This window comes from Micromonospora sp. NPDC051543 (genome assembly GCF_044454415.1).
Classification (GTDB): Bacteria; Actinomycetota; Actinomycetes; order Mycobacteriales; family Micromonosporaceae; genus Micromonospora.
Window position 1 is genome coordinate 171,884 of sequence record NZ_JBITDT010000008.1, and the last position, 57,671, is coordinate 229,554.

45 protein-coding genes and 1 riboswitch (2 of these 46 running past the window's edge) are annotated in these 57,671 nt (G+C 73.1%); of the genes, 20 read left to right on the forward strand and 25 right to left on the reverse strand.

Translation table 11 applies throughout. The annotated features are described in order from the left end of the window. The 4 genes from ACIA3K_RS16745 to ACIA3K_RS16760 form a co-directional block, all read left to right on the forward strand. On the forward strand, positions 1-221 hold the 3' end of the coding sequence (locus ACIA3K_RS16745) for an amino acid transporter (RefSeq protein WP_396802152.1). The gene continues 1,753 nt to the left of window position 1, outside the view; the window shows 221 of its 1,974 coding nt (coding positions 1,754-1,974); the start codon falls outside the window, past its left edge; the stop codon is at positions 219-221. Positions 222-307: 86 nt separating this feature from the next. Next, a riboswitch (SAM riboswitch) is annotated at positions 308-419 on the forward strand. A gap of 350 nt (positions 420-769) precedes the next feature. Continuing rightward, positions 770-1,579, forward strand: a complete 810-nt coding sequence (locus ACIA3K_RS16750; protein WP_396801951.1) for an ABC transporter substrate-binding protein — start codon at positions 770-772, stop codon at positions 1,577-1,579. Between the two features lie 39 nt (positions 1,580-1,618). Next, positions 1,619-2,392 carry an amino acid ABC transporter permease gene (locus tag ACIA3K_RS16755; protein ID WP_396801953.1) on the forward strand — a complete coding sequence of 258 codons (774 nt, stop codon included), beginning with the start codon at positions 1,619-1,621 and terminating at the stop codon, positions 2,390-2,392. Further along, entirely contained in the window at positions 2,389-3,123 is a 735-nt protein-coding gene (locus ACIA3K_RS16760; RefSeq protein ID WP_396801955.1) for an amino acid ABC transporter ATP-binding protein, read from the forward strand. Before ACIA3K_RS16755 ends, ACIA3K_RS16760 begins: the two co-directional genes overlap by 4 nt. 40 nt (positions 3,124-3,163) lie before the next feature. Here the strand turns inward: ACIA3K_RS16760 and ACIA3K_RS16765 are convergent, their stop codons facing one another. The 6 genes from ACIA3K_RS16765 to ACIA3K_RS16790 form a co-directional block, all read right to left on the reverse strand. Then, positions 3,164-4,462 carry a hypothetical protein gene (locus tag ACIA3K_RS16765; protein ID WP_396801957.1) on the reverse strand — a complete coding sequence of 433 codons (1,299 nt, stop codon included), beginning with the start codon at positions 4,460-4,462 and terminating at the stop codon, positions 3,164-3,166. A gap of 134 nt (positions 4,463-4,596) precedes the next feature. Beyond that, positions 4,597-5,529, reverse strand: a complete 933-nt coding sequence (locus ACIA3K_RS16770) for a fatty acid desaturase family protein (RefSeq protein ID WP_396801958.1) — start codon at positions 5,527-5,529, stop codon at positions 4,597-4,599. Positions 5,530-5,557: 28 nt separating this feature from the next. Continuing rightward, positions 5,558-6,481, reverse strand: coding sequence for a pyridoxal-phosphate dependent enzyme (locus tag ACIA3K_RS16775; RefSeq protein WP_396801960.1), 924 nt, complete (start codon positions 6,479-6,481; stop codon positions 5,558-5,560). 29 nt (positions 6,482-6,510) lie between these two features. Beyond that, the gene (locus tag ACIA3K_RS16780; RefSeq protein ID WP_396801961.1) at positions 6,511-13,752 is read right to left on the reverse strand and encodes an amino acid adenylation domain-containing protein; all 7,242 of its coding nucleotides are present in this window, start codon (positions 13,750-13,752) and stop codon (positions 6,511-6,513) included. 219 nt (positions 13,753-13,971) lie between these two features. Beyond that, positions 13,972-15,546 (reverse strand): Na+/H+ antiporter, encoded by a 1,575-nt coding sequence (locus ACIA3K_RS16785; RefSeq protein ID WP_396801963.1) that lies wholly within the window; start codon positions 15,544-15,546, stop codon positions 13,972-13,974. A gap of 115 nt (positions 15,547-15,661) precedes the next feature. Beyond that, positions 15,662-19,039, reverse strand: coding sequence for a BTAD domain-containing putative transcriptional regulator (locus ACIA3K_RS16790; protein ID WP_396801964.1), 3,378 nt, complete (start codon positions 19,037-19,039; stop codon positions 15,662-15,664). A gap of 124 nt (positions 19,040-19,163) precedes the next feature. On the opposite strand from ACIA3K_RS16790, the gene ACIA3K_RS16795 reads away from it, so the two are divergent. The 3 genes from ACIA3K_RS16795 (at position 19,164) to ACIA3K_RS16805 (ending at position 21,152) form a co-directional block, all read left to right on the forward strand. Further along, positions 19,164-20,054 (forward strand): alpha/beta fold hydrolase, encoded by an 891-nt coding sequence (locus tag ACIA3K_RS16795; RefSeq protein ID WP_396801965.1) that lies wholly within the window; start codon positions 19,164-19,166, stop codon positions 20,052-20,054. Positions 20,055-20,316: 262 nt separating this feature from the next. After that, positions 20,317-20,766 (forward strand): hypothetical protein, encoded by a 450-nt coding sequence (locus tag ACIA3K_RS16800; protein ID WP_396801967.1) that lies wholly within the window; start codon positions 20,317-20,319, stop codon positions 20,764-20,766. Positions 20,767-20,804: 38 nt separating this feature from the next. Further along, positions 20,805-21,152 (forward strand): hypothetical protein, encoded by a 348-nt coding sequence (locus ACIA3K_RS16805; RefSeq protein WP_396801968.1) that lies wholly within the window; start codon positions 20,805-20,807, stop codon positions 21,150-21,152. A gap of 12 nt (positions 21,153-21,164) precedes the next feature. Here the strand turns inward: ACIA3K_RS16805 and ACIA3K_RS16810 are convergent, their stop codons facing one another. From ACIA3K_RS16810 to ACIA3K_RS16820, 3 genes are all read right to left on the reverse strand, one after another. Next, positions 21,165-23,324, reverse strand: coding sequence for a hypothetical protein (locus tag ACIA3K_RS16810; protein ID WP_396801969.1), 2,160 nt, complete (start codon positions 23,322-23,324; stop codon positions 21,165-21,167). Positions 23,325-23,331: 7 nt separating this feature from the next. Then, positions 23,332-24,534 carry a low temperature requirement protein A gene (locus tag ACIA3K_RS16815; RefSeq protein ID WP_396801971.1) on the reverse strand — a complete coding sequence of 401 codons (1,203 nt, stop codon included), beginning with the start codon at positions 24,532-24,534 and terminating at the stop codon, positions 23,332-23,334. Positions 24,535-24,608: 74 nt separating this feature from the next. Further along, a complete protein-coding gene (locus tag ACIA3K_RS16820) occupies positions 24,609-25,529 on the reverse strand; it encodes an SDR family NAD(P)-dependent oxidoreductase (protein WP_396801972.1) in 921 nt (306 codons plus the stop codon). Positions 25,530-25,660: 131 nt separating this feature from the next. Between ACIA3K_RS16820 and ACIA3K_RS16825 the strand changes: the two genes are divergently transcribed. After that, the gene (locus ACIA3K_RS16825) at positions 25,661-26,488 is read left to right on the forward strand and encodes a helix-turn-helix domain-containing protein (RefSeq protein ID WP_396801974.1); all 828 of its coding nucleotides are present in this window, start codon (positions 25,661-25,663) and stop codon (positions 26,486-26,488) included. 7 nt (positions 26,489-26,495) lie between these two features. Here the strand turns inward: ACIA3K_RS16825 and ACIA3K_RS16830 are convergent, their stop codons facing one another. The 5 genes from ACIA3K_RS16830 to ACIA3K_RS16850 all read right to left on the reverse strand — a co-directional run bounded on the left by ACIA3K_RS16830 (position 26,496) and on the right by ACIA3K_RS16850 (position 31,480). Beyond that, on the reverse strand, positions 26,496-27,263 hold the full coding sequence (locus tag ACIA3K_RS16830) for a TetR/AcrR family transcriptional regulator (RefSeq protein WP_396801976.1): 768 nt from the start codon (positions 27,261-27,263) through the stop codon (positions 26,496-26,498). Positions 27,264-27,346: 83 nt separating this feature from the next. After that, the gene (locus ACIA3K_RS16835) at positions 27,347-28,522 is read right to left on the reverse strand and encodes a zinc-dependent alcohol dehydrogenase (RefSeq protein ID WP_396801978.1); all 1,176 of its coding nucleotides are present in this window, start codon (positions 28,520-28,522) and stop codon (positions 27,347-27,349) included. Beyond that, a complete protein-coding gene (locus ACIA3K_RS16840; protein ID WP_396801979.1) occupies positions 28,519-29,061 on the reverse strand; it encodes an SRPBCC family protein in 543 nt (180 codons plus the stop codon). The genes ACIA3K_RS16835 and ACIA3K_RS16840 overlap by 4 nt, the downstream gene beginning before the upstream one ends. A 95-nt stretch (positions 29,062-29,156) precedes the next feature. Beyond that, positions 29,157-30,791: an MFS transporter gene (locus tag ACIA3K_RS16845; protein ID WP_396801980.1), complete on the reverse strand. Its 1,635-nt coding sequence runs from the start codon at positions 30,789-30,791 to the stop codon at positions 29,157-29,159. Beyond that, entirely contained in the window at positions 30,785-31,480 is a 696-nt protein-coding gene (locus tag ACIA3K_RS16850; RefSeq protein WP_396801981.1) for an SDR family NAD(P)-dependent oxidoreductase, read from the reverse strand. Before ACIA3K_RS16850 ends, ACIA3K_RS16845 begins: the two co-directional genes overlap by 7 nt. Before the next feature lie 144 nt (positions 31,481-31,624). On the opposite strand from ACIA3K_RS16850, the gene ACIA3K_RS16855 reads away from it, so the two are divergent. The 3 genes from ACIA3K_RS16855 (at position 31,625) to ACIA3K_RS16865 (ending at position 34,732) form a co-directional block, all read left to right on the forward strand. After that, positions 31,625-32,917, forward strand: coding sequence for a sensor domain-containing protein (locus ACIA3K_RS16855; RefSeq protein WP_396801983.1), 1,293 nt, complete (start codon positions 31,625-31,627; stop codon positions 32,915-32,917). Then, complete coding sequence (locus ACIA3K_RS16860) at positions 32,905-33,570, forward strand: response regulator (protein WP_396801985.1); 666 nt, start codon at positions 32,905-32,907, stop codon at positions 33,568-33,570. The genes ACIA3K_RS16855 and ACIA3K_RS16860 overlap by 13 nt, the downstream gene beginning before the upstream one ends. A gap of 100 nt (positions 33,571-33,670) precedes the next feature. Continuing rightward, positions 33,671-34,732, forward strand: coding sequence for a Gfo/Idh/MocA family oxidoreductase (locus ACIA3K_RS16865; protein WP_396801987.1), 1,062 nt, complete (start codon positions 33,671-33,673; stop codon positions 34,730-34,732). 30 nt (positions 34,733-34,762) lie between these two features. Here ACIA3K_RS16865 and ACIA3K_RS16870 read toward each other — a convergent pair whose 3' ends face one another. The 4 genes from ACIA3K_RS16870 to ACIA3K_RS16885 form a co-directional block, all read right to left on the reverse strand. Then, the gene (locus ACIA3K_RS16870; protein ID WP_396801989.1) at positions 34,763-34,978 is read right to left on the reverse strand and encodes a hypothetical protein; all 216 of its coding nucleotides are present in this window, start codon (positions 34,976-34,978) and stop codon (positions 34,763-34,765) included. A gap of 189 nt (positions 34,979-35,167) precedes the next feature. Continuing rightward, complete coding sequence (locus tag ACIA3K_RS16875) at positions 35,168-35,395, reverse strand: winged helix-turn-helix domain-containing protein (RefSeq protein WP_396801990.1); 228 nt, start codon at positions 35,393-35,395, stop codon at positions 35,168-35,170. A 51-nt stretch (positions 35,396-35,446) separates the two neighbouring features. Beyond that, the gene (locus ACIA3K_RS16880) at positions 35,447-35,668 is read right to left on the reverse strand and encodes a hypothetical protein (protein ID WP_355050387.1); all 222 of its coding nucleotides are present in this window, start codon (positions 35,666-35,668) and stop codon (positions 35,447-35,449) included. Positions 35,669-35,824: 156 nt separating this feature from the next. Continuing rightward, positions 35,825-36,895 (reverse strand): hypothetical protein, encoded by a 1,071-nt coding sequence (locus ACIA3K_RS16885; protein WP_396801992.1) that lies wholly within the window; start codon positions 36,893-36,895, stop codon positions 35,825-35,827. Between the two features lie 16 nt (positions 36,896-36,911). Here ACIA3K_RS16885 and ACIA3K_RS16890 point away from each other — a divergent pair, with 16 nt between their 5' ends. Then, positions 36,912-37,886: a hypothetical protein gene (locus tag ACIA3K_RS16890; RefSeq protein WP_396801993.1), complete on the forward strand. Its 975-nt coding sequence runs from the start codon at positions 36,912-36,914 to the stop codon at positions 37,884-37,886. An 11-nt stretch (positions 37,887-37,897) separates the two neighbouring features. On the opposite strand, the gene ACIA3K_RS16895 is transcribed toward ACIA3K_RS16890, so the two are convergent. Then, entirely contained in the window at positions 37,898-40,564 is a 2,667-nt protein-coding gene (locus ACIA3K_RS16895) for a LuxR C-terminal-related transcriptional regulator (protein ID WP_396801995.1), read from the reverse strand. A gap of 86 nt (positions 40,565-40,650) precedes the next feature. After that, complete coding sequence (locus tag ACIA3K_RS16900) at positions 40,651-41,739, reverse strand: NYN domain-containing protein (protein ID WP_396801997.1); 1,089 nt, start codon at positions 41,737-41,739, stop codon at positions 40,651-40,653. Positions 41,740-41,960: 221 nt separating this feature from the next. Here ACIA3K_RS16900 and ACIA3K_RS16905 point away from each other — a divergent pair, with 221 nt between their 5' ends. After that, the gene (locus ACIA3K_RS16905; protein ID WP_396801999.1) at positions 41,961-44,000 is read left to right on the forward strand and encodes a glycosyl hydrolase family 28-related protein; all 2,040 of its coding nucleotides are present in this window, start codon (positions 41,961-41,963) and stop codon (positions 43,998-44,000) included. 40 nt (positions 44,001-44,040) lie between these two features. Here the strand turns inward: ACIA3K_RS16905 and ACIA3K_RS16910 are convergent, their stop codons facing one another. The 4 genes from ACIA3K_RS16910 to ACIA3K_RS16925 are packed head-to-tail and all read right to left on the reverse strand — an operon-like array spanning position 44,041 to position 48,022. Beyond that, positions 44,041-44,670 carry a hypothetical protein gene (locus ACIA3K_RS16910; RefSeq protein ID WP_396802000.1) on the reverse strand — a complete coding sequence of 210 codons (630 nt, stop codon included), beginning with the start codon at positions 44,668-44,670 and terminating at the stop codon, positions 44,041-44,043. A 15-nt stretch (positions 44,671-44,685) separates the two neighbouring features. Then, the gene (locus ACIA3K_RS16915) at positions 44,686-45,780 is read right to left on the reverse strand and encodes a cellulose binding domain-containing protein (protein WP_396802001.1); all 1,095 of its coding nucleotides are present in this window, start codon (positions 45,778-45,780) and stop codon (positions 44,686-44,688) included. Between the two features lie 48 nt (positions 45,781-45,828). Then, entirely contained in the window at positions 45,829-46,875 is a 1,047-nt protein-coding gene (locus ACIA3K_RS16920; protein WP_396802002.1) for an NAD(P)H-dependent flavin oxidoreductase, read from the reverse strand. Between the two features lie 34 nt (positions 46,876-46,909). Further along, positions 46,910-48,022, reverse strand: coding sequence for a hypothetical protein (locus ACIA3K_RS16925; protein WP_396802003.1), 1,113 nt, complete (start codon positions 48,020-48,022; stop codon positions 46,910-46,912). A 279-nt stretch (positions 48,023-48,301) separates the two neighbouring features. On the opposite strand from ACIA3K_RS16925, the gene ACIA3K_RS16930 reads away from it, so the two are divergent. From ACIA3K_RS16930 to ACIA3K_RS16960, 7 genes are all read left to right on the forward strand, one after another. Then, positions 48,302-48,769, forward strand: a complete 468-nt coding sequence (locus tag ACIA3K_RS16930; protein ID WP_396802153.1) for a hypothetical protein — start codon at positions 48,302-48,304, stop codon at positions 48,767-48,769. Next, positions 48,769-50,160 (forward strand): hypothetical protein, encoded by a 1,392-nt coding sequence (locus ACIA3K_RS16935; protein WP_396802004.1) that lies wholly within the window; start codon positions 48,769-48,771, stop codon positions 50,158-50,160. The genes ACIA3K_RS16930 and ACIA3K_RS16935 overlap by 1 nt, the downstream gene beginning before the upstream one ends. After that, positions 50,157-51,593, forward strand: a complete 1,437-nt coding sequence (locus ACIA3K_RS16940) for a VWA domain-containing protein (protein WP_396802006.1) — start codon at positions 50,157-50,159, stop codon at positions 51,591-51,593. Before ACIA3K_RS16935 ends, ACIA3K_RS16940 begins: the two co-directional genes overlap by 4 nt. Positions 51,594-51,607: 14 nt before the next feature. Further along, positions 51,608-52,720 carry an AAA family ATPase gene (locus ACIA3K_RS16945; RefSeq protein WP_396802007.1) on the forward strand — a complete coding sequence of 371 codons (1,113 nt, stop codon included), beginning with the start codon at positions 51,608-51,610 and terminating at the stop codon, positions 52,718-52,720. Further along, positions 52,717-55,542 (forward strand): hypothetical protein, encoded by a 2,826-nt coding sequence (locus ACIA3K_RS16950; protein ID WP_396802008.1) that lies wholly within the window; start codon positions 52,717-52,719, stop codon positions 55,540-55,542. Before ACIA3K_RS16945 ends, ACIA3K_RS16950 begins: the two co-directional genes overlap by 4 nt. 65 nt (positions 55,543-55,607) lie before the next feature. Continuing rightward, positions 55,608-55,880, forward strand: a complete 273-nt coding sequence (locus ACIA3K_RS16955; RefSeq protein ID WP_357120288.1) for a hypothetical protein — start codon at positions 55,608-55,610, stop codon at positions 55,878-55,880. Positions 55,881-56,708: 828 nt separating this feature from the next. Beyond that, complete coding sequence (locus ACIA3K_RS16960; RefSeq protein WP_357120294.1) at positions 56,709-56,918, forward strand: hypothetical protein; 210 nt, start codon at positions 56,709-56,711, stop codon at positions 56,916-56,918. Positions 56,919-56,954: 36 nt separating this feature from the next. Here the strand turns inward: ACIA3K_RS16960 and ACIA3K_RS16965 are convergent, their stop codons facing one another. Continuing rightward, a protein-coding gene (locus ACIA3K_RS16965; protein WP_396802009.1) for an Nramp family divalent metal transporter crosses the window boundary here: on the reverse strand, positions 56,955-57,671 show its 3' portion. It continues 552 nt past the right edge of the window; only the last 717 of its 1,269 coding nucleotides appear in the window; the start codon falls outside the window, past its right edge — the gene reads right to left on this strand; it ends in the stop codon at positions 56,955-56,957.

The window sequence follows — 57,671 nt, forward strand, 5'->3', positions numbered from 1 at the left end:
GCTCCTCGGTGCCCAACGCGCTGGCCGCGCTGCTGCTGGAGATCCGCGACCGCAGCACGCGCCGCCCCCACATCTACTTCGAGTGGACCGAGGGCGGCCCGGCCCGCAACGTGCTGCGTTACCTGGCGTTCGGGCAGGGCGAGATCGCCTCGGTGACGCGGGAGATCCTGCGCCGTCAGGAGCCGGACCAGACGCGCCGACCCCACGTGCACGCCGGTTGACCGGCTCGCCGAGCGCGGGTCGCGGCCGGTGAGCGTGGTCATATCGGCTGGACGACCGACCGGTTCCTGCTGCTAGCCTCGGCGCAGGTCATGAGTGCCAGCGCGAAGCCCCGGCTCGCTGGCCGGCAACCCTCCTCCGCGGTGGGGTGCCCCGGGTGAAGACCAGGCACCGGCGGAACGTCGGTGCAAGCGTGGCCTGGCACCCAGGTCAGCACCAAGACCCGGGAGACCGTATGCACATCCTCAGCCCCACAGCACCGGCCATCCGGCGTACGCCGGCCCTGACCCGGCGCCTCCACGTGGACCTGATGCGAATGCGCAGCGCGGCGTGTACCGCCGCCTAAAGCGCTAACCCCCCACCCCGCCCCACCCCCACCCCGCCCCCACCCCGCCCCACCCTCTCGACCCTCCTTTGCGTCGATCATGAAGTTGTTGCCCGCCTGACCGGCGTGTCGTGGCAACAACTTCATGATCGACGGGGTCGACGCATCCCTTTGGAGTCAGTTATGCGTACTTTTTCTCGATTTGTTGTTGTTGGGGTTTCTCTGTTGACCGTTGGTTTGCTGGGTGCTTGCGGCGGCGGGGGTGACTCTTCGGGGGGTGACGGCCCGAACCCGTACGGTCTGGCGCAGCCGGGTGTGCTGCGGGCCGGCACGCTTACCGACGCCCCGCCCAACGTGTACCTCAAGGACGGCAAGTTCACCGGCTTCGACAACGACCTGCTGACCGCCGTGGCCGGCAAGCTCGGCCTGAAGGTGGAGTTCGTCGGCACCGACTTCTCCGCGCTGCTCTCCCAGGTCAACAACCACAAGTTCGACGTCGGCAGCTCCTCGATCACCATCACCGAGGCGCGCAAGAAGACCGTCGACTTCGGCAACGGGTACGACTTCGGCTACTTCGGGCTGGACGTGCCGGCCGGCTCGCCGATCAAGGGGTTCGACCAGCTCACCGGCGAGCGTGTCGTGGTGGTGCAGGGCACCGTCCAGGACGACTACGCCACCGGCAAGCAGCTCGACCCGGTCCGCGTGCCGGACTACAACGGCGCGATCAACCAGCTCAAGGCGGGCACGGCCGACGCCTGGATCGCACCGGCCGAGATCGGCGAGAAGTCCGCCGCCGACAGCAACGGCAAGATCACCGTGGCGGCCAAGCAGCTCAGCCCGGCACCGACCGCGTACGCCGTCGCCAAGGGCAGCGACAAGCTGCGCGAGGCGCTGAACAAGGCCCTCGACGAGGTCATCGCCGACGGCACCTGGAGCCGGTTGCAGGCCCAGTACTACCCGGGCCGGCCGATCCCGGCGGACTTCAAGCCGGGCAGCGGCACGGTCGCGGCGCCGTCGGCGTCGGCCGCGTCCTGACCCGGTGACGAGCGAGCAGGGCGGTAGGAGAGGCGAACGATGGATCCGTTGAGCACCCTCTGGGAGACGTTCTTCGACGTCGACGCGATGCGCGAGGCGCTGCCCGAGATGCTGACCGTCGGGCTGCCCAACACGCTGATCCTGGCGGTCTCCGCCGCCCTGCTCGGCACGGTGTTCGGTCTGCTGCTGGCCGTGGCCGGCATCTCCCGCAGTCGGTGGCTACGCTGGCCGGCGCGCGTCTACACCGACGTGTTCCGGGGGCTGCCGGCCGCGGCCACGATCCTGCTGATCGGCGTCGGGTTGGCGCCGCTGGGGATGCGGGTGTGGGGGCCGGACCCGTACCCGCTGGGCATCCTCGCGCTGTCGCTGATCGCCGCCGCGTACATCGGGGAGATCTTCCGCTCCGGCATCCAGTCGGTGGAGGCCGCCCAACTGGAGGGCGCCCGGGCGCTCGGCTTCTCCTGGACCGACGCGATGCGGCTGGTGATCATCCCGCAGGGCATCCGGCGGGTGCTGCCCGCCTGGGTCAACCAGCTCATCGCGCTGATCAAGGACTCCAGCCTGGTGTACTTCCTCGGCCTGGTGGCCAGCCAGCGGGAGTTGTTCCGGATCGGGCAGGACTACGCGGCCACCACCGGGAACGAATCCGCGCTGCTGCTGGCGGGCCTGTTCTACCTGGCGTTGACCGTCCCGCTGACACACCTCGTCAACTGGATCGACCGGCGGCTGCGCGACGGTCGCCCGGCCACCGCCCCGGACGACGAGGACGACGACACGGCGCTGCCCGCCACGACGCAGGGAGACCGGCGATGACCACCACCTCGGTGAGCGTGCAGGCGCGCGACATCCACCTCGCCTTCGGGTCCAACCGCGTGCTGCGCGGCGTCGACCTGACCGTGCCCCGCGGCGCGACGGCCTGCGTGATCGGACCGTCCGGTTCGGGCAAGTCCACCCTGCTGCGTACGCTCAACCGCCTCATCGAACCCGACCGCGGCGACGTGCTGCTGGACGGACGCAGCGTGCTGCGGGACGACCCGGACGCGCTACGCCAGCGGGTCGGCATGGTGTTCCAGCAGTTCAACCTCTTCCCGCACATGAGCGTGCTGCGCAACGTCACGCTGGCGCTGCGCCGACTGCGCAAGCTCGGCCAGGACGAGGCGGTCCAGGTCGCCCGCGCGCAGCTGGAGCTGGTGGGGCTCGCCGGCAAGGCCGAAGCCCGGCCCTCGCAGCTCTCCGGTGGTCAGCAGCAGCGGGTGGCGATCGCCCGGGCGCTGGCGCTGCGACCCGAGGTGATGCTCTTCGACGAGGCCACCTCGGCGCTCGACCCGGAGCTGGTCAAGGGGGTCCTCGGGGTGATGGCCGACCTGTCCGCCGCCGGGATGACCATGGTGGTGGTCACCCACGAGATGGGCTTCGCCCGGCAGGTCGCCGACACCGTGGCCTTCATGGACCGGGGTGTGGTGCTGGAGGCCGGGCCGCCGGAGCGGATCTTCGAAGGGGCCGAGCATCCCCGGCTGCGTCGCTTCCTCGCCCAGGTGCTCTGAGGACGCCGCTCAGCCGGCTCCACCACGTGGACGCCCACGCTCAGCCGGCCTGCAGGCGTAGGTGCGTGGCGAACGCCTTCAGGTCGCCGAGCAGTTCGAGGATGGCGTTGCGGTAGGCCACCGACGCCCACAGGTGCAGCTCCTCGTCGTCCAGCCCGCCGAACGCGAGCGACAGCGCCTTGCGGCGACGCCGGTCGAGCACCTTGTGCGGGCGCGTGAGCAGGTCACCCTCGCGCCGCAACGCCTGGAGGTAGGCGGCCACCGCCTCCTGGTAGTGCCGCCCGGCGACCCGTTCCAGCAGGGTGAACTCGAAGACGTTCAACGCCGCCTCGGAATCCCAGTACGCGCTGTCGCGCACCTGCGCGCTCGCCACGTGCCGGCCCATGGCGTGCCGGGCCTCGTAGAGCAGCAGCACACCCCGACCGGTGGTGCTCAGCGGCCGGCGCGGCGTCGGCAGCCGCAGCGTCCGCACCGGCGCGGCGGCGGTCAGATCCACCGCACCGGCGTACGTCGGCATGCGCTGCGTCGTCGACGCCGGCTCGGGCAGCAGGCAGGCCAGCTCCTGGTAGGGCACCGGGCCGCCGCCGGAGGGCAGGGCGCGTACGGTCGCCTCGTGCAGCTCGCCGAGCGGCCGGTCGTCCGGGGGGCGCCCCGGCGGCAGCGTGAGCACGAGGCCGTTGGCGCCGGGCACGGGCACGCCCAGCACGCAGGAGTTACGCAGGAACGCCCAGGTGGCCGCCGCTTCGCGGATGCCACTCGCCACGGCCTGCGCGTCCGCGCGCCAATCCTGGGCGATCCGTAGCCGCCGCGCCAGGTCGGCGGTGGCCGCGCCGTCGTTCGGATACAGCTCCCGCACGGCCCGGGGCAGCGACCCGGGGCGCAGCGCCAACGGGTCACCGGTGGGCGCGGGCACGGCGTGCCTCGGGCAGTCGGCGTCGGAGTGCGGGTCACCGTCGACCGCGTGGCAGTCGCCCAGCCAGCTCGCCCCGGGTGGCCCCGCCGGACGGGCGAACGCCAGGTGGGGCAACCGGCCGGCACGCAGGACCGTCTCGTACTGCGGCCGGGCGCGACCGGCCCGCAGCCCGTCCAATGGCAGCACGGGGGCGAGGGTCACCACGGCGGCGAGGACGACACAGTGCGGGCAGGCGTCGCGGACGCGGTAGCGCCGGAGGTGGTCGACGCCGGGCTGTTCCCACTGGACGCCGACGACGGCACCTTCCTGCGCCATCAGGTAGAGGAACTGGGTGGCGACACGCTCGCGGGTGACCGAGGCCAGCTCGTCGAGGAACTGCCGCTCGGTGACCACCCGCGGCTCGGCCGCGCTCGCCCCGCTGGTCATGGACACCCCCACCCGGACCGGACGCATCGACGATCGCCGAACGGCTTTCACCGTACCCGCCGGCGACCTGCCCGAATGCCCCGTACCCGGCAGAGCCCATGTCACCAATCCGTCAAGCCGGCACGCCCTCGCAGTCAGGCGTCCGGGCGGGTTCGCAGGGACTGTAAGAGGAGCCGGTAGAACTCGCCGTAGGTGCGCTGCACGTGCTGGCCGTACCGGCGGGTCTCCTCGTGCCGGGCGGGTAGCTGGTTGATCGGCACACTCATGGCCGCGTGGTGCTCGATGTGCAGGTTGTTGCCATTGGTGAACCAGGTGCTCAGCCAGCTGCCCCGGATCGAACGGGTGTTGCGCAGCACATCGGTGGTGTCGGTCTCGCAGAGCAGGTGCTCGGGCAGCTCGACGAGGAAGTGCAGCGGCACCGCGACCAGCAGCGGTAGAACCCACAGCCGCAGGGGGTAGACGCCGTACCCGGTCAGGGCCAGCGCGACGGCGGCCAGCACCACACCGCCCAGCAGCAGGTGTTCGGTGACGATCCGCCGCCGCATGCCCGGGGCGATGTCACCGTGCGCGTACCGCCAGCGGCCGGTCGCGGACCGCGCGACCTCCAGACCGACCCCGGCGAGCCGGGGATAATCGAGCAGTCCGCGCGCCAGCACGCCGAGGGTCAGGGGCCGGCGGGTGTCGAAGCCGAAGAACTCCGTGTCCTGCGGCGTGCCGAGGTAACGGTGGTGCTGAAGGTGCCGCACCCGGTAGTGCGAGTAGACCACCAGCAGCGGGATGCCCAGGGGCACGCCGACCAGCCGGTGCGGCAGCGCGCGCCGGAACGCGGAGTGGTGCAGGCACTGGTGCTGCAACTCCACGGCGTGGGTGTACATGGCGGCGAGCAGCAGCACGCCGGCCGTGATCGCCACCGGCTCGGGGCGCAGCGCCAGGATCACGCCGGTGGTGGTCAGCGCCGCGAGCGCGGCCAGCTTGCCGAGAAAGACCCTCTCGTCCCAGCGGGTGACACGGGCCCGGCGAAAGAGCAGAGCGGGCGCGGGCGGTCGGATCGGCGCGGTGATCGTCATGCGGGAATCTCCTGAGGAGGCAGGGTGGTCAGCGGCCGCTGAGCAGCACGACATGGGTTCCGGCGGGTAGCCCGTCCGGCGCGGCGGCGCCGGCCAGCAGGCCAGCCAGGGCGACGGCGCCGGCAGCCGTGGGGTACGCGCCGTATCCGGCGAGCACACTCCGGGCGTGCCGGAGTTGGTCGTCTTCGACTCCGTGCACCGCGCCCCCGGTGTCGGCGATCGCGGCCATGGCCTCGGGGCCCTGCAACGCGTGCCAGTTGACGAGCGGCTGGTTGTGGTCGGTGGTGGTGACGCCGTCGGGCGGCAGCATCCGGTACGGCCCCGGCCAGCTCGTCACCACCGGGTTGTTGCCGGCCGAGCAGACACCCTGCAACACGGTGGGCCAGCCTCGCTCGCGCAGCACGCGGTGGATCGCGATGACCGTGGTGCCGTTGCCGACCGGAGTCCAGAGCTGGGTCGGGGGTTCGTCGAGCGCGGCGTCCAGCGCCGCGACCACGACGCCGTGCCCGGCGAACACCGCGTCGACGTACGGGCCGTCCACGTTGCCGTCGACCGCGCCGGGCGCCTGGGCGAGCCGCCGGGACTCGTCGACCGCGTCCTCGTAGCTGCCGTCGACCAGGTGGACGCGCGCTCCCGCGGCGCGCATGAACTCTCCGCCGTCGCTCCACCCGGCGGGCAGCACGACGGTGCAGGTCAGACCCGCCGAGCGGCAGGCCATGGCCATCGCCCGGCCGTAGTTGCCGCAGGTGGCGACGACCACCTCGGTACGACCGTCGGCGGCGGCGCGGGCCACCACCGCGCGGGCGGCGGGCTCCTTGTGGCTGCCGGAGGCGTACCGGGTCTCGTCCTTGACCAGGACGCGGACGCCGGGCACCAGGCCGGTCGCGTCGATCAGGGGGGTGCCGAACGCGTCGGTGGGCGCGTCGGCCGACGCCAGGGTGGCGATGGACATGGTGCTCCTCGAAAGTGGGTGCGTGCGGGTCAGGACCGCGCGGCGGTGAGCTGGGCGTCGGCGTGCCGTTGGAGGTCGTCGCGGTCGCCGATCTGGGCGGGCGGCACGGCGTCGGGCAGGTCGTCCTCGATGAGCCGGAGGGTGGGGTTGCACCAGCCCCGGATCGCCCAGCCGAGCTGGAGCAGGCCACTGAGCACGACCAACAGAGCCAGACCGCGCCCCGATCCGGTGCCGATGACCGCGCCGACCGTGCCGGCGAGCGCGCCACCGGGCTCCAGCAACGGCTGGACGTGGTGTTCGGCGAGTGGGCCGACCACGAGGTAGCCCACCGGCATGGTCAGCATCATCACGGTGATGAAGATCGACAGGACGCGACCCTGGAGGTCGAAGCCCACCTTGGTCTGGATCAACGCGATCCAGTGTCCGTCGATCAGGGACTCGGCGAAGGTCAGGGCGAACATGCCGGCAACCGCGAAGACCGGGTGCACGCCGACGCCCACCACAGTCATGGCGAGGCTCGCCACCCCCATGAACAGGATCATCCCGGTGGCCCGTCGTGGGGTGCCGCCCCACAGGCCCATGGTGAGGCTGCCCAGCAGTCCTCCGACGCCGCCGGCGGAGAGCGCCAGACCCAGCGCCACCGGCGACTGTTCGATCAGCAGCATCGGGGTGATCACCGCGAAGCCGAGGGTGTAGAAGGCGTGGTCGATGACGAAGAACCGCAGCGCGGCGCGCAGGCCCGGTCGGCGTGCGATGTACCGCCACCCGTTGGCCACCTCGGCGCGGAACGTCTCCTCCCGTCGGCGGAACAGCCGGTTCGGGAAGCGGACCAGCAGCAACGTGAGGGCGCCGACGCAGAACGTCGACACGTCGACCAGGATGACGCCGCGGATGCCGATCAGACCGATCAGACCCGCGCCGAGCATCGGGGCGAAGACGAGGCCGGCGCCCACACCGAGCTGGCTGATCCCGTTGGCGTGGCCCAGATAGCGCTTGGGCACCAACTGGGCGACCGCCGCGAGGTAGGCCGGTCGCTGGAACGCGCCGGCCAGCGAGGTGACCGACACGGCCAGGTAGATCTGCCACAGCTCCAGGCCGCCGCCGAGGGTCACCAGCAGCACCAGCGCCACCATGGCCGCCGCCGCGACGGAGTCGCTGGCCAGCATGACCCGCCGCCGGTCCCAGCGGTCGGCGACCGCCCCGGCGACCGGTCCGGCGAGGATGCCGGGAAGCATGCCCACGGCGCTGACGACGGCGAAGTCGGTGATCGAGCCGGTCTGCTGATAGACCCAGATGCTCAACACCAGCGTGCTGAGTCCACTGCCGATCATGGAGATGAACTGTCCGAACGCGACGACCGCGAACCGGGCCAGGCTGGGCGCCGGGTCGCGCGGCGACGCCGCCGCGGCGACCGGCGCGGCGACCGGCGCGGCCTCGGTGGGCGCGGCGTCCATGCTCGGCGTCGGCCGCGTGGCGTGTGCCACCAGCGCCCCGGCCAGCTGGTCGCCATGGGTACGCACGAAGAAGTGCCCGGCCTTGGGCAGCACGGTGAGGTCGACGTGCTCGGCCACGTGCGTCCACTCCTGGTGCCGTTCCTCGTAGAGCTCGGTGACCCGGTCCCGTTCGCCGATCACGCTGAGCACCGGGGCACGCAGCCTGGTGTGGTTCGGGTCCCGGTACGCGGCGGTGTAGTACTCCTCCGCGTCCCGCGCGTCATGCCGGACGTTGCGCAGGACGAATGCCTCGTCAGCGGGGTCGGAGACGTCGGTGAAGCCGCCTCGGGCGCGCAGGTACGACAGGTACTCCCGGTCGGAGGTGAACCGGTCGGTGGGCACCAGCCGGTAGAACCAGTCGAAGAGGCGTCCGGGGAGACGGGCGGTGGGGAAGCTCGCGCCCAGCCCCACCGCGCGTAGATCCAAACCCTCCTCCTCGGCGCGTCGAGCGATCTGGAGGGTGACGGCGGTACCCAGGCAGTGCCCGTAGAGCACCACCGGGCCGACGATCCCCCGGAGTTCGGCGAGCACCCGCTCGGCCACCTCCGCGCCCGGCAGCGGGTCCTCGTCCGGGCGGCTGCGGTCGTGGCCGGGCAGCTCCACCGCGTACAGTCCCCAGCCGGCGGGCAGGGCGTCGGCGAGCGGCTGGTAGGAGATCGCGCTTCCGCCGGAGAACGGCACGGCGACCACGGTCATCCCACCGGTGGTGGCGTCGGCGTCGGTCGGGGTGAGCCGGTGCAGCAGGCGGTCGGCGCGTGTCGTGCCGGCGGCCCGCGCGTCCAGCAGGGCGGCCAGGGCGCGGACGGTGGGGTGCTGGTACAGCTCCACCAGAGCCACGCCCGAACCGATGCGGCGGACCAGTCGCAGCGCGGCGAACGAGTCACCGCCGAGGGCGAAGAAGCTGTCGTCGATGCCGACGGTGTCGCGGCCCAGCTCGGCGCACCAGGCGTCGGCGACCAGCCGTTCGGTGTCGGTGCCCGGGGGCGCGGCGGCGGCGTCGGAGTCGATCTCCGGCGGGACGGGCAACGCCCTCCGGTCCAGCTTGCCGTTGGGAGTCAGCGGAAGCGCGGGCAGTGTCAGCAGTCGGGCCGGCACCATGTGCGCCGGCAGGGTCGCCGCGACGGCGTCGCGGACCGCGCGCTCGTCGAGCGTACGACCGGGCGCGGGCACCAGGTAGCCGATCAGACGGGCCAGCCCGGTCGGTCCCTCGTGGACCGCGACCGCGCAGGCCAGCACGTCGGGGAGCGCCGCGATCGTAGCCTCGACCTCGCCCAGCTCCACCCGGTAGCCGTTGACCTTGACCTGGTCGTCGAGGCGGCCGAGGAAGTCCACCGTGCCGTCGGGGCGAAAGCGCGCGCCGTCGCCGGTGCGGTACATCCGCGCCGATGGCACGTACGGGTCGGTGACGAACCGCTCGGCGGTCAGCTCAGGCCGGTCGTGGTAGCCGGTGGCCACCCCCACCCCACCGAGGTACAGCTCGCCGACCACGCCCACCGGCACCGGCTGGCGGTGCGCGTCCAACACGTACACCCGGTTGTTGGGGAACGGCCGGCCGATCGGCAGCGGGGCGTCGTCGGGCAGCGCGTCGACGTCGCCGTCGAAGTAGACGTTGTCCACGCTGACCTCGGTGACCCCGTACGCATTGACCACCCGACCGCCCGCGCCGACCAGCTCGCGGGCCCGCCGGTACTCCCGCACGTGCCACTTCTCGCCGCCGCCGATGAGCAGCCGCACGAAGTCCAGCCGCTCCCCCGCCGCCGACACGTACGCGAGCAGGGTGCGCAGCACGGCCGGGACCAGCTCGGTGCACTCGACCCGCTCGGCGCGCATCAGCCCGTACAGCTCGGCGGGGTCCAGCAGCACCTCGCGGGGCACCACGACGAGCCGACCCCCGGTGCAGTGCGCGCGCAGTGTCTCGCCGACGAACATGTCGAAGGAGAAGCTCGCCGCCTGCTGGTAGGTCCAGCCGGGTTCCAGGCGGTACGCCCGCTGCCACATCGACGCCGCGTGCACCAGGTTGTGGTGGCTGACCACCACGCCCTTGGCCCGTCCGGTGGAGCCGGAGGTGTAGATGACGTACGCCGGGTCGTTCCCGGAGGTGACCAGTTCGAGATCACCGTCGTCGACGGTCGCGAGCCGGTCGGCGTCCCGGTCGAGGGCCACCACGCGCGCCGTCGCGCCGGTGGCCGGGGCGGTCTCCAGGTCGACCCGGGTGACCAGCACCCCCGCGCGACTGTCGTCGATCATGTAGCGGAGCCGGTCGGACGGGTACGCCGGGTCCAACGGCACGTACGCGCCACCGGCCTTGAGCACCCCCCACATGGCGACGAACAGCTCCACGCCTCGGTCTAGGCAGATCGCCACCCGGTCGCCGGGGCGTACCCCGTCGGCGCGCAGCACCCGGGCGAGCCGGTTGGCCCGGCTGTTCAGCTCGGCGTAGCTGATCGTCGTGTCCCGCCAGGTCAACGCCGGGGCTCGCGGGTCGGCCGCCACGCACCGCTCGAAGAGCTGGTGCAGGGCGGTGGCGTCGGGCAGCGGCGCGTCGCAGTCGTTCCAGTCGCGCAGGATCCGGCCTGTCTCGGCCTCGGTCAGCAGCGGCAGCCTGGTGACCGGCGTGTCGGGCGCGGTCACGGCGGCGGCCAGCAGGGTGAGCAGATGGTCCAGCAACGCCTCGATCCGCTCGGCGTCGAACAGCTCGGTCGCGTAGTCGACGCTGAGCACCGGGCCGTCCACCGGGAAGTCCAGACCGACGGCGACGTCCACCATGGTGGCGGCGGGCGCGACCTCGCCCGCGTACTCCAGGCCGACGGGTGTCGGCGTGTTGTGCACGGTGAGCATGACCCCGGTGAGCCTGTTGCGGTTGGCCGATGCCGGCCGACCGGTGGCCGCGATGATCTGCGGCAGTGGCAGGTCCTGGTGGTCCAGGTCGGCCAGTACGGCGGCGCGGACCCGGTCCAGCAGTTCGGGGAAGGTCGGCTCGCCCGTGACGTCGCCTCGCAGGGGCAGGATGTTCAGCGCCGCGCCGAGCACCCGCTCCAGCTCGGGCCGGTTGCGGCCGGCCACCGGCGCCAGCACCGTCACGTCGGTGCGCCCGGCATAGCGCGTCAGCACGGCCTGCAGACCGGCGAGCAGCACCATGAAGAGGCTGGCCCGATGCGCCCGCCCGTGCGCGCGCAGGGCGTCGAGCAGCGCCGGGTCGACGGCGCGCGTCACCCGGCCCGCCGCGAACGAGCGCACGGCCGGGCGGGGACGGTCGGCGGGAAGTTCCGCGTCGAGGTCGGCGTCCGCGAACCGCGCGCGCCAGTAGTCGGCCAACGCGGGGTCGGCGGCGTCGGCGGCGCGCAGGCGGGCCAGCTCGGCCAGCCCGGTCGCGTCGACGTCGGTGTCGGTGTCGTCGCGGTGGTCGGCGGCGGGATCGGCGGCGCGGGTCACGTGGTGGGCGTAACGCCCGGCCAACTCGTCGCCGAACAGGCTGGCGGACCAGCCGTCGAAAACCAGATGGTGGACGACCAGCAGCACCTCGTCGGCCGATCCATCGCGGATCAGCACGGCCCGGGCGAGCGGCCCGGCGGCGAGGTCGAACGGCTCCCGGACGGCCCGGTGACGGATCTCGGCGGCCCGTGCTTCCCGCTGCGCGGGATCGACGTCGCCGAGGTCGACCTCGGTCAGCGGGAGGTCGCCGCTCACCTCGACCCGCAGCCGGGGCTCGTCGTCGACCATCCGCACCCGGGCGCGCAGCGCCGGGTGCCGCCGGACCAGGTCGGCAATGGCCATCGCGAGCAGGTCGGCGCGGACCGGCGCGGGCGACCGGTACCGGATTCCGAGCGTATGGGCGGGCAGTTCGGCGCAGACCTGCTCGGCGATCCAGAAATCGTGTTGCAGGCCGGTGAGGGGCAGCTCCGCGCCCGTCGGTCCGGCGGAGGTGGCGGCCGGGTCCGGGGTGTCGGCCGCCGGGTCCGCCGGCGCGTCGACGGACGTCAGGGTACGGATCAGAGCTGTGAGCCCGGTCGGCGTCGGCGCGGCGTAGAGCTGGGTCAGTGTCACCTCGACCCGGTGGTCCCGGCGGACCGCGCCCAGGAGCCGGATCGCGTCGAGCGAGTCCGCGCCGAGGGTAAACAGGTCGTCGTCGAGGTCGACCGCCGGCAGCGCGAGCAGTTCGGCCCAGCGGGCGGCCACCGCCACCGCCACCGGGTCGTTGCCGTCGTCGCTGGTCGGCACGGGCGCGACCGGTACGGTCGGCGTCGATCCAGCCAGCGCCGCCCGATCCACCTTGCCCTGCGGAGTGAGCGGGAACGACTCGTGCCCGAGCACGGTCGCCGGTACGAGGTAGGCCGGCAGGTCGGCGCTGAGCCGGCGTCGCACGGCGATGGGGTCGAGACTCACTCCGGTCGGCACGAGGTGCCCGACCAGCCGGGGTTGCCCGGTGCTCGCGTCGACGAGCACCACCGCGTCGGCGACCTCGGGGAGCTGGCGCAGCGCGGCCTCGATCTCGCCCAGTTCGACACGGAACCCACGGATCTTCACCTGGTCGTCGAAGCGGCCCAGGTAGGTCAGTTGCCCGTCGGGCAGCTCCCGAACCCGGTCCCCGGTGGCGTAGCTGATCTGGCCGTCCGGCCCGGTCGGGAAGCGCTCGGCGGTCAGCTCCGGCCGGCCCAGGTAGCCGCTCGCCACGCCAGGGCCGCCGATGCGCAGCTCGCCGGGCTCGCCCGCGGCTACCGGGTCGCCGTCCGCGCCGACCACGACACACGTCACGCCGGGCAGCGGACGGCCGATCGGGACCGGACCCTGACCGGTCCAGCCGGTCAGGTCCGCGCAGGTGGCGACAACCGTAGCCTCGGTCGGGCCGTACGTGTTGAGCAGCCGAACCCCGACGCCGACGCGGTCCTGCCAGCGTGCCACCGCGCCGGCCTGCGCCTCCTCCCCGCCGATGATCACCAGACGGACGGCTGCCGGCAGTGCCGCCTCGCCGCGGTCGATCGCCGTCACCAACTCGTGCCAGTACGCCGTGGGCAGGTCCAGCACCGTGACGGCGTGGTCGCGGCAGTGGTCGAGGAATCGGCGCGGGCTGCTGATCGCGTCCTCGTCACGGATGACGACGGTGGCGCCCACGCTCAGCGGCGGAAAGATCTCCTCGACGCTGGCGTCGAAGCTGAGCGAGGCGAACTGGAGCACCCGGTCGTCGGCGCGCAGGTCGTACCGCTCGCGGGCCGCCTGGCAGAAGTGCTCCAGCGCCCGCCGGGGAACACTCACGCCCTTGGGTCGGCCCGTGCTGCCGGAGGTGAAGATGACGTACGCCGGGTCCTCGGGGCCAGGTGTGCCGGCATCGACCGGTCCGGTCGTCGCGCCAACGAGTTCGGCGTCGTCGAGGGGCACCAGCGGAGTGCCGGCGGGCAGGTTGGCCCCGGCCGGGCCGGTGAGCACCAGAACGGGTCGCGCGTCGGCGAGCATCGAGGCCAACCGGGCCGGCGGGTAGGTCGGGTCCAGCGGCAGGTACCCGGCGCCGGCGCGGAGCACCGCCAGCATCGCCACGATCGCCGCCCGCCGCCGGGGCAGGCAGATGCCGACCAGCTCGCCCGGACCGACGCCGTACGCCCGCAGGTTGGCCGCCAGGGCATCGACCCGCCGAGCCAGCTCCGCGTAGTCGAGCACCCCGTCCTCGTCACACAGCGCCGCTCGGTCGGGGAAGCGGCGGGCGTACTGCTCGATCCGGTCGAGCGGTACGACTGGCGTACGCGTGGTGGCGTCCCGGTCGGGGACGATGGTGGGTGTGACGGACACGGATCTGTCTCCTCGGCCTTCGATCCGTCCGGCGGACGGCGCGCAAAACCGTACGAAGACTCAGGTGCCCGACGGGCCACCGTGGAGCGAATTTCTGATCACCAACAGGATGCGCGGGGCCGCGCAGGTCAACCACCATGGACCGCTCGACGGACGCCGCTGACCTGCGGCGAGAGGTGCCGATGTTGATCATGCAAGGTTCAGCCGACGTTCACGTGGTCACTCGTTCGGGCCGCGGCCCAGCAGCCGGATCTCCTCGTTGTCCAGCGCCGACTGGAGCTCCTGGAGCACCAGGTCGTCGATCTCCCGGTTGTCGCGCAGCCGCGTCAGCTCCCGTCGCTTGTGGGCGAGGACGCCGAGACGCAGCCGGCGCTCCAGCTTGCGTTCCTCGGCGGTCCGACCGCCGGTCTCGTTGAGGTCGGCCAGGTGTCGCTGGTACTCGGCCCGCAGCCGGCGTACGGCCTCCTCCTCGGCCCCCACCTCCTCGGCGACTCCGGGCAGGGCGTCCAGGCCGGCCTGGGTGGCACGCCGGCGGGCGTGTCGGGTCTCGTCGACGCGCTCGGGGTCGCCGGACAGCCCCGCCCAGCGCACCACCAGCGGCAGCGTGGTGCCCTGCACCAGCATGATCAGGACGATCACCAGCGCCGTGACGAAAATGATCAGATCTCGCTCGACCACCGGGCGACCGGAGACCGTCATCGTCGGGACGGCCAGCGCGGCGGCGAGCGAAACGGCGCCCCGGAACCCGGACCAGCCCGCGACCGTGCCGACCCGCCAACTCGGCGTGCTCTCTCCCCCCTCGACCATTCGACGACGCCGTAGTCGCACCGACTGCGACGTCAGGTAGACGAAGCCCAACCGGGTGAGCACCACGGCGAGCGTCACCGCGAGCACGATCAGCACGGCCCTCGGGGGCGAGGTGCTGACGATGCCGCGAACCGCCCGGGGGATCTGGGTGCCGAGCAGCACGAACAGGCCACCGTTGATCAGGAAGGTGGACAGGTCCCAGAACGCGTACGCCAGCACCCGGGAGCGGGCCCGGATCACCCGTGGGCCGGCGTACGCGAGCACCAGACCGGCGACCACGACGGCCAGCACACCACTGGCGTGCACCGCGCTGGCGAGCAGGAAGGCGGCGAACGGCGTCAGGACGCTCAACGCGCCCTCGCGCAGCGGATCGTCGAGCCGTTTGCGGATCAACACCACGATGACGCCCACCAGCAGACCGGCGACCAGGCCGCCGAGGCTGGCCCCGACGAACTCCTCGCCGATGCCCAGCGCCCCCGGCTCCGCGCTCTGGGTCAGCAGGCCCACGGTCACCGCGAAGACCACCAGGGCGGTTCCGTCGTTGATCAGGCTCTCCGCGTGCAGGGTGGTGAGGAGCTTGCGGGGCAGCCGCTTGGCCAGACCGGTGACCGCGGCGGCGTCGGTCGGCGCGAGCACCGCGCCGAGCACCCAGGCGGCGGCGGGGTTCACGCCGAACGCCTGGGCGGTCAGGGAGACGGTGATCATGGTGAGGACCACGAGCACCACGGCGAGCAGCCCGATCACCGGCAGGTTGGCCCGGATCTCCCGCAGGCTGATGGTCAGGCTCTCCCGGTAGAGGATCGCCGGCAGGAAGATCAGCAGCACCAGGTCCGGTTCCAGGACCAGGTCGGACAGCGGCGGCGCGAGCCCGAGCAGCACTCCGAACGCGATGAGCAGCACCGGCGGCGCGACCCGGTAGCGGCCGCCGAGGGTGGTGCCGATCAGGACGGTGACGCCCAGCACCACGATCAGCACGAGCCCCTGCACGGCGTACCCCCTAGATCCCCGATTGGCGGCGCAGGCCGGTGGTTCCATCTGACCGCACACCGGTGGCCGGTTCCACAGGAACCGGCAAGTCGCCGGCTGCCGGGCGCGGCAGTGCTCAGGTCGGGTCGACTGCGCGGACGCGCGCGGTCAGCAGGCGGGCGGTCCTGCGGTGCGCGCCGGCCTCCTCGTCGTGGCCGAGCGCGGCGGCGAGATCGGCGAGGTGCCCGGCGACCGGTCCGGCGGTGAGCAGCCCGCTGCCGGCGGCCAGTTCGGCGGCGGCCGGCCGGAGCGCGGCGGCCGCGCGCTCGATGGTGGGCCGGTCGTGCACGGCGAGCGCCGCCCGGGCGACGAGGCACAGTCGCACCTCCCGAAGCAGGTCGTGTGGCCCGTCCGGGAGGGCCCGCAGCGCCGACACGGCGGCGCCGCGGTCACCGGAGTGGGCGAGCAGCAGCGGTCGGACCCACGGCTCGTGCGGGCCCCAGTCGCGTCCCGCCCAGTCCTCGTCGTCCGGCCCGGGAACCGGCCGGTCGTCGTGGGCCAGCCGGTCGCCGACGGCGTCGGACAGGCGCAGACCGAGCAGGGCGAGCGGCAGCAGCCCCTGGGCCAGGCCCGGCATGCCGTCGGTCGGCAGCCGCTCGGCGGCGGCCCGGTACGCGGTCACCGCCGCGTCCCGGTCGCCGACCCACGCCCGGCGCAGCGCGGCGTACCAGCCGGTGAAGACACCGACGAGCGGCAGCTCGTACCGCTGCGCGAGGCGATCGGCGGCGCGCGCGTGCTCGTCCGCGCCGGTCCGATCGGCCCGCGCACAGCAGGTCTGGAGCAGGATGAGGTGTCCCAGCACCTCGAAGGTCACCAGGTGCCGCCGGGCGGCGAGGTCGACCAGCTCGGCGCCGATCCGGGCCCGGGCGTCGGCCAGCCCGACGCGGTCGAAGGCGTGCATGAAGCGCGCGTTCAGCGCGAAGGCCAGCAGCCCGGGGTCGTCGAGGGTCCGGGCGATCCGTTCGGCCTCGGCGGCGGCCCGGCGGCCACGGTCATCGGTGACGCCCCGCAGTTCCAGCGCGAGGGTGCTCAGCAGCCGACTGCGTTGCGCCGAGCCGGACGGACCGAGGCCGGTCAGGGCGTGCTCGGCGGCGCGGACGATCCGCTCGGAGAACAGGTCGTCGTCGTTGCGGGTCCAGATGGCGGGCACGTCGAAACCGGCCAGCACCTGGGCGGTCAGCCGGGCGTCACCGAGCGCCTCGGCGTCGGCGATCGCCTCGGCACGGTGACGCCGTGCCTCGGCCAGGCGACCCGTCACCGCCAGCGAGCGCCCGAGGCCGAGCAGCGCCGTCAGCCGCTCGCGCCGCTCGGTCCCCCCGGCCCGGTCGTACGCCTCGACGACCTGCGCCCACAGCCGGGCGGCCTCGTGCGGGTTGCCGCCACGTTCGGCCCGTTCGGCGGCCGTACGGGCGTAGTCGGCGGCCCGTCGGGCGGCTGCCGGCCCCCCGGCGGACAGCAGGTGGTGCGCGAGCGTGGCGGGGTCGACGGGCTGGTGCCGCTGCAACGCCTCGGCCACCGCGGCGTGCCAGGCCGCGCGACGCGACGCGGACAGGTCGGCGTAGAGCGTGTCGCGGACCAGGATGTGGGTGAACCGTAGCCGCCCGTCGGACGCCTGCTCGGTCAGGAAGCCGGCCTGCAACGCACGGTCGACGGCGTCCAGCAGCGCCGCCGGGTCGTCGGTGAGCGCGCCGAGCACGGCGGGGTCGACGTCCCGGCCGAGCACCGCCGCCTGCCGCAGCACGGTACGGGTTGGTGGGGGCAACTGCGCGAGGCGGTGCCGGATGACGTCGCGCACCCCGGGCGGTACCGCCTCCAGCGCCGCGCCGCCCGCCTCGGCGTACAGCTGGGCCAGCTCCCGGACGAAGAACGGGTTACCCGCGCTGCGGCGGTGGATCAGCGCGACGGCGGGCGGGGCCAGTTGCGTGCCGACGACGGTGCGGGCCAGTTCGCCGGTGGCCTCCGGGGACAGTCCGGCGAGGTACTGCCGTACGGGTTCGAGCCCGGCGGCTCGGGCCAGGGCGGCGGTCAACCCCCCGGTGATCTCGGTGGCCCGGTACGTGCCCAGGACCAGCACCGGTCCGGTGGCGGGTTGCGGCCCGGCGAGCAGTGCGGTGAGCAGGTCCAACGTGTCGCCGTCGGCCCGGTGCAGGTCGTCCAGGACCAGCAGCAGCGGGCCCCGGTCGGCGACGGCGGAGAGCACCGACGCCACCGCGCGGTGGCGGCGGAACCGCGCCACAGCGGGATCGTCGATGCTGTCGGCGCCAGCCGCCCCGCCGTCGGACGACACGCCATCCGGAGAGGACGACACGCCGCCCGGAGAGGACGGCACGCCGCCGGGGAAGGACGGCAGGTCCGAGCCGGTGAGCGCTTCGACGATCTGGGTCCACGGCCAGGCGGCCGGAGCGCCCTCGTACTCGGGACTGCGCCCCCACGCCGTGGTCCAGCCCTCGGCGGCCAACTGTCGCGCCAGCGCCTCGGCCAGGGCCGTCTTGCCGGCGCCCGGATCGCCGCTGAGCAGAGCGAGCGTGGGCCGTCCGGAACGGGTGGCGGCCTCGGCGGCACCCCGCAGCCGCTCCCGCTCCGCGTCCCGTCCCACGAACGGCCGTTGCGACGCCGATCCGCCGTCCGGAACGGCTCCGGCCCGGTCGGGAACGGCCACCGTGGGGGTGTCGGTGAGGTGCGGGGCCTGCGCGAGGATGTCGGCCTCCAGCCGGCGCAACTCGGGGCCCGGGTCCACCCCCAGCTCCGCCACGAGGACCGCGCGGGCCTCGCGCAGGGCGGCCAGCGCCTCGCCCTGTCGACCGGCGCGGTAGCGGGCCAGGGCGAGCAGCCGCCAGGCGTCCTCGCGCAGCGGATGGGCGGCGAGGTGGCCGGGCAGGTCGGCGGCGGCCTCGTCCGGCCGACCCAGCGCGAGCAGCGCCTCGGCCCGCCGTTCCACGGCGAGCATCCGCAGCTCGTCCAGCCGGTTGACCTCCGCCACGGCCCAGCCCTCGCCCACGCAGTCCGCGTACGCGGGCCCGCGCCACAGCCCGAGCGCCGCGTCCAGCGCCGCGAGGGCCGGCGCGGGCAGCTGCGCCGTCAGAAGCCGACCGGCCTCGCCGACCGCCGCCTCGAAACGGTCGGCGTCCACCGCGTCCGGGGTGGTCCGCAGCGCGTACCCCGAGGGCTCGGTGACCAGGAGGCCAGATGGCTGCCGGGGCGGCCGGTCGGGCTCCAACGCCCGGCGGAGGTCGGCGACGAACGTCCGGATCGCGCCCACCGCGCGCTCCGGCGGAACCTCCCACAGGTCGTCGACGAGACGTTCCACCGGCACCACCCGACCACCGGCGATGAGCAACCGGGCCAGCACCAGTCGCTGCCGGTGCCCCCGCAGCGAAACCGGACCGGTCCCGGCGGCGGCGGTCACCGGCCCGAGCACGCCGAACGTCACCGGTGCCGTCGGCTGCCTGGTCATGGCCTCAATCTAGCCCGCACTGATCCGACGCTGACCGTCCGCTGATCACCCCCGGGCAGGCTCGATGACGTACGACGGCGACGGGCATCCCCGCGCCAAGACCGCTCATCAGAGAGGCTCACCCGTGCAGCCGAGGATCAACGGATTCGACTACCAGCGCGTCACCGTCGCCGACGGCGTGACGCTCAGCGCCGCCGTGGGCGGCTCTGGGCCACCGATCGTGCTGTTGCACGGTTTTCCGCAGACCCACCTCATGTGGCGGCACGTCGCCGCCGACCTCGCCGCCGACCACACCGTCATCTGCCCCGACCTGCGCGGCTACGGCGAGAGCGACAAGCCCGTGGACGGCGACGGCACCGCGTACTCGAAGCGGACCATGGCCGCCGATGTCGTGGCGCTGGCCCGCGCGCTCGGCCATGACCGCTTCGCCCTGGCCGGGCATGACCGGGGCGCTCTCGTGGCGTTCCGCGCCGGCCTCGACCACCCGGCGGCGATCAGCCGGCTCACCCTGCTCGACGTGCTACCCACCCTGGACATGTGGGACGTGCTGCACGGCGTCGACGCCTCCGTCGCCTTCCACCTGTACCTGATGGCGCAGCCGCCCGGCCTGCCCGAGAAGCTGATCGGCGGCAGCCCGGACGCGTTCTTCGGCCACTTCCTCGACGTCTGGACCCGCGACCCGGACGCGCTGCCGGCGGACGTGCGCGCTGCCTATCTGCGCGCGTCCCGCGACGCGGTGACCTCGATCGTCGCCGACTACCGGGCGTCCGCGGGGATCGACGTCGCGCACGACGGGGCCGACCGGGCGGCCGGCAACCGGCTGCGGTTGCCGGTGACCGTGCTTGCGCAGGACTGGGGGGCCGCTCTCGGCTACGACGCGGCAGCCGTGTGGCGGGCCTGGGCACCGGACCTCACGCACCGGACCGTCACCTGCGGGCACTTCATGGCCGAGGAAGCGCCGGCAGTCGTGGTGGGGGCGCTGCGCGACCACGGGGAGTTGGATATCCGACACTGAAGGTAACGAGCGACCGAAGGGTGGCCGGGCTACCGCAGACCGCCCGGCCACCCACCCACAAACGTTCTGACCTGCGGAAATGCGACGTTACACCAGGTGGACGCAAACCGGTCGGCGGTGATACACAGGCAGATATCGGCGACCAACGACGGCCCGTCGGTCACCTCCTCGACCATCGTCTTTCCACCACCCGCCGGTCACGAACCGACCCGTCCCCGTTTGGTGGTCGGGAGGTGGCAGGGTCCTCGACCAGGGAGTTGCCGTGAGGTATCTGCGTATCCGGTCCCGCCACCAGCCGTACGAGGTCGCTGTACTGATCACGGCACCCCTCTGCGGCATCATGATGATGCTCCTCGACGTCCGACCGACCTCCATCCAGACGTCCATGCCGGAACCTGTCCAGGCCGCCTGGGAGATCGGTCTGATCGCGGTGGGCGTGTGCGGGCTGCTGGGCATCCTGTGGCCCGGCCGGCTCTCCACCGGGCTCGGCATCGAGCTCGCGTCGGTCCTGGTGCTCGGCACGATCACCGGCATGTACGCGGTGGCCCTGTTGGCGCTGTGGAGCCAGCAGTCGCTGGTCGCCGCGTCGTTCGTCGTGGCGGTGGCGGTGGGATCGCTGTGGCGGGCCGCGCAACTCGCCGTCGACCTACGCCGTCTCGTCCGCGCATGTGAATGTGTGAGCTACGAAGAACTACAGGGAAGTGTCCCGTGAACACCTCGCCGGCCCCTGCCGCGCCACACTGGGTGCAGGTGGCACTCAGTGTGTTCGGCATCCTCGGCGGTTCGACCGGTCTTGCCGCGATCGCCACCGTGCTGGTGCAGCGGGGCAAGTTCAAGGCCGACGCCGCCGACACCCTCACCGAGGCCGCCCTCACCCTGGTGCAGCCGCTACAGACCCGGATCACCGAGCTGGAGGGCGAGGCGCTGCACGCCCGTACCGAGCTGGGGACGCTGCGCGAGCAGGTCAACCAGTTGCAGTTCGTCGTGCGCGTGCTGACCCGCACGTTGGACCGGTGGCGGGCGGCGATCCGCGCGCCGGACGCCACGCTGCGCAGGGTGCGCGCGGTGGTGGCGGAGTCCGACCGGAGCCCCGAGTGACGCGCGCTCCGTTCACTGCGCGTCGGCGCCGCGGAGCCGACCGACGAGGTCGCGTACGGCCGCCCGGAACGCCGGGTCGGACTCGCCCGGGTGGTGCCCGCGCAGCGGCGGAGGCCGGCGCTCGCCGGGCGCCGGCAGCAGGCCATCCGGATCCCGCAGCCGCCGGTCGACGTGACCGGCAGGGTCGGTGGGGTCCGGCGAAGGATCGCCGGGTCGGTGCGCGGCGAAGATCCAGCCGCCGACCGGATCGGTGTCCCGCCACAGGTTGACCCACCGCCATCCGACCCGCTCCCCCACCCGACGCAGCGTCCTGTCGTCGAGGTGGGCGGGGAAGAGCCGGGCGTAGAGGCGGTCCAGTGGCGAGCCGTAGGTCAGCAGCGCGACCCGTCGCCGCGCGGCCGGTGGCAGCCGCAGCACCGCGAGCGCCAGCAGCGCCGAGCCGTGACTGTGCCCGCACACCAGCACCCCGGCGTGCCGCTCGGTCAGGTGGCCGATCCGGTCGGCCAACTCCGGTACCGCCCGGTCGGCGTAGCTCGGCGGCGCGAACGGGTGGGCGGCCCGGGGCCAGAAGGTGCCCAGGTCCCACAGGATCCCGACGTGCCGGCGGAACCACGCGGTCCGGTACGCGAAGAGACCGCCGGACAGCAGGGTGACAGCCACCGCGGCGACCAGATAGGTGCCTCCCACCAGGCCCATCCCGACCACACCGGCCGGCAGCCCGAGAACCCGCCGCGCCACGTCGTCCGGTTCGAGTCCGAACTGCCCGAGCAGACTCGTGGCGAGCCCGATCAGGGCGAGCACCGCGTAGGTGACGGCCAGCAGGCCCAGCCACTCGGTGAACCGCGCGCGGGCCACGGCCTTGGTGACCTGTCGCAACCGCACGGTCGCCCCCGGCGGCGGCGCGGGAAAGTCGCGGGCGGTGATCGTCGCCGCCGCGCGTCGGCGACGTCGCCGCGACAGGACGGTCAGCACCACACCCAACACCACCGCCGCGTCGACGTGCAGGAAGAAGGCCAGCACCGTCCAGCGGTACGGCAACGGCGGCCCGCCGTCACCGCGATATCCGCCGAGCAGTACCCCGCTCTGGTAGACCAGGCCGGAGGCGAGAGCGCCGGCCAGGCCGACCGCGATGGCCGCGATGACCGCCGCGCCCGCGCCTCCCGGAAGCGCCCGGCGACCGCGACCCCGTTGCCGTAACACCAGTCCACTGAGCAGCACCAGCAACGCCATCTGGCCGAACAGCGTGCCGCCCGCGATCCCGCCGTAGCCGGGGAGTCCGGCCGATGTCGGCCAACCCCGCCCGTCGCCCGCGACGACGACGAGGGTCGCCACCGTCAGGCCGGCCGCCACCGCGGCGGTGGCGCGCGCGGTCACGGTGGCCGTCCGCGCGGTCGCGGCCCGGTCGATCAGACCCGGGACGGCGAGCAGACCGACGCAGGCCACCAGGACCGCCGCGGTGGACGCCAGCAACAGGTTCGTCCCGGCCGTCGCGCCGCCGGCCCGCCGGGCCGTGAGCAGCAGCAGATCGAGTACGCCGAGCGCGGCGGCGACGTGGATCGCCCGTAACCGCTCCACCAGGGGCTCCACGGCCCACAGCGGGTTGCCGGACGGTCGGCGACGGCGGGTCCCGAGCAGTCTCAGGAGCCCCACGGCGGCGATCGGCAGCAACGCCAGCACGGCCAGCCGCTGCCCGACGTGTCGGTCGTCCAGCCCGAACATCGTGTCGAAGGGCGTCCGGCAGGGTGTCGCGCCGAGACAACGCCAGGCGAGCAGGTCGAGGGCGACCCCGGCGACGGCCACCACGTACACCAGGGTGAGGTTGAGCGCGAGGAGCCGGCTGAGGACGGTGACCCCGGCGGCGCGTTCGCCGGTGGGTCGCATCCACGCCGCCGCGTTGCTGAGCATGAACGGCAGCAGCAGGACCATGGAGAGCGTCCGGCCCACCGTGCCCGAGGGCAGATCACCCCAGCGGTACGCCTCGAGCGTCAACCCGTCGGGGGCGTCGCGGCCCGGCCCGTCCGGCCGGTAGAAGCCGCCACGATCGTCACCCGCGACCTGGCGCGCCGACGCCGAGCCCAGGACGACCGAGGGTTCCGCCCCCGACACGCCGTGCACCCGCAACTCCACCATGTCGGCGCGTCGCCGAGGGTCGTCCGGGCGCGGTGCTGACATCGGCGGGTTACCCGGGCCGGCGGGCATCGGGGCTGCCGTCCCGCATGGCCCGGCCGGCGTAGCGCCGGAGGCCGGGCATTCCATCGACCAGGACGATCAGCACCAGCACCCCGGCGACGACGGCGCTGTTGGCGACGTGCGGAAGCCGCTGGGTCGCGAACCCGAACCCGATGATCGCCGGCACACCGACCAGACGCGCCCAGGGCCGGCTGCCGTCGACCACCCACGCGAGCAGGATCCGGGCGGTCAGGAAGAGCGCCGGGCCGACGATACCGAGGGCCAGTTGGGCCGTCTCCTCGGTGCGGGGGTCCTCGATCGTCATCTCCATGGCCACCGAGGTGGCCAGCACGCCGGCGATCATGATCAGGTGCAGATAGCCGGCGAGCAGCGCCAGTTTGCTGCCGGGCGGGCCGGCCGCCATGATGCTCGCGCCCAGCCGCGAACCGGCCGGCACCAGGTAGAGCCGGGCGAGGGCCACCGCGGTGACGAACGCCAGGGCAAAGGCCAACGTGCTCTCGAGGTGCAGGCCGGAGTCGCTGTAGGCGATGCCGGCGAACAGGAGAAGCTCACCCAACGCGATGATGAAGATCTGCTGGTACCGCTCGGAGAGATGCTCACCGTTCACCTGGAGGTCCGGCCAGGTGCTACGCCCGAGCCACGGGAACGGCCAGCGCAGCCGGGCCAGGGAGTACTCCAGCACCAGGGCGAGGGTCCAGAGCACCTCCCGAGCCGGGGCGACGGCCGCGCCGACCAGCCACATCGCACCGGAGATCGCGAACCAGATCGCCACCCGCAGGCTCCGCAGTTGCAGCGGATGCCCGCGCAGCGCCGGGATCAGCAGGGCGCCCCGACCCAGGTGGATGGCCACGTAGGCGCCGGCGAACAGCGCGGCGTGCGAGTCGAACGCGGTGGGCACGGCCGCCGCCATCAGCAGGCCGCCGAACATCACCCAGAGCAGGAGTACGACGATCAGCGGCGCCCGGGGATCGAACCAGTCCGCCGACCACGCGGTCACGAACCACACCCACCAGATCGCCGCCAGCATCACCATGACCTGGAAGCCACTGGTGACGCTGGGGTCGTCGACCACCGCCCGGGACAGGCGGGTCAACGCGAAGATGAAGGCCAGGTCGAAGAAGAGCTCCAGGAACGAGGTCCGCCGGGGGTCCTCCCGCTTCTGAAGCAGCCGCCCGGGAAGCCCGTTCGCCATCGCCCCCCTTCCCGGATGTCACCCGCCGACCCAGTCGTACCACCTGCGGGGCCCTGCTCGGGCGGGTTCCGGGGTCAGCGGGCGATGAGGTCCGCCGCCACGTTCCAGAGGCGCTCGGCGTTGCCCGGGTCGACGGCGTACGCCGCCACGCCGCTGTAGTCGGCGGGCCGCTCGGTCCGGACGGGGGCCTCGGCGCAGTCCTCGAAGTAGCGACCGCCGACGCCGTCGAGCAGCGGGGACGCGGCGAGCAGCACCGAGGTGGCGGCACCCTGCTGCGGGCTCTTCTGCCGCTCCTTCGGCGTACGGAGCCCGCCGGTGTGCTTCTGCAACCCGGTGGCGATCGCCCCCGGGTTCAGGGCGTTGGCGTGGATGCCCTCGCCGGCCCAGCGACGGTTGGCCTCGACGGCGAGCAGCGCCTCTCCGCTCTTGGACTGCCCGTACGCCAGAAGGGGGTCGTACGGCCGGAACGCGAAGTGCAGGTCGTCGAAGATCACCGGGGAGAAGAGGTTGCCGCTGGAGCTGACCGACACGACCCGGGCGCCACCGGCGGCGGCGAGAGCGTCGTGCAGGCCTACGGTCAGCGCGTAGTGCCCCATGAAGTTGGTGGCGAACTGCATCTCCCAGCCCTCGGCAGTGCGCTCCAACTCGGGCAGCGCCATGATCCCGGCATTGTTGATCAGGATGTGCAGCGGCCCCTCCCAGCCGACGACGAACCGGCGTACCGAATCCTGGTTGGCCACATCCAGCTCGCGGACCGTGACGCGGTCCGCGCCGACGCTGGCCGCGATCTCCCTGGCGGCCTCCTCGCCGGCCGGAACGCGACGCACCGCGAGCACCACCTCGGCGCCGGCGGCGGCCAGGGTGCGGGCGGTCTCGATGCCGATGCCGGCGGCGCCGCCGGTGATGACGGCCCGCTTGCCGGTCAGGTCGACGCCGGCGAGCACCTCGTCGGCGGTCGAGGCGAAACCGAAAGGCGTCGTGATTCGCTCGGTCATCTCTGTCCCATCTCTCGATCACGCTTACCCGACCCACTGTCACCCGGCCGGTCGGCGATATCCGGGTTACCGGTTTTCCTGGTAGTGGCAGGACCAGGCTGGGCGGCGGCGGCCGCTCCTACGATGGGCTGGTGAGCACGGCCGGCCCGCTGGGCGAGTACCTGCGTGCCCGGCGCGAGCTGGTCGGGCCGGGTGACGTCGGTCTGCCGGCACACGGTCGCCGGCGGGTGCCGGGTCTGCGACGCGAGGAGGTGGCCCTGCTCGCGGGCATCAGCGCCGACTACTACCTGCGGTTGGAGCAGGGACGGGACCGCAACCCGTCGGCCCAGGTGCTCGAAGCGCTGGCGCGGGCGCTGCTGCTGGACACGGAGGCCACCGCGCACCTGCGCCGCCTCGGTGGACACGCCCCGCCCGAGGGGCCGGCACGACGGCCGGAGCGGGTACCGGTGGGCATCCGGCAGCTGGTGGGTTCCTGGGCGGAGACGCCAGCCTTCGTACACGGCCGGCACCTGGACGTCCTCTTCGCCAACCCGATGGCGACCGCGCTGACACCGATCTACCGGGTCGGGGTGAACCTGCTGCGCGAGGTCTTCCTGGGCCCGCGCGTGCCGGCGCTCTACCCGGCCCCGGAGGCGGTCGCCGCCAGCGCGGTGGCGGGCCTGCGCGCGCAGGTGGGGGTCGAGGTGGACGATCCACGGCTCACCGAGCTGGTCGACGAGTTGACGGCCGGCAGCGAATTGTTCCGGCGGCTGTGGGCGCGCCACGACGTCACCGCCCGCGCGGGTGGCGGGTTGCGCGTGTTCCACCATCCGCGGGTGGGCGAGTTGGAGCTGCGCTACGAGAAGCTGACGATCAGCGGCACGACCCAGTCGCTGGTCGTCTACCACGCCGAGCCGGGCAGCCCGTCCGCCCGCTCCCTCGCCCGGCTCGGCGACGCCGTCTCCGCGCTGGACGGCTAGCGGGGCCCTACCGGTCGGCCGCCCGCTCGGCGACCACCACCGAGATGCCGTCGAGGACGCGTTGCAGGCCGAACTCGAAGGCGTACTCCGGGCCGTAGGCGGCGCCGTGCTGCTGACCGGCCGCGGTGCCGACCCGCGACGCGGTCGGGTAGCTGTCGGGGTTCAGGAACGTCTCCAGCCAGGGGGCGTGCGACTGCCACCACTGGCCGTCGGTCATGCCGGTCTCCCGTTCCAGGTCGACCACCTCGGAGGCGGCGCGCGCGGAACTCTTCACGTGCCCGAGCACGAGGGTGAGCACCGCGTCCATCTCGACGTCGGTGAGCCCGATGTCGGCGACCGCGCCGAGTTCGTGGTCGTACTTGGCCATCAGGTGCGGCCCGAGCACCGGGCGGGTGGTCTCGGCCCGCACCATCCACCGGTGCCGCTGGTAGAGCGCCAGGTTGTCCCGGGCGATCCGTTCCAGCCGGGCCCGCCAGTCACCCTCGACGGCAGAACGCGGCATCTCGCCGTACGCGGTGTCGATCATGACGTCGACGAGTTCGGCCTTGCCCGGCACGTACGTGTAGACCGACATGGTGCCCACGCCCAGCGCCTCGGCGACCCGACGCATGGTCACCGCGTCGAGCCCTTCGGTGTCGGCGATGTCGATGGCGGCCCGGACGATCCGGTCGACGGTCAGCCCCTGCCCGGCGCCGCGGCTGGTCGGTTCCCGGGTGCGCCAGAGGATCGCCAGGCTGCGGGCCGGGTCCGCGGTCGGCTTGCGCTCAGTCGCCATGGTCCGGCCATCCTAACAACGCGGGCGTACGCGGTACGGTGCCGGCGGGGTCCACCTGTGGCGGCCCGCCGGCACCGGCCCGGTCACGGCTTGAGCACGACCTTCTCGCAGTCGTCCTGCTTGTTCTTGAACAGGTCGAAGCCGCGTGCCGCGTCGTTGAGCGGCAGCGTGTGGGTGATCACGCGGGTGGGGTCCAGCTCGCCGTTCTCGATGTGGCGTAGCAGCGGCGTCATGTACCGCTGGACGTGGCACTGACCGGTGCGCAGGGTCAGCGACCGGTTCATCCAGGCGCCGGCGGGGAACTTGTCGAGGAAGCCGCCGTACACGCCGATGACCGACACGACGCCGCCGCTGCGGCAGGACAGGATCGCCTGGCGCAGCGCGTGTGGCCGCTCGGTCTCCGACCGCACCGCCTGCTTCACCCGGTCGTACGCGTGCAGGTGCGCGCTGCCGTGGCTGGCCTCCATGCCGACGGCGTCGATGCACTTGTCCGGCCCGCGTCCGCCGGTCAGCTCCAGCAGCCGGGACCGGACGTCCACCTCCTCGAAGTTGATCGTGGTGTGCCCGGCCTCCTCCGCCATCCGCAGCCGGTACGGCTCCTTGTCGATCGCGATGACCGTGGCCGCGCCGAGCAGGCGGGCGCTGTCCATGGCGAACTGCCCGACCGGGCCCGCGCCCCACACGGCGACGACGTCGCTGGGCTGGATGTCGCACATCTCGGCGCCCATGTAGCCGGTGGGCAGGATGTCGGACAGGAACAGCACCTGCTCGTCGGTCAGGTCGGATTCGATCTTCAGCGGTCCGACGTCGGCGAACGGCACCCGCACATACTCGGACTGGCCACCGGCGAACCCGCCGGTCAGGTGGGAGTAGCCGAAGATGCCGGCCACCGGGTGGCCGAACATCTTCTCCGCGATCCCGGCGTTGGGGTTGCTGTTCTCGCAGCACGACCACAGCTCGGCGGCACACGCCGCGCACGCGCCGCAGGCGATCGGGAACGGCACCACCACCCGGTCGCCGACCCGCAGCCGGCCCGGGTCGACGCCGCCGCCGACCTCCACCACCTCGCCCATGAACTCGTGGCCCAGCACGTCACCGTCCTGCATCGTCGGCACGTACCCGTCGACCAGGTGCAGGTCCGAGCCGCAGATCGCGGTCGAGGTGACCTTCACGATCGCGTCCCGCCGGTTGAGGATGCTCGGGTCCGGCACGTCGCGGACCTCGACCTTGTTGCGTCCGGCCCAGGTGTTCGCCCTCACGCCGCCTCCCCCTTGGACAACTCGTCGCTGGACAGCGGCTGCGCCGGCCGCTGCGGGAACTCCCGGCGGGCACGCTTGCCCCACGGCGCGCCGTCGGAGCGCACCACCTCGCCGGTCTCCAGCACCTGCTTGAGGCGGCGCAGGTCGTCATCGAGCTGCTGGTGCGGCTCCTCGCCGAAGTACCTCGCCACGGCCTGGCCGAGCTTGCCGCCGGGGATGTCGTAGACCAGCAGCACGTGCACCTCGGTGCTGACGCCGTCGGGCGCGGGCACGAACCACACCTTGCCGGTGTTCGGCACGTCGGCGTCGCCGGTGGACCGCCAGCCGATGCGTTCGCCGGGCACCTCCTCGGTGATCTCCGCGTCCCACTCGACGCTGCGGTCGAACGGCGCGCTCGCCGTCCAGTGACTCGTCCGCTCCCCGGTGACGCGCACCTCCTCCAGATGGGCCATGAACGTCGGCAGGTTCTCCAGGCGGCGCCAGAAGGCGTACACGTCGGCCGCCGGTTGACGGATGGTCGTCGTGGCCAGCAGATCCATGATTCCCTCCCCTCTCTCCGGCCTCACCTACCCCGACAGTCACGTCCTGCACGTACGAAGGGCAGATTTCGGCCACGAGTTGGGCGGACGGGAGTTCAGACCCCTTCGCGCGCGTCGGACAGCCGGGGTCCGGCCGCGGCCGGCACGAGGTGGCGTACCTCCGGGACGCCCTCGGTCAGCTCCCGGGCCCGCGCCTCGGCCGCACGGTCCTCGCCGGTCAACCGGCCACCGTGCTGGCGCAGGTGCTCGTCCCACGACGGCACCAGGTACACCTCGACGAACCGGCCGGTCGTCTCGGCCGGCCGGAACAGCCCCCAGCGCATCGCGCCGGTGCGCTGCCGGGCGCCGCGCACCACGTCCATGGCCGCGAGGAACGGTCCCTCCCGCTCCGGCCGGACGGTGTACCGCACCGTCACCAGCACCGGCCCCACCCATGGGTCCGGCTCGTGCGCCAGGTGCAGTTCCGGCCAGTAGGCCGCCGGTTCACGGTCCACCGAGCGCAGGTCCGGCAGCGGCCAGATCCGGCTCGTCACGGTGCCGACGAACATCAACGCCGCAGCCACGAGATAGGCGGGGAGCAGCCCGCCCATCTCGGCCACCAGACCCCAGAGCAGCGCCCCCACGGCCTGCCCGCCGGCGAAACACACCTGGTAGACGGCCAGCCCTCGGGCCCGTACCCAGCTCGGCAGGAAGAGCTGCATCTCGGCGTTGATGTTGGCCAGCACCGTCACCCAGGCCATCCCCGCCGGCAGCAGGGCCGCGAGCACCAGCGGCACCACCCGCACCGTCCCGAGGACCGCCAGCACGATGGTGAACAGCACGCCGGAGATGAGCAGGAGCTGGTTGGCCGACAGCCGGGTACGGATCACGGCCAGCAGCACGCCGCCCGCGATGGCGCCCACCCCGAGCGCGCCCAGGAGCAGCCCGTACCCGCCGGAACCCAGCCCGAGCCGGCGGGCCGCCACCAGCGGCAGCAGCGCCCACAGCGCGCTGGCCGGAATCACGAAGACCAACGCGCGGCGCAGCAGCCGACGCACGGTCGGCGAGTGGCGTACGTAGCGGCTCCCGGCGCGCAGCGCGGCGGCGAACCGCTCGGGCACCTCGACGGCGCGGGCGTTGCCGGGCTGCCAGCGCCACAACGCGTACGCGAAGATGGCGAACGCCAGCGCGTTGAGCCCGAACACCGGGGCGACGCCGGTCCGGGAGATCAGCACGCCGGCCAGCGCCGGTCCCACCGCCCGCGCCACGTTCACGCTGATCGAGCCGAGCGCGGACGCCGAGCGCAGTTGTTCCTGCGGCACCAACTCCGGGATCACCGCCGACCAGGCCGGCAGGGTGAGCGCCTGCCCGACCCCGAACGCGAAGGTCAGGGTGAGCAGCAGGGCCGGTGGCATCCGGTCGGTCAGGGTGAGCAGGGCCAACGCCACCGCCACCGCGACCAGGAACAGCTGTACGGCGATCAGCAGGTGGCGACGGTCGAAACTGTCGGCTAGCACACCGGCGGGCAGCGCCAGCAGCAGCACCGGCAGGAGGCTGGCGGTCTGCACCAGGGCGACCAGGGTGGCGGCGTTGGCGTGGTGGATCAGCAGCCACTGCGCGCCGACGGTCTGCATCCAGGTGCCGACGTTGGCGGCGAGCAGGGCCAGCCACAGGTTGCGGTAGACGGCGCCGCGCAGGGGCGCCCACGCGGAGGCCGGACGGTCCCCCGCCTTGGACGCCGCCGTCACCACCGCCCGTCCGCGCGGAGCACGCGCTCGCCGGAGACGTAGAGGTCGTCGGGTCCCAGCAGCAGCAGTCGGACGACCTCGGTGGCGACCTGCTCGGGCAGGGCGTAGATCTCGTCGAGGAACTCGGCCCCGACGCGCTCCTGAAGGCGGGTCGGCATCGGCCCGGGATGCAACTGCATCACCTTGATCCGGTTGCTGTGCTGGGCCTCGGCCAGCGAGTCGACGAGGCTGCTGCCGTAGCTCTTGGTCGCCCGGTAGACCGGTATGCCGGGCCGGGGCGCCGCCAGCGCCATCGCCCCGACGTACACGATATTGCCGTAGCCCTGCCGGTCCAGGTGCGCCAACGCCTCCCGTAACAGGTACGTGGTGCCCAGCACGTTGATCTCCACGGCCCGCCGGATGTGCTCCACGGACAGGTCGCCCAGGTCACCGCCCGCCCACATCGACGCGCACGCCGCGACCCCGTCGACGGTGCCGTAGCGCCCCACCACCTCGGCGAAGGCGTCCCGGACCTGCTCGTAGGAGGAGACGTCGCAGACCGCGCCGTCGCACCCCAGCTCGTCGGTCGTCGCGGCGACCTCGGCCGGCACGTTACCGAACACCACGACGCGGTACTCGTCGAGCAGCAGCCGGGCCACCGCGAGGCCCAGCCCGCTGGTTCCGCCGACCACCACGAACGTTCTGGCACCCATGTCGCTCCAGCCGCCGCAGGTAACGCCCCGCGCGTCCTTCCCGTTTCCGGACTCCACACACCCCCGCCGGTAGTGCTGGACATACCCCGAAGAGGGGATCTGGACGGCTGGGGCGGCGCATGGCCGGCGATTAGCGTCAGCGGCATGACCTCGGAACACCCCCGTCACCTCGCCGCCGCCCTGCGAAGGCGCGACTGGCTGATCTCCGCCTGGCCCTGGCGCGCGCTGGCCTACCTGGTCACCACCGTGCCGATCGCCGGTGTGCTCAGCGTCGGGCTGCTCGTCATCGGCGCGCCCCTGCTGGCCGCCGCCAACGCGCTGCGACAGCACGGCAGGCCGCCGTCGATACCGCTGATGCTGTTCCTGGCGGTCGGCAGCCTCACCCTGGTGGCTCTCGCGCCGCTCGCGAGCGTTCCGGTCGCCGCCGTCGAGCGGTGGCGACTCGGCCTCGTGGACGGCCGCCCACTGCCGCCCGCGTCGCCGTGGTCTTCGCTGGCCGCCCGCTACCGCAGCGCGGCCAGCTGGCGGGAGGTGGCGTACCTGTTCTGGCTGGGCGGTGTCGTGCCCGTCGCGTACTGGACGTTCCTGGTGCTGGCGCTGCTGGACCTCGGGATGGTCACCAGCCCCTGGCTGGCCGGTGCCGCCGATCCGGTGGTGATCTGGCGGCCGATCGAGAGCACCGGCGAAGCCGTGCCGTACGCGATCGTGGGTGTGCTGCTCGTCCCGGTGCTCTGCTACGCGGCAGGGCTGCTCGCCGCCGCGCAGGCCACGGTCGCCCGGTGGGCGTTGACCAGCCCCGTCGACGCCGCCGCGCTGCGCGAGGTCGCCCGTTCCCGGACACGGCTGGTCGGGGCGTACGAGGCGGAACGGCGGCGCATCGAACGGGACCTGCACGACGGCGCGCAGCCCCGGCTGACCAGCCTCACCCTCCAACTGGGCCTGGCCCGGCTGGACGTACCCGAGGACTCCCCCGCCGCCCGGCCCCTCGCCGTGGCGCACGACCAGGCGCGGGGGCTGATGGTGATGTTGCGGCAGTTGGTGCACGGCATCCGGCCGCAGAGCCTCACCGACCTCGGTCTCGCCGACGCCGTCCGCGAGGTGGCCGACGCGTCTCCCGTCGCGGTCACGGTGCACGCCGATGTCGACGGTGACCTGCCGGAGATCGTCGAGACCACGGCGTACTTCGTGGTGTCCGAGGCGCTGGGCAACGTGGCCCGGCACGCCGCGGCGACCCGCGCCGACGTACGCCTGAGCCGGGCCGGCGGAGACCTCGTCGTCGAGGTGTCCGACGACGGGCGCGGCGGCGCCGACCCCGCCCGGGGCACCGGCCTGACCGGCCTCGCCGACCGGGTCGCCGCCGCCGACGGCCGGTTGCTGCTGGCCAGCCCTCCCGGCGGGCCTACCCTGGTCCGGGTGGAGCTGCCATGTCGCCGGTGACCCGGGTGGTGCTCGCCGAGGACGAGGTGCTGCTGCGCGAGGGCCTGGTCGCGCTGTTGACCCGCTTCGAGTTCGCGGTGTGCGCGGCCGTCGGCTCCGCGCCGGAGCTGCTGGAGGCGGCCCGCGCGCACCAGCCCGACCTGGTGCTGACCGACATCCGGATGCCACCGGGTCGGCGGGACGACGGGCTCCGCGCCGCCGTCGCGCTCCGCGCCGAGCGGCCCGGCCTGCCGGTGGTGGTACTCAGTCAGTTCGTGCAGACCGGGTACGCGGCGGCGCTGCTGGACAGCGGCGACGGCCAGCGGGTCGGTTACCTGCTCAAGGACCGGGTGGCCGAGGTGACCGAGTTCGTCGACACGCTGCGCCGCGTCACCGGCGGCGGCACCGCCATCGACCCGGACGTGGTGCGGCAACTGCTGCACCGGCCCCGCGACCCGCTCGCCACGCTCTCCGCCCGCGAACGGGAGGTGCTGGCGCTGCTGGCCGAGGGCCGCTCCAACGCGTCCATCGCCGCTCGACTGCACGTCACCGAGGCCGCCATCGGCAAGCACGTCGGCAACATCCTGCTGAAGCTCGACCTGCCGCCCAGCGACGACACCAACCGGCGGGTGCTCGCCGTACTCACCTATCTGCGCGCCGACCCGGTGGGCTGACCAGCGTCGGGCCCGGACCGGGTCCGGGTCGGGCGCGGCGTAGATTCGACCACCGGCACCGCCGCCGAACCGGGCGCGGGCCAGGAGAAGGGGGTACGGCATGGCGGAGGCGCTGCGGGTCGGTCTGCTGGGGTACGGGCTGGCGGGTCGGGTCTTCCACGCTCCGCTGATCGCCGCCACACCCGGGCTGCGGCTGGACGCCATCGTGACCCGCGATCCACAGCGGCGCGAGCAGGCCGCTCAGCACTTTCCGGACGCCCGCCTGGTGGACGACGCCGACGAGTTGTGGCGTACCCCCGAAGCTCTGGACCTGGTGGTGGTCGCGACGCCGAACCGGCAGCACGTGCCGATGGCGCGGGCGGCCCTCGCCGCCGGCCTGCCGGTCGTCGTCGACAAGCCCCTGGCCCCCACCGCGGCCGATGCCCGGGCGCTCGTCGAGGAGGCCGACCGGCGCGGTGTGCCGCTGACGGTGTTCCAGAACCGCCGCTGGGACGGCGACTTCCTGACCGCCCGCGCGCTCGTGGAGAGCGGTGAGCTGGGTCGGGTGCTGCGGTTCGAGTCCCGGTTCGAGCGGTTCCGCCCCACGATCAAGCCCGGTTGGCGGGAGCTGGCCGGGGTGGACGAGGCCGGTGGCGCCCTGTTCGACCTGGGCGCGCACCTCGTCGACCAGGCCGTGCAGCTCTTCGGCACGGTCGAGCGGGTCTACGCCGAGGTCGACCGCCGCCGCGCGGGCGCCGAGGTCGACGACGACGCGTTCGTGGCGTTGACCCACACCAACGGCGTGCGCTCGCACCTGTGGATGGGGGCGATCACCGCTCAGCTCGGCCCCCGCCTGCGGGTGCTCGGCGACCGGGCCGGCTACACGACCCACGGGCTGGACGTGCAGGAGGCCGCGCTGCACGACGGCGGCCGACCGGACCAGCCGGGCTGGGGCGAGGTGCCACCGGAGCGGTACGGCCTGCTCGGCGTCGACGGTGACCTGCGCCCCACGCCGACGCTGCCCGGGGCGTACCAGAGCTTCTACGCCGAGGTGGCGGCGGCCCTGCGCGACGGCACGCCGATGCCGGTGGACCCGCGCGACTCGGCGGCCACGGTCGAGCTGATCGAGCTGGCGCACCGGTCGGCGGCCGAGGGCGTGGTCCTTCCGGTCCCGACGTCCTGAGCGTTACTCCGTCTCCTGCTCGGAAGGGGCCTACTCCTGCTCGGAGGGGGCCTCTTGCCGCTCGGAGAGGGCAATTTCCTGTTCTGAGAGAGCTTCGTCCTGCTCGGAAAGGGCATCGTCCGGCACGCGCGCGTCGTCGTCGGTCAGCGCGTCGTCTGACGGGGCGACGAGGTCGGCGAGCCGGCGTTCGGCCTCCCGTACCTCCTCGTCGAGCCGAGGGTTGTCCTCGTCGGGACCCTGCGACATGAGCGACCTCCATCGCGCGCGGACCGCCCCCGTGTACCCGGCCTGCCGCAGGCAATGCGCCCACCGGACCCGGCCGCAGCCGCGGTTGATCGAGCGCTTCTGGCTTGATCACTTGATGCTCACCAGTTCCAGGAAGCCTCTCCGAACTGGTGAGCATCAAGTGATCAAGGACGACGAAGGGCGCGGCGATCAGGTGGGCGGCTTTTCCGCTACCCACAGGCCACGACCCTGGAGGCCCACCACCAGACCCCGCGTCTGTAGGACGATGACCGCCCTCTGGACCGTGGTCACGCTGACGTCGTAGAGGGCGGAGAGTTCGTTGTATGTGGGCAGCCGCTCACCCGGCGCGTACTCGCCATTTGCGATGTTCCAGAAGCGGTGAACCGGGAGAACGGGTGAAGGGGTGGGAACGAGCACCGGGTGGGCCGGGGGGCGCGGGGGGCGTTGCCGGCCCGACCCGGTGCCGGATCAGCGCTGCTTCAGCTCGCGCCAGGATGGGTGCGTACCGCGCCAGGCGTCGGCGAGGATGGTCGCCGAGGCCCGGCTGGGGCACTGCTGCACCCGCTCACGGCCCGACGCCCCACCGATCTGGGCGCGGACCTCCCAACCTTGCCCGTCAGTACGGATGTACACGTCCCGGCGCCCGCGCGGGGTCGTGTCACCGTTCCACCAATGTTCCTCCACCTTCATTCGCCGACCGTATAGCAATTTCTGCGCCGGGGGTACGGCGCAGGTGGGCAGATATGGTTCCTATAGCCGCAATTCGGGCGCAGAACCACCTGTGTGTCGACGGGGAGGAACCGCAACGGCGGCCCCTCCCCGCCTGAGCGATGACTCAGGAGCGACTCAGATGCCGTTCAGCACGCTGGCCAGGGTGTTGGCCAGCTTGTCCTGCCCCGAAGGGCTGGGATGCGGCGACCCTCCCTCGGCAGTGATCTGGATGTCACCCGGCGTGAACGGCGGCGGAAGCGCCACCCGTACGGCCGGGTCGAACGGGACCCCCATCTGGATGGCCCAGTTGAGGTCGCTGATCACGCCCCGCACGGTGCCCACCCAGAGCGGGTCGATCAGCGGTGACAGCATCGACACCGGTTGCGGCGGTACGTAGGTCAGCAGGGCCGCCGGCAGGTACTGCTTGAGCTGCATCCAGCCGTACTGCCCGATGTCGATGTTGGCCGGCGTGATGTCGTAGTAGAGCATCCACACCACCTTGTCGGCGCCCGCCGCCAACAGGGAGTTGACGATGAAGGTGGCATCGGCGCTGACACCGGCGTACTGGCTCGGGCCGTCGTAGCGGGGCACCTGGACGTTGATGTAGTAGTCCTCACCGACCGGCAGGTCGAGCCAGAAGTTGCAGCCGCCGCCGTTGGTGACGATGCCGGCCTTGCCACCCTGGGCCGCCCACTCGAAGCGGAACACGCCGTACGAGTTCAGGGTCTCCGCCGCGAACTCGTAGCCCCGGCACTTCGCCAGCCGGGTCAGCACCGTCGTCCAGTTGGTGTTGTTCACTCCGCCGGTCGTCACGTGGTACGCGTCGTGCTTGTCGCTCTTCGCCTTGGCGATGCGGGCCGTGGCGAGACCGAGCGGACTGGCCACCCGGGCCCACGCGTTTCCGCACGAGTCGGGGCCGGCCCGGCCGGCGATGATGTCGCCGGTGCCGTACCCGGTCCGCGCGTAGTTGTCGTAGTCGACGATGCTGCCGTTCATGTCGAAGTAGCGCCGGGCGTAGCTGTAGACGCCGTTGTTACCGGGCATGCCCCGATCGTCGAACGAGGTGTTCGGGCAGCCGGGACCCATGAAGCCGAAGCCGAACTGGTGGTGCGACGAGCTGATCGAGTCGCCGGTGACGGTGAGGACGGTGTCGTCCTCGACGGTCTGCACCTCGCGGCAGCGGATGCGGTCCTTGTTGGCGTCCACCAGGGTGGGGTTGCCGTTGACCTGCGGGCAGCCGGTCGGCGGCGGCGGTGGCGGCGACCCCGGCCCGCCGGTGGGCCAGGGCGGCCCGTCGGTGGGGTCGGTCGGGCTGCTGGGTGAAGACGACCCACTGGGTGAGGCGCTGCTCGACGGTGAGGAGCTACCGGACGGCGACGCGCTGCCGGACGGCGAGGAGCTACCCGACGGCGACGCGCTCCCCGACGGCGACGAACTCCCCGACGGCGACGCACTCCCCGACGGCGACGAACTGCCCGACGGCGACGCGCTGCCGGACGGCGAGGAGCTACCCGACGGCGACGCGCTCCCCGACGGCGACGAACTCCCCGACGGCGACGCACTCCCCGACGGCGACGAACTGCCCGACGGCGACGCGCTGCCCGAGGGCGACGAACTCCCCGAGGGACAGGGCGTACCGCTGGGCGACGAGGTGGGCGAATCGCTGGGCGAGGCAGTCGTGGTGGGTGCGGTCGCGGTCGCGCCGGGTGCGCGCTGCACGACCGGCTCGGCGGTCACCGGAGACTGGGTCTGCCGGGTCGGCGACGCCGACGTCGAGGCCGAGGCCGAACCGGTCGGGGTCGGGCAGTCGTCGGCTGCCGCCCGGTTCTGGGTACGGATCTGCGCGAGGCGCGCCTCGACCTCCGCCGGGAGCTTCCCGCCGGGCTTGACGCACGGGTCGAGCAACCAGGTCGTACCCTCCAACTCGCGGGTGCAGGGCGCCGCGTCGTACGACTCGGCCACGGGGGTGGCGCTCGCCGGGGTGGGTGAGGCGCCGCCGGCGGTCGGGGCCACCACCGCGGTGAGCGTGGCGACCGCCAGCGCCATCCCGGCGGCGCAGAGAACGTTCTGGATCGACCTCGTGGGTCGTGCTCCTGGTGGTCCGCTTGGATCCAACTGGCTCATTGCCGTCCTCCAGGGACTGAGTGCACCGGTAGGTTGTTACCGCACGGTAGGGACGCGCGCGGTAACCCGGTAGATCAGTCGGCCTTACCTACTGTCGAGCGGGGATCGCTCGCGGTGGCCCTCTCCCGTACGCCCGACCGTCTCGTGACCGAGCACGACGGCCAGCTCCCGGCGGTTGCGGACGCCCAGTTTCGTGAAGACCCGGGCCAGGTTGTTGTTGACGGTGTTGACCGACAGTCCGAGCCGGTCGGCGATGCTGCGGCTGGACAGGGCGACCGCGAGCAGCGCCACGTCCCGCTCGCGGCGGGTCAGCGTCGCCTGCTCGACGCCCGGGGCGGTCGCGGCGAGCAGCGGCGTCCGTACGCCCCGGCAGGCCTCGGCCAGCGTCGCGGCCCGTTGCGCCACCGCCAGTCGAGGTCGACCCCGTCGGGCGTACGCCCGGGCGGCGACGCCGACCGCCTCGGCGGCGAGCAGGGTGTGCCCGCGGGCGACGAGGTCGTCGGCGGCTGCCTCCAGGGCCGGTCCGTCGTCGTGGAGCAGTCCGTCGACCGCGCCGGCGAGGGTCGACGCCAGGCCGCCGAGCTGGTCGGCGAGGGTACGCAGCCGGTCGCGGACCGGCTCCGGGGCGCCGAGGCGCGCGCACTCGTAGAGCGCCACCGCCTCGATGGTGGGCTGCTCGCTGCCACGGGCCAGGTCGGCCGCGTGCCGGGCGGTACGGATCGCCGCGGTGAGGTCCCCCTCGGCCACCTGCACCCAGGCGCGGTTCAGCTCCACCCAGGCGTGGAAGATCCGGTTGGCGGTCCGCTCCCGGGCGTCCGCCGCGGCCAGCCAACGCCGCGCGCCGGACAGGTCGCCGGACAGGGCCCGCACGCCGGCCAGCTCGGCCCAGTACGTCCGTACCAGGTGATACTGGTCGTTCTCCTCGACCAGGGCGATGGCTTCGCGCAGGTCCGCCTCGGCGGCGTCGAGCTGCCCCTGCGCCTTGCCGATGATCCCCCGGAACCCGGCCCACACCGCGACCATCCCCCGCGCGTCGCTGGCGACCGCCGCGCGGTACCCCTCGTCGGCCAGCTCGACGGCCTCGGCCAGCTCACCGGCGGCGTATCGGGCGTAGCAGAGCCCCAGCCCGACCTGGGCCTCGTTCCAGGGCAGGTGCTCTGGCGCGGCGGCGAGCACGGCCCGGCCCCGCCGCGCCAGCTCCGCCGCGAGCCCGAGGCGGCCGAGCATGCCCGCCGCCGAGGCGGCGCCCATGGTCGCCCAGCTTGCCGCGCGTACGCCGGTGTCGGGGCGGGCGAGCACGGCCTGACCGACGGCCAACGCCGCCTCGCACCGGCCGTCGTAGAACAGCACCCAGGACCGGGTGGCCTCGGCCAGGTCGTGGCCGGGCGAGCCCTCCGGCACCATCCGCAGCGTCTCGTGCGCCTCGTCGATCCGGTCCAGGCCCCAGTACAGCAGCCCGGCCCGGGTGATCGCCCAGATGGCGAGCCGCTTGCTGCCCGGGGGCGGGGCCGGCGGGAGCATGTCGAACGCCTCCTGGCTGCGCGCCTGGTACTGCAACACCCGGGCCAGCAGCCACTGCGCCTCCCAACCCGGCCCGGCGTCGTACGCCGTCCGGGCCAGCCGCTCGGCCAGGTCGATGTCGAACCGGTCGATCGCCTGGCGGGCGGCGGCCAGCGCGATACCCGGGTGCCGGACGCTGCCGGAGCGCAGTTGCCACACACCGGCGACCAGCGCGTCGTCGCGGCGGCGCAGCGGCATGCTCGCCAACACGTCGGCGAGCTGCCCGAACACGGTGCGGGAACGGCTGGCGGGCATGCTGGCGCGCAGCGCCTCGCCGTAGAGCGGGTGGGCCATCCGCAGGGCCGTACGCGCGCCCGAGCGCTCCGCGACCACCATGCCGCTGCGCTCGGCGGCCTCGATGGCGGTCGGGTCGACGAACCGTTCCAGCAGGGCCAGGGAGAGTGGTTCGCCGCAGGCGACCACCTCCAGCACCTGCCGGGCCGCCGGTTCGAGGGCGCGCAGCCGGGCGCTGACCAGCTCGGCGAGGCGAGGGCTGCCGGAGGCGGTGCCGCGCCAGCGCCAGACGCCCCGCACCTCGTGCAGGCCGCCGGTCTCCATCGCGTCGGCGAGCAGCTCCCGCAGCAGCAGCGGGTTGCCGTCGGCGAGCTGCCGCAGCCGGCGGCGGCTGAGCGCGTCGAGCGGACCCGGCGCGGCCTCGTCGAGCAGGTGGTCCACGGCGGTGGACGGCAGCGGACGCACCTCCAGTCGCCGACCGGAACCGGTCCACAGTGAGGTGAGGGCGTCGGAGAGCGGTTCGCCCGCGCGGACCGTCGCCACCGCCACCGCCAGACCGTGCACGGCGAGCTGGTGCAGCAGCCCGGCGGACGGTTCGTCGAGCAGGTGCGCGTCGTCGATCCCGATCATGACCGTGCGTCCGGCGCTGCGCCGGGCGAAGTCGCGCTCCACGGTGACGACCAGCCCCATCGGGTCGGCGTGCGGCCGGGTCGGCGCGGGGATGAGGTGCGAGACCGCGCCGAACGGGATGGAGCGGGCCGCGCCGGTCGCCGACACCCAGTGGCACTCCACACCGCTGTCACCGGCGCGCGCCAACGCCTCCCGCAGCAACCGCGTCTTGCCCACGCCGGCGTCGCCCACCAGCACCAGACCGGGCACCCGCGCCGCCACCACGTCCGCGATGGTCTTCAGCTCGACGTCGCGGCCGACGAGTGTCCATTCCCCACGTCCCGGCATGACGACCCTCACCTCGCCCTCGGGGCAGCCCTGCTGTCCACCCTATGGGCAGTCCCGACACTTCCGCTCGACAGCGGTCGATGGGGTCAGGACGAGGTGAGCAGGTAGTCGTCCGCCTCCGGGCTCCACCGCAGGTCGACCGCGCCGCTGGTGGCGGCGGCCTTACAGAACTGCAGGAAGCTGCGGTAGCCGAGCTTCTTCTCGCTGAAGTCGGGCCGGACCCGGCGGAGCTGGTTCTTCAGGCCGGAGAGCGCCACCGGGTTGCCCGCGCTGCCCAGGTCTCCCACCACGCCCCGGAGCAGGCCGAACGCCACCTCCCGGTCGCCGTGCTCGGGCAGGGACACCTCCGGGTCACCCTTGGCGGGCCCCTCGGCCAGGTCGACCACGTTGTGCTCGGCGAGGTGGCGCAGCAGCTCGCCGAAGGTACGGAAGCCGTAGTCGGACTCACTGAAGGTCGGGTCCTTGCGCAGCAGGGTGCGCTTGAGCCGGGACGCGGTCACCTCGCCGCTCGCGCTGCCCTGCAGACCGGCCACCGTCTGGGCGACCTGCACGGCGAGCGCGTCGACGTCCCGGCCGGGCTCCTCCCCCACCGGCTGCTCCTCCACCTCCGGCTCCCGCTGCTGCTCCGGCTCGGTCGGCCGCTGGTCGGGGCCGTTCGGCCGGACCGGCCGGGCGTGCCGGGCGCGTACGGGCGGGATGTCCACGCCCTCCAGCCGGTCGTAGTACAGGAACTCGTCGCAGGCCGGTGGCAGCAGCGCCGAGGTGGACCCCTCCACCCCGACGCCGATGACCCGCTTGTTGAGCTCACGGAGCTTGTGGACGAGCGGCGTGAAGTCGCTGTCGCCGCTACAGATGACGAAGGTGGAGATGTAGTCGCGTTCGAACGCCAGCTCGATCGCGTCGACGGCCATCTTGATGTCGGCGGCGTTCTTGCGGGACGCCCCCATCCGCTGCGGAATCTCGATCAGCTCCACGTGGGACCGGGTGAGCATCCGGCGGTCCTCGTCGAAGTACGACCAGTCGGCGTACGCCCGGCGCACCACGACCCGCCCGCGCTCGGCCAACGCGTCGGCGATCGGCCGGAAGTCGAAGGCCCCACCGCCGCGATGGTCGCGGGCCCCCAACGCCAGGTTCTCGTAGTCGAGAAAGAGGGCGATCCGATCTTCGTGCTCCACGCGGCTCACCCTACGCCGGCCGTACCGGTTCGGGGCGCACGCGACGCGCCGCAGCTCAACTCGCCATCCGTCCATTTCTTGCGGTCCAATAGTCGCCTCTTTTCATTCTTCGATTGTCGTCTTGCAGGGAGATGTTCGGTGCTGCATCATGGCGATCAATGTCGGGCGTCCAGGGGAACGCCGGGCGGACCTCCACCACCACCCACCCAGGAGGGTCACCGATGTCTCGCAGCATCCTGCCGGCGCGCGGACGCCCGGGCCGCCGCCCGGTCGCCACCGCCGTCGCGCTCGCGACCGGCCTCGCCGTGCTGGTCGCCGGACCCACCGTCGCCGCCGCCGGTCCGGCCAAGCCATCCGGCACGCAGCCGGTCGTCACCCGGGCGGCACTCGATCCGGCGCTCGTCGCCGGGCGCGGGGCCGACGTCGACTTCGTCGAACAGGAGGCCGAGAACGCCCGCACCAACGGCGAGATCATCGGCCCGGACCGGTCCGCCTACACCCTGCCCTCGGAGGCGTCCGGTCGCCGGGCCGTCCGACTCACCCCGGGCGAGTACGTCGAGTTCGTCCTGCCCAGCGCCGCCAACGGGATCACCGTGCGGTACAGCATCCCGGACGCGCCGTCCGGCGGCGGGATCACCGCGCCGCTGACGGTCGCCGTCAACGGCAAGAGCGTACGCACCATGACGCTGACCTCGCAGTACTCGTGGCTCTACAACCAGTACCCGTTCACCAACGACCCGCAGGCCGGCCTGCTGCACCCGGACTGGTGGATCACCGAGTGCCAGTGCGTGCCGTCGGCCACCACGCCGTACCCGAGCATCACCAAGCCGTTCCGGCCCACCCACTTCTACGACGAACAGCGACTGCTGCTCGGGCGCACCTACCGGGCCGGAGACAAGGTCCGGCTCACCGCGCCGACCGGCACCGCCGCCGCCTGGACGGTCATCGACCTGCTCGACTCCGAACTGGTCGCGCCGCCGCGCGTACGGCTGCTCGCGGCGAACGTCCTCGCGTTCGGCGCCGACCCGACCGGCCGACGGGACTCCGCCGACGCCATCGACAAGGCCATCGCGTTCGCCCGCCGCACCCACCTGAAGGTGTACATCCCGCCGGGCACCTACCAGGTCAACCGGCACATCATCGTCGACGACGTGACGATCGAGGGCGCCGGCAACTGGCACACCATCATCAAGGGCCGCGAGGTCGCCCTGTCGACCCCCGCGCCGGACGGCTCGGTGCACACCGGCGTCGGCTTCTACGGCCGCGACGCCGCCGACGGCGGCAGCCGCAACGTGCACCTGTCCGGCTTCGCCATCGAGGGCGACGTCCGCGAGCGCATCGACACCGACCAGGTGAACGCGATCGGTGGCGCGATGAGTGACTCCACGATCGACGGGCTGCACCTGCGGCACACCAAGGCGGGCCTGTGGTTCGACGGGCCGATGCGCAACGTCCGGGTCACCAACACCATCGTCGTCGACCAGATCGCCGACGCGCTCAACTTCCACACCGGAGTGACCGACTCCCTCGTCGCGCACACCTTCGTCCGCAACACCGGCGACGACGGCCTGGCGATGTGGTCGGAGAAGACCGCCAACGCCCGCAACACGTTCGACCACAACACCGTGCAGTCGCCGACGCTGGCCAACGGCATCGCCATCTACGGCGGCACCGACACGACCGTCTCGCACAACCTCGTCGCCGACCCGGTCCGCGAGGGCAGCGGCCTGCACGCCGGCGCCCGCTTCGGCGCGGAGCCGTTCGCCGGGTACCTCCGGTTCACCGGCAACACCACGGCCCGTGCCGGCACGTACGACCTGAACTGGAACATCGGGCTCGGCGCGATCTGGATGTTCGCGCTGGACCGCAGCATCGACGCGGCCGTCGAGGTGACCGGCGACGCCTACCTGGACAGCACCTACAACGCGATCATGCTGGTCAGCGACTGGCCGGTGAAGGACCTCTACTCGATCACCAACGTGAGCTTCCGCGACGTCCGGGTCGACGGCACCGGCACCTCGGTGGTCAGCGCCCGTACGGCCGGCTCGGCCTCGTTCGCCAACGTGGACGCCCGCAACGTGGGCGCGGTCGGCGTCAACAACTGCGGATCGTTCCACTTCACCCCGGCCGGCTCGGAGTTCACGCTGACCGACCTGGGTGGCAACGACGGCGGCTGGCTCGCGCCGTGGCTGCTGCCCAACACGATCACCTGCGACGACCGGCCGCCGGTCTCGCCACCGCCGCCTCCGGCACAGTGGTGAACGCGGTGGGCGGCCCGTTGACCGGGCCGCCCACCGCCGTCTAACGGGTGCGGACGTACGCCAGCGGCACGGTCGTCGGCTGCCCGTCCCAGGAACCGCGCAGGGTGACACCCCGGACCTCGCCCGCCTCGGCGACCGGCCGGCGGACGACGACCAACTCCACCGCATCGGTGTCGATGACGGTGTCGTCCCCGTCGACGACCCGCCGGACCGCGCCGACCTCCGGCACGTCCCCGCCGCCGTCGACGTCGATCGTCATCGCCGGCGGTCGCACCTCGCGCCGCCCGTCGACCTCGAAGTACTGCTCCGCCTGACCGGCGCCGCTCAGGACGGCGTGGGTCAGCGCCGCCGCGTACACCGGGTCGGCGCAGGCGTCGTACACCCAGCGGCGGCCGAGCGCCGAATGATCGGTGGTACCGACCAGCCACTCGTCGGCGTCGTCGAGCGGCGCGGCGCGGTAGGTCAGTGGAACCTGGTGGACCGGCCCGTCGGCGGCGGCGACCAGGATCGTCTCCACGCCGACCTCGCCGGCCGGGTCGTCGAAGCGGTACGCCCCCCTACTCACCACCTCGACGCCGGCCGGTCCCCGGTACCAGGGTCGGCTGGGCAGCCAGGTCGTCAGCAGTTCGAGCTTCGTGGGGCGCAGTGTCGCCCGGTGCAGCAGTGCCATGCGTCAGGAGCCTAGTCAGAACCCCGCGCACGGGTTGCCGCCCACGGTGCACCCCTCCGGCTCCCGGGCCTTGGGGCGGCTGTCGCGGACGTCGAAGCGGATCGTCCGCGACCCGCCGGCCGGCAGGGCCGCGCCGGTGAAGGTGAGCGCCTGCCCGTCCCGGGACGAGTCGGCCCCGTCGACGTCGTCCACGCTGCTGCCCTCGGCCAGGGTCACCACCACGACCCACTGCTCGACGGGCGCGGGCCCCGGATTGTCCACCACCACCTCCCCGGTGTAGCCGAACAGCCGACTGGAGGCGGTGTCGTACCGCGCGACCAGCGGGGGCGGGGGCGGCGGCCCGGTGGGAGTGGGAGTGGGCGACGGCTTCGCCGACGGGGTACGCGTCGGACGGGCGCTGCTCGGCGTGGCGGTGCGCGACGGGCGCACGGAGGGCGTGACCTTCGGTTGGCCGGAGGTCGCCGCCGCCTCCACGAGGCTCGGCTCCGGCGTCGTCGGTGTCGGCGACGAGGTCGGCGTTGCCACCTGGTCCGGCTCGCCCGGCAGCGTCAGCCACACCGCCGTACCCGCCGCCAGCACGACCCCGACGAGTCCGGCGACGACCGCCCGACGACGACGACGCCGGACCGGGCCGGTCGCCGCGATCACCGGCAGTTCGGTGGTCAGTCCGGCCTCGCCTCGGCGCAGGTCGACCTGCTGGAACGCGAGCCAGTCCAGGATGGCCGGCATACGCACGGTGAGCGCCTGACGCAGTTGCTGTTCGCGGGCGTCGCGCTGCTCGTCCGACCAGGCGCCGTGGGTCGGCACCTCCCGTACGGCCAGCCGACTGCCCTCTCTGGTGGCGGTGACGGTGCAGGTCAGCTCGCTGAGCCGGCCGGCCTCGTCGCAGCGCAACGCCAGCAGCTCCGGCACCTGCCGCTCGGTCACCTCGACCTCGACGTCGGCGTCGAAGCCGGGCAGGTCGGCCGTGTGCAGCAGCAGCCGGTCCGGTACTCCCTCCACCATGTCCGCCTCGGCGAACCAGCGGCCGAGCAGCTCCCGATCCGTCAGTGCGAGCCAGACCCGGTCAGACGGGTGGGACAGGTCGACGTGCGCGCCGATCTCGATCACGGCGAGACTCTAACGGGTGGTCAGGAGACTCCGGGGCCGGAGGCCGGCTCAGCCCCAGCGGCCCGCCCGCTCGGCGGCCTCCGTCAGCGCCACCCGGGCGGCGGTGCTCAGCTCAACGACCAGCTCGGCGGCCGGCACGTCCCGGGCGAGGGGGTGCGCCTGCCCGGCCCACAGGTTCGCCACCGAGGCGTCGCCGTCGCGTCGGGCGGCGGCGAGCAGCGGACGGGTCAGGTGCAGCACGTGCGGGTAGCCGATCGGCGCCTGCGCGTCGTGCGCCCGCAGGAAGTCGTTGACCACGCCACGGGCCCGCTTGCCGGTGTACGCCCGGGTCAGCGCGGTCGGGGCGACGCTGGCCACCGCCGCGCGGTGCAACGGCGAGCTGCCCGCCTCCGGGCAGCGCAGGAACGCCGTACCGACCTGCGCCGCGACCGCCCCGGCGGCCAGCGCCGCCGCCAGCGCGGGGCCGTCGGCGATGCCGCCCGCCGCCACCAGCGGACGGCCACATCCGGCGGCCAGCCGGAGCAGCGGCAGCAGCGTGTAGTCGTCGTCGTCCGGCAGACCGCCGCGGTGCCCGCCGGCCTCGGTGCCCTGCACGATGACGGCGTCGACGCCCAGGTCGGCGGCGGCGGTGGCGGCGTCCGGCCGGGTGACCGTCGCCCACACCTCGGTGCCGCGCTCCCGCAACGCCGTCACGGCGGCGCGGTCGGGCAGTCCGAACGCGAAGGACACCACCGGCACCGGGTCCGCGAGGAGCACGGCCAGCTTCTCGGGGTACGCGTCGTCCCCGCCCACCGGATCGCCGAGCGTCACCCCGAACTGCTCTGCCTGCGGCGCGAGCCGCCGCGCGTACGCCGAGACGGCGGCCTCGTCGACCCGACCGTCACCGGGTAGGAAGACGTTGACCCCGAACGGCCGGTCGGTACGGGCGCGCACCGCGGCGATGTCGGCGACCAGCCGGCCGGTGTCGATCATGCCGGCGGCCAGGAACCCGAGTCCACCGGCGGCGGAGACCGCCGACACGAGATCCGGCGTGGACGGGCCGCCGGCCATCGGGGCGGCGACGATCGGATGGCGTAGCGCGGACAGCACGGACATCCACCCATCCTCCCGCACCGCGCCGGTCCGCCCGTCAGCGTCGGTCGGTGTGCCGCCGCCACAGCAGGCCGGCCACGGCGAGGAGCGCCAGCAGCGTCCCGGCGCCGGCCGCCAGCGACCACACCTGACCACCGCCGATACCGGCCGCCTGCGCCGCCGGGCTGGCCGCTGCGGGCGATGGCGGGGCTGCCGTGGTGGACTCCGCGGAAGGAGCGGCGGGGGCCACCGTCGCGGGGTACCGCAGGATCGTCGGCCGGGTGCCGGCCGGCTGGTCGGCGGACTCGGAGACGGTGAGCAGCGACCGGCCGTCGCGGCTGTAGGTGATCGACTCGCCCTGCGGCTCGTCCGGCAGCGGCGTGATCCGCGGGGTGCCCGAGGTCAGCGCGCCGACGAGGTCGTCGCCGGTCACGTCGTACTCGAACGCGTCGGCGTAACTGCGCAGCACCACCCGGCGGCCGTCCGGCGCGCTCGCCGCGCCGGTCACGACGCTCCGGCCGAGAAACGAGTACGGATTGCTGGTCGTGGTCGACGGCAGGACCACCTTGCCCACGGAGGCCAACGGCGTGGTGGCACCCGGCTTCAGCGCGGTGGTCGGGGCGTACAGGACGACGGTGCCGCTGCCACCCTTGGTGATGATCAGCGGTCGGCCGGACGCGTCGATCAGCAGCGCCTCCGCGTCGTGCGGATTGTCCGGGTACGTCATCCGGTGGAGCACCGGCCGGTCCGCGCCCGGCGCGAGCCGCCACAGCGCGATCGTCTCGCGGTTGCGGTCGTTGTCACCGATGTCGGCCACCCAGATGGTGCCGTCCCGGCCGACGGCCAGGTCCTCGGTGTCCCGGGGCGGGGTGGGGTAGCTGACCGCCCGCGCCACCGCGCAGCGCTCGTCGAGGAAGAAGATCCGTCGGCGGGCCTCGTCGTCGGCGCCGTCGTTGACCACGACGTACCCGTCGTCGGTGGTGACCATCCCGGACAGCTCGTTGAGCCGCTCGTCGCGGATCTCGCACACCGGGTCGCCCGCTGTCCCGGCGCCGGCCGCCGCCGGAGCCGCCGGTACGGCCACGGCCAGCGACGCCGCGCCCGCGACGAGGGTCGCCACCGCCGTCGTGCGGACGCGCCGCCCCCGGGTCACCCAGCCGCGTACCCGCATCGTCCGCCTCCTCGTCGCGGCCGGTGGCCCGGCCGTCCCGCCCATCCTGGCCGATCGGGGACGGCGACGGCGACCAAGCGCGCGGACCCGACGACATCCGTGTCCGGGCCGCGCGCCGCCGTGCCCGCACCGCAGCCGGATCTGTCGTACCCGTGGTCCATGATCGTGTCGTCGCAGCGCCGCCGGAAGCCGGCCGCGCGCGCACCACCCTGGATTCTTCTCGATGTGGGAGGCCGTGACGTGACGAACGCCGACGAAGCCGACTGGCGGCGGCGCAGCGTGGTGGCGGTGCTGCCGCCCGCCCGCGCCCGGAAGCTGGCGAAGGTGCCCTTCGTCGAGCTGGCCGACGGACGTCTACAGGGCGTGGTCTCCAGCGGGTCGGACGTCGAGCGGGTCTACGTCTCGTCGGTCGCGGCCGGCACCCACGCCTACCAGTGCAGCACCAACAACAACCGACCGTGCGGTGGCTTGCGCGCCACCCCGTGCAAGCATCTGCAGGCGCTCGCGGACGAGGCTCTCCTCCAGTACGGCGTCGACCGCGTCGCCCGCTACCTGCGGGTCGACGTCGGCGACGGGGTGGCCAGCGGCACCGAGCTGCTGGCCCGGCTGGACGGTCAGCCCGAGCCGGCGTCGGCGGCGGTGGTGTTCAGTCGCTTTCTGCGCCACCTCGCCTACCTTGAGGTGCCCGTCAGCACGGCCCCGCTGCCCGAGCTGCACTGGTTCCCGGCGACCCGGGCCGGCCGCTGATGCGCGGCGCCCAGGTCGCGCCCCTGCGTACGGCCCCGGCCGGCTTGACCGACGCGCTCGATGTGGTGGCCGGCTTCGACGACGCCCTCATCGACGGTTTCGGCCGGGTCGGCGAGCGGGGCGCCTCCGCACTGGCCGCGTTCGCCGACGCGTTCACCGGCACGCCACTGGGTGGCCCGGTGGTCGTCGCGGTGGACGCGGTCGTCGCCGGGTCGGTCGCCCCGCAGCACCTCGCCGCGCTCGCCGGAGCGCGCTCGGCGCTGCTCGGCGCGGCACACGACGCCCTGCTCGGGCAGCTCGACGAGACACTCGGCCGCACCCGGTCGTCGTGGACGACACCGACCAGCGCGCCTACCGAGGCGCCGGCCGCGCTCGCCGGCGCACGGGCGTGGTGGCACGAGGTGGCGCTCACCGGCTGGCGGGGCGTCGACCACGAGCTGCTGTCCGTCGCCGCCGGGGTGGTCGAGACCAGCCTCCTCGTGCCGGAGCTACGGCGCGTCGCGGTGCTGCTCGACGGGCTCGCCGCCGAGTTGCGGGCCTGCGTCCCGGTCGCCAGCATGGCGCAGGTGCCGGCACGCCGGTGGGCCGATCTCTGGGCGCGCGGCGTCCTGCTCGCCGAGGGCACGTCACCGCCCGGTGCGACGCCCTCGGTCTCCGGGCGGCTGTTGCCGCTCGGTGTGGACGTGCACAGTCACGACACCGCGGTGCAGGTTCAACTGCACGCCATCCTGGAGCCGGCGGACGGCGGCCCGGCGCGGCTGGTCCGCACGGCGGTCACCGCGGCGAAGGTCGACACCATCGTCGGCCCGGCGATCTGGCGGCTGCTGTCGCACCATCCGGCGCTGCTCACCGCGCTGGCCGACAAGCGGGCCTTGATGGTGACCGACCTGCCGCTGCGCGGCGGCGACCTGGGCTGGGTCGACGACCGGGTCCGGCTCGACGAGCCCGCCGACCCGTTCGCCACTGCCCGGGTCGTGTTGCCCGCGGCGACCACGGCCGCGACCGACCCCCTGGACCGGCATCCGGCGGGCATCGCCGAGCCCGTCCTCGTGGAGGGGCCGGTGATCCGGGACGAGGCCGGCGCCCTCGCCGTCGAGGTGGACGGCGAACGGATCCCGCTGGCCGTCGACAGGTTGCCGGCCGCCGGTCCGCTGACTGTCGACCTGGTCGCCACCGCGTCGGCCGCCCTGGGGCTCCTACGCTGGGACGACGGCCGGTGGCAGCTCCAGCCGTTGGCGGTGCTGGGCACGGTGAAGCGGCGGACGGTACAGGCGCACAACGGCGACTGGGCGTGCGGCGTCACCGATCCGAAGATCGCCAAGGAGGAGGCGCGGGCGGGCGACGCCGTGGCCGTGCTGCGCGAACGCGCGGGACGGTTGCTGCGCCGATGACCACGCCGATCCCCACCGGCGGGTTCGCCGACGCCAACCGCCGTCAGGTCCTCTACTGGCGGCTGTTGTCCCGCCTCTTCGACCGCGACGAGCAGCCCAGCCTGGAGTCGGCGAGCGTCGCCGTGGTCGACGACCTCGGGCTGCCCGCCGCTCTGCTGGACCCGGCCGTCTCGGTGGACACCATCGTGCAGCGCTTCCCGACGCTCGCGGCCGAGCTGCGCGGCCTGCTCACCCCCACCGACGCCGAGCCACGAGACGACGGGCCGCGCGACGACGGGCCGGACGGCGGGAAGCGTTCCGAACCGCGCGACGCCGAGGCCGACGACGCCGGGCCGGCCGGTGACCCGCCGGGCGAGGCTCCGGACTATCGGCCCGGCCTGGCCGAGGTACGCCGCGCCGCGCTGGTGTCGAAGGTGCTGCTGAACGTGTTCGCCACCGGCTCCGGCCCGGTCAGCGCCAACCAGCTGGCCCGGTGGCAGTCCGACGCCGGCTGGTTCGAGCAGGCACTCGGCTGCGAGCCCGGCGAGCTGCGCCGTCAGAGCGGCGGGCTGGGCGGCACCCTCGCCGGGCTGGAGGGTGACCTGGTCCGGCGGATGCACCTGCGGGAGGTGCTTGCCGACCCCGCGCTGGCCAGCCAGCTGACCCCGAGCATGTCGCTGATCGAGCAGTTGCTACGGGACAAGGCCAACCTGTCCGGGCTGGCGCTGGCCAACGCCAAGGCGTTGATCCGGCGCTTCGTCGACGAGGTCGCCGAGGTGCTCCGGACGCAGGTGCAACAGACGAGTGTCGGCGCGCTCGACAGGTCGGTGCCGCCCAAGCGGGTGTTCCGCAACCTGGATCTCGACCGGACCATCTGGCAGAACCTGACCAACTGGAGTCCGGACGACGAGCGGCTCTACGTCGACCGGCTCTACTACCGGCACACCGCACGGCGCACCACTCCGTCCCGGCTCATCGTCGTGGTCGACCAGTCCGGCTCGATGGTCGACGCGATGGTCAACTGCACGATCCTCGCCTCGATCTTCGCCGGCCTGCCGAAGGTGGACGTGCACCTGATCGCGTACGACACCCGGGCACTGGACCTCACCCCGTGGGTGCACGACCCGTTCGAGGTGTTGCTGCGTACGCAGCTCGGTGGCGGCACCGACGGCACGGCGGCGCTGACGCTGGCCCGGCCGAAGATCGCCGAGCCGAAGAACACGGTGCTGGTGTGGATCTCCGACTTCTACGAGGTCAACCACCAGGCGGTCTTCGACGGCCTGGAGGCCGTCCACCGCTCCGGTGCCAAGGTCATTCCGGTGGGCTCGGTCAGCAGCTCGGGCCAGCAGAGCGTCAACCCCTGGTTCCGGCAACGCCTCAAGGACCAGGGCACCCCGGTCATCTCCGGCCACATCCGCAAGCTCGTCGTCGAGCTGAAGAACTTCCTCACCTAGGAGAGCACTCCCTCATGTCCGAGATGTTGCGCGCCCCCGCCGAGGTCACGTACGCCGACGAGCTGGATTTCCTCGAGTCGGTCGACACCGGTCCGAAGCCGTTCTCGTGGCGCCTGAGCCCGCGCATGGTCCGGCTGTTCATCCTCGGGTCGGAGCGGGCCGACGGCCTGTCCCGGGAGATCCCGCAGAAGTGGTTCGGCGACCGCAGTTTCGTCGAACGCGCCATCGTCACCCTCGCCTCGGACCGGGGCCTGCTGCTGATCGGTGACCCCGGCACCGGCAAGAGCTGGCTGGCCGAGTTGCTGGCCGCGGCCGTCTGCCGCAACTCGACCCTGGTCGTGCAGGGCACCGCCGGCACGACGGAGGACCACATCAAGTACTCGTGGAACGTGTCCATGGTGATCGCCAAGGGCCAGTCCCGGGAGTCGATGATCCCGTCGCCGATCATGACGGCGATGGAGCGTGGCGTGGTCGGTCGCTTCGAGGAGTTGACCCGCTCCACCAGCGACGTGCAGGACGCGCTGATCTCGATCCTGTCCGAGAAGTACGTCGCCATCCCCGAGCTGGACCAGGACAACATCGTCTTCGCCCAACCCGGTTTCTCGATCATCGCAACGGCGAACAGCCGCGACCGGGGCGTCAACGATCTCTCCTCGGCGCTCAAGCGGCGGTTCAACTTCGTCCGGATCCCGGTGGTCACCAACAAGCGCAGCGAGGCCGAGATCGTGCGGTTCCGGACCGAGGAGTTGCTGCGCCGGCACCGCATCGAGCTGGACGTGCCGCCCACCCTGCTGGACATTCTGTTGCAGAGCTTCGCCGACCTGCGCGCCGGTGCCGCGGCGGCGACGAGCGACGACGAGAAGCTGGAATCGGCACTGTCGACCGCCGAGCAGATCGGCGTGCTGGAGGACGCGATCCTGCACAGCCAGTTCTTCGGTGACCGTACGCTGCGCGCGGCGACGCTCGCCGGGTCGTTGGTCGGATCGCTGGCCCGGCGCAGCCCGGAAGACCTGGCAATCCTCAACAAGTACCTGCACGGCGTGGTCGAGCCACGGGCCCGCAAGGACGACGACGGCTGGGCGGGCTTCCTGGACGGCGGTCGTCAGGCGATCGCGTCCCTCTCGTGACCGCATCGACAGTCGCGGGCACGTTCGGCGCGCTCCGCGAGCAGATCACCGATGCGGCGACCGCGTTCGCGGGCTCCTCGGACGCGCTCGGCGCGATCCTCGCCGGGATGGTCGACGATGTCGACCGGGCGCTCGGCGAGCCGCTGGAGATCTTCCCGGTCTGCCACCACTCGCCGGCCTCCGCGCTGGCCATGGTGCGCCGGCTGCGCGCCAAACAGCCCCGGGTGATCTACCTGGAGCTGTGCGAGGATCTCCAGCCGCTGCTCGGCGAGCTGCGCAACTGCCGCCTGCCGGTGGCGGTGCAGGCGTTCGCGTCGGAGCTGTCCGGCTTTCCGGCCGACTGGGGGCCGCTCAGCGTCGTCGCACCGATCACCGAGGCGTCGGCGGAATACCAGGCCATCGCGTACGCGCTGGAGACCCCCGGCGTGGAGCTGGTGCTGGTGGACCGCTCCACCGACCACGTCTTCCAGTGGTCGCCGCGTGACCAGCCGACCGCCGCGAGCAGCGCGAACGGGCCGACCGACACCGGCGCGGAATCGGGACTGCACGGCGACGCCGTCGGGGTGGAGATCGGCGACCTGCGACCGCGGTTCGCGGAGCTGGAGGCGTACCTGCTGCACCACGGCAAGGTGCGGCACTGGTCGGAATGGTGGGACCAGTACGTGGAACGCCCGCTGGCCGACGCCGACCACGACACGTACCGGCAGGTGATGGTGCTGATCGGCAGCCTGTTCCGGCGGCTGCGCCCGGCCGACGCGGATCGGCTCGATCGCGACGAGGATCGCGAGCGGTACATGTGGACGCGGATGCGTCAGCACCTGGCCACCTCCGGCGTCGATCCGGCGGACTGCCTCTACGTCTGCGGCGCCTTCCACGCCGCCAGCCGGGTCGAGCAGTTCGGGCTGGGCTCCGCCGCGGACGACTTCGAGATCACCCCGCGCACCGACACCCGCTGGCGGTACGGGCTGATCCCGTCCAGCCACTCGGCGATCGAGGCACAGTTCGGGCTGGCGTCCGGCTCGGTGTCCATCGCCGCGGCGACCTGGGCCAAGGAGGTACGTCGCCACGGGCTGTCGCCGTACCAGCTCGGCGGCCAACGCACGACGGCCGTCCGGGGCCGGCGCGGTCGGGTCACGACGGTCCCCTCCCCCGCCGGGCCGGTCGATGACCGACTCACCGGCTTCCTCGCCGCCCCACCGCGTCCGGACGGTCTGGACGAGGCGGAGCTGCGCGGCTGGTGTGTCGACATCGTCCGGTTGGCTCGCCGCAACGGATATCTGGCGAGCACCGCCGACGCGATCGCGGTCTTCGAGACGTCGGTCCTGCTGGCCGGTCTGCGCAACCGGGCCCGGCCCACCCCGTACGACTTCGCCGACGCCGCGGTCACCTGCATCGAAAAGGACGTGGTGCCCGGCCGGCGGGACGTCCGGCGGCTCTGCGAGATCCTGCTGGGCGGCGACCGGATCGGTCAGGTCGGCTACGACGCTCTGCCGCCGCTGGCCCGCGACGTGTTCGATCGGCTGGAACCGCTCGGCCTGGCCCTGGAGAAGCGGAGCGTCCAGCGGGCGCTGCTGGACCTGAACGCCGAGCCGGCGCTGGCCCGCTGCTCGGACCTGCTGTGGATCCTGCGGTACCTGCTGCCACCGGCCGCGGTCCGCCCGATCATGGGTGAGCGGCGGCTCGGCCAGCGCTCGGTCCAGGAGAGCTGGGACCTGGCGCTCGGTCACCATCAGCGGGCGTTGATCGAGCTCGGCTACGAGGGTGTGACCGTCGAGCAGGTCCTGGAGCAACGACTGCGCCGAGCGGTGCGCGGCCCCGACGCCACCGCCGCCAGCGCTCTGGCCGCGGTCGAGGACGCGATCCGGCTGCTCGACAGCCCACGCCTGGTCGACGAGCTGGGGGCGCGGGCGGTGGAGCTGCTCGCCACCGCGCGCACCGTCGACGACGCTCCCGACGTGTTGCGCCGCATCCGACGGTTGCTGGCGCATCACCGGGCCACCGCGCCGACGCTGCCGGCCTGGTGCGAGGCGTTCGTGACGACCGGGTACGCGCACTACTGCACCCTGCTGCCCACCGCGGTCATCAGCGACGAGACCAACGTGCGGCAGGTCGGCGCGATGCTCGGCTTCCTGTTCTCGATGGAGGGTCTGGCGCTGTCGTTGGGCTGCGACCGCTCCCAGCTGGAACTGGCCGTCGCACAGTCGCACCCGACCGCGCCGGCGAAGGTGGCGCTGCTCTGGGCGGGCCGACACCAGCTCGGTCTGCTGTCGGTGGCCGATCTGCGGGCCCGGTGTGCCGAGCTGCTGGCCAACCCGCTGGCGGTGCCGGCCTTCCCGCAGTACCTGGCCGGATTCGTGCACGCGCTGGAACCGGTGCCGGGTCTCGCGCCGTTCGTCGTCGAGACGATCTCCACGGCCTTCGCCCGGCTACCCGACCCGGTGCTGCTGCCCTGGTTGCCGACCCTGATCACGACACTGCGGGAGCAGGGCCCGGAGATGGTTCCGCTCCTGATCCGTGAGGCCGGACGGACCTTCCCGGAGGCGCTGCCGGAGCTGGATTCCTGGGTGCCGCCGTGGGTCGCGACTCCACCACCCGGGCGGGTGGACGACCAACGCGCCGTGGCCGCGCCGAGGCGGCGGGTCGGTGTCCTCCTCGCCGCGCATCCCGAGGTGGTCGACGCGATCTCCGGTCTGCTCAGGTACGACGGCGGGTGGCTGCCGGCCGACGACGCCCCCGCCGAGCAGGGCGCGGTGGCCGGGCTGCTGGCGAGGCATCCCGAGACGGTCGAGGCCGTGGCCGCGCGGATGGTGCGCCAGGCGTGAGTGCGACGGCGGCGGGTAGGCAGCGGCCCGGCGTCATGGCGACTTCCGCCGGGTAGGAGGCTTCGATGAGCACGTACCGGGACGAACAGGGCGACCAGTTCCCTCCTCCGGAGGCGGACGCCGCCGAGCAGCGGCAGGACGCGTTCGACGTGGGCCCGCCGGACCGGGTCTCCGGCGACGTGGACCCGGAGGCGTCCGAGGCCGACCTGGCCGAGCAGGGCGCGCTGCCGGCCGGCGCTCTGGAGGAGGTGACGTCCCTGCCGGCCGACGCCAACCCGGCGGACGCCCTCGAACAGCGTCAGGAGATCCCGGCGCGGGACGAGGGACGCCGTACCTGATCGCGCCTGCCGGATACGGCGGTGCCCCCGCCCTACCGGCGGGGGGCCCGTCGCTGAGAACCAGTGGAGGTGGCTGTTGGCGGCGGTGCCTGTCGAGCTGCCCCACAGGTGGGGCGGCACGGCATACGACCGGAGTCGCGGAGTCGGTGGGCGGCCAAGGCCTGCTTGACCCAGCCCAAGAAACGGCCGTAGTGCTCCGCCGGGTCGGGTGCGGTCCGGTACAGGTCGGTCAGATCCCGGCTCGCCTCAGTCAGGCAGTCGGCCATGTCCACCCCGAGCAGCTTCGGCTCGTCCGAGTAGTCGGCCAAGAGTTCGACTTTCGCGTGCTCGCACGGCCAGGGGAGCACGCAGGACGCGCAGAACCAGAACGGCCGGACCGGGGCGTGCCGCTGGCCGCTCACTGCTGAACCCCCTGGTAGCGGACCGGCGACCATCGGTCGGACCAACGCAGGGTCGACGACTGGCTGTGAATGATCGCGTTGACGGTTCCGAAGATGACGCCAGGTGCTCGTTGGACCCGCTCGAGGTCTTCGGTCATTCGCGCGATGGCGGCCAGTCGGCCACGGGCGTCGAACAGTTCTCGCCGTACATCCAGGAGTGACGCCTCGAGCTGGCTCGCCCACTCACGCAGCCGCTCTACCTCTTGTTCCTGTTTCACTCCAGCCTCCGGGGGTGGTGTCGGACGGGGCACCCGTCGCCGCCGGGCTCCGCCTTCGCGGCGACGGGCTTAAACAGATCCCATCCCGGACGCTACCCCCCTGTCAATCCTGGCGCGCCTATCTGAGCGCATTCATGTTGACCCGTCACGGCCGGTCTACCTTCGTTCGCATGGCAGATGGACCGGGCGAACTCGTCGCGGCGGGCGAGGTCCTGGCGATGCTCGGGGTGGGCCGCTCACGGTTCCGCCAGATCCAGCAGTCGCCACACTTTCCGGCTCCGTACGCCCGACTGTCGGTTGGTTCGATCTGGCTCAAGGCTGATGTGGAGAAGTACATCGCCGAGCACCGACGCCCCCGCCCGGTAGACGAGGACGAGTAGCCCCGTCCCGCCTTCCCGGCACTGACGCCGGCCGGCTCAGCCGGCGACGACCTGCCACAGCAGGAAGGCGTTGAGCGCGACGACCAGGACGGCGACTCCGGACGCGGCGGCCGTGGTCAGTGGGTGGTTGACGAGGTTGCCCATGAGGTCCCGGCGACGGGTGAAGGCGACCACCGGGATCAGCGCGAACGGGATGCCGAAGCTGAGGATGACCTGCGACAGCACGAGGGCGCGGGTGGGGTCGAGGTCGATGGCGAGCACGGCCACGGCGGGCGCCAGGGTGACCAGGCGGCGCAGCAGCAGCGGAACGCGACGGCGCAGGAAGCCCTGCATGATCACCTCACCCGCGTAGGTGCCGACGCTCGTGGAGGCGAGCCCGGAGACCAGCAGGGCGACGGCGAACCCGAAGGCGGCGGCCGTGCCGATGCTCTCGCCCAGGCCGGCGTGCACCCCCTCCAGGCTGTCGGCGCCCACCGGGCCGCCGCCCCGGAAGCTGGCCGCCGCGATCAGCAGCATGGCGAGGTTGACCGCGCCGGCCGCCGTCAGGGCGAGCAGCACGTCGGTGCGTTGGCCCCGGAAGAGGGTACGGCGTTCGGCGTCGTCGGTCGCGGGGATGCGGTCGCGGGTCAGCGCGGAGTGCACGTAGATGACGTGCGGCATGACCGTCGCCCCGAGGATGCCGGCGGCCAGCAGGACGCTGTCGGTGCCCTGGAGGCGGGGCACGAGGCCGGCCATGGCCGAGCCCGGGTCGGA

What these genes read in the sequence shown, in the direction of transcription:
- ACIA3K_RS16920 (WP_396802002.1), bottom strand. Translation starts at nt 46,875, where the DNA reads ATGTCCGTGCTGTCCGCGCTACGCCATCCGATCGTCGCCGCCCCGATG.
- ACIA3K_RS16955 (WP_357120288.1), top strand. Translation starts at nt 55,608, where the DNA reads ATGAGCACGTACCGGGACGAACAGGGCGACCAGTTCCCTCCTCCGGAG.
- ACIA3K_RS16960 (WP_357120294.1), top strand. Translation starts at nt 56,709, where the DNA reads ATGGCAGATGGACCGGGCGAACTCGTCGCGGCGGGCGAGGTCCTGGCG.
- ACIA3K_RS16870 (WP_396801989.1), bottom strand. Translation starts at nt 34,978, where the DNA reads ATGTCGCAGGGTCCCGACGAGGACAACCCTCGGCTCGACGAGGAGGTA.
- ACIA3K_RS16790 (WP_396801964.1), bottom strand. Translation starts at nt 19,039, where the DNA reads ATGACCAGGCAGCCGACGGCACCGGTGACGTTCGGCGTGCTCGGGCCG.
- ACIA3K_RS16775 (WP_396801960.1), bottom strand. Translation starts at nt 6,481, where the DNA reads ATGTCCATCGCCACCCTGGCGTCGGCCGACGCGCCCACCGACGCGTTC.
- ACIA3K_RS16850 (WP_396801981.1), bottom strand. Translation starts at nt 31,480, where the DNA reads ATGGGTGCCAGAACGTTCGTGGTGGTCGGCGGAACCAGCGGGCTGGGC.
- ACIA3K_RS16860 (WP_396801985.1), top strand. Translation starts at nt 32,905, where the DNA reads ATGTCGCCGGTGACCCGGGTGGTGCTCGCCGAGGACGAGGTGCTGCTG.
- ACIA3K_RS16770 (WP_396801958.1), bottom strand. Translation starts at nt 5,529, where the DNA reads ATGACGATCACCGCGCCGATCCGACCGCCCGCGCCCGCTCTGCTCTTT.
- ACIA3K_RS16830 (WP_396801976.1), bottom strand. Translation starts at nt 27,263, where the DNA reads ATGGCGACTGAGCGCAAGCCGACCGCGGACCCGGCCCGCAGCCTGGCG.
- ACIA3K_RS16755 (WP_396801953.1), top strand. Translation starts at nt 1,619, where the DNA reads ATGGATCCGTTGAGCACCCTCTGGGAGACGTTCTTCGACGTCGACGCG.
- ACIA3K_RS16760 (WP_396801955.1), top strand. Translation starts at nt 2,389, where the DNA reads ATGACCACCACCTCGGTGAGCGTGCAGGCGCGCGACATCCACCTCGCC.
- ACIA3K_RS16925 (WP_396802003.1), bottom strand. Translation starts at nt 48,022, where the DNA reads ATGCGGGTACGCGGCTGGGTGACCCGGGGGCGGCGCGTCCGCACGACG.
- ACIA3K_RS16905 (WP_396801999.1), top strand. Translation starts at nt 41,961, where the DNA reads ATGTCTCGCAGCATCCTGCCGGCGCGCGGACGCCCGGGCCGCCGCCCG.
- ACIA3K_RS16840 (WP_396801979.1), bottom strand. Translation starts at nt 29,061, where the DNA reads ATGGATCTGCTGGCCACGACGACCATCCGTCAACCGGCGGCCGACGTG.
- ACIA3K_RS16940 (WP_396802006.1), top strand. Translation starts at nt 50,157, where the DNA reads ATGACCACGCCGATCCCCACCGGCGGGTTCGCCGACGCCAACCGCCGT.
- ACIA3K_RS16810 (WP_396801969.1), bottom strand. Translation starts at nt 23,324, where the DNA reads ATGTCAGCACCGCGCCCGGACGACCCTCGGCGACGCGCCGACATGGTG.
- ACIA3K_RS16820 (WP_396801972.1), bottom strand. Translation starts at nt 25,529, where the DNA reads ATGACCGAGCGAATCACGACGCCTTTCGGTTTCGCCTCGACCGCCGAC.
- ACIA3K_RS16880 (WP_355050387.1), bottom strand. Translation starts at nt 35,668, where the DNA reads ATGAAGGTGGAGGAACATTGGTGGAACGGTGACACGACCCCGCGCGGG.
- ACIA3K_RS16910 (WP_396802000.1), bottom strand. Translation starts at nt 44,670, where the DNA reads ATGGCACTGCTGCACCGGGCGACACTGCGCCCCACGAAGCTCGAACTG.
- ACIA3K_RS16895 (WP_396801995.1), bottom strand. Translation starts at nt 40,564, where the DNA reads ATGCCGGGACGTGGGGAATGGACACTCGTCGGCCGCGACGTCGAGCTG.
- ACIA3K_RS16765 (WP_396801957.1), bottom strand. Translation starts at nt 4,462, where the DNA reads ATGACCAGCGGGGCGAGCGCGGCCGAGCCGCGGGTGGTCACCGAGCGG.
- ACIA3K_RS16935 (WP_396802004.1), top strand. Translation starts at nt 48,769, where the DNA reads ATGCGCGGCGCCCAGGTCGCGCCCCTGCGTACGGCCCCGGCCGGCTTG.
- ACIA3K_RS16855 (WP_396801983.1), top strand. Translation starts at nt 31,625, where the DNA reads ATGACCTCGGAACACCCCCGTCACCTCGCCGCCGCCCTGCGAAGGCGC.
- ACIA3K_RS16815 (WP_396801971.1), bottom strand. Translation starts at nt 24,534, where the DNA reads ATGGCGAACGGGCTTCCCGGGCGGCTGCTTCAGAAGCGGGAGGACCCC.
- ACIA3K_RS16945 (WP_396802007.1), top strand. Translation starts at nt 51,608, where the DNA reads ATGTCCGAGATGTTGCGCGCCCCCGCCGAGGTCACGTACGCCGACGAG.
- ACIA3K_RS16865 (WP_396801987.1), top strand. Translation starts at nt 33,671, where the DNA reads ATGGCGGAGGCGCTGCGGGTCGGTCTGCTGGGGTACGGGCTGGCGGGT.